The sequence below is a fragment of the Streptomyces sp. NPDC059816 genome (genome assembly GCF_042732055.1).
GTDB lineage: Bacteria > Actinomycetota > Actinomycetes > Streptomycetales > Streptomycetaceae > Streptomyces.
This window is the reverse complement of the sequence record NZ_JBHWIQ010000004.1, coordinates 1-57671: the sequence shown is the minus strand read 5'-3', so window position 1 is coordinate 57671 and position 57671 is coordinate 1. Positions and strand designations below refer to the sequence as shown.

The 57671-nt window shown below is 73.2% G+C and carries 39 protein-coding genes and 1 rRNA gene (1 of these 40 running past the window's edge); 18 read left to right on the top strand and 22 right to left on the bottom strand.

What is annotated here, in order from left to right; translation table 11 throughout:
• From prfB to ACFV88_RS06845, 3 genes are all read right to left on the bottom strand, one after another.
• A protein-coding gene (gene prfB / locus ACFV88_RS06855; RefSeq protein ID WP_385486833.1) for a peptide chain release factor 2 crosses the window boundary here: on the bottom strand, positions 1–162 show its 5' portion. It extends 945 nt beyond the left edge of the window; 162 of the gene's 1107 nt are visible here — the first part of the coding sequence; its start codon is at positions 160–162; its stop codon lies off the left edge, out of view.
• 522 nt (positions 163–684) lie between these two features.
• Positions 685–1914 (bottom strand): serine/threonine-protein kinase, encoded by a 1230-nt coding sequence (locus ACFV88_RS06850; RefSeq protein WP_385486831.1) that lies wholly within the window; start codon positions 1912–1914, stop codon positions 685–687.
• A 124-nt stretch (positions 1915–2038) separates the two neighbouring features.
• The gene (locus tag ACFV88_RS06845; protein WP_385486829.1) at positions 2039–3784 is read right to left on the bottom strand and encodes a protein kinase; all 1746 of its coding nucleotides are present in this window, start codon (positions 3782–3784) and stop codon (positions 2039–2041) included.
• 772 nt (positions 3785–4556) lie between these two features.
• On the opposite strand from ACFV88_RS06845, the gene ACFV88_RS06840 reads away from it, so the two are divergent.
• Complete coding sequence (locus ACFV88_RS06840) at positions 4557–7787, top strand: FHA domain-containing protein (RefSeq protein WP_385486827.1); 3231 nt, start codon at positions 4557–4559, stop codon at positions 7785–7787.
• A gap of 381 nt (positions 7788–8168) precedes the next feature.
• On the opposite strand, the gene ACFV88_RS06835 is transcribed toward ACFV88_RS06840, so the two are convergent.
• The 3 genes from ACFV88_RS06835 to ACFV88_RS06825 form a co-directional block, all read right to left on the bottom strand.
• Positions 8169–9434 carry an RNA polymerase sigma factor gene (locus ACFV88_RS06835; protein WP_385486825.1) on the bottom strand — a complete coding sequence of 422 codons (1266 nt, stop codon included), beginning with the start codon at positions 9432–9434 and terminating at the stop codon, positions 8169–8171.
• Positions 9435–9438: 4 nt separating this feature from the next.
• Positions 9439–9798 (bottom strand): YciI family protein, encoded by a 360-nt coding sequence (locus ACFV88_RS06830; protein WP_385486823.1) that lies wholly within the window; start codon positions 9796–9798, stop codon positions 9439–9441.
• A 130-nt stretch (positions 9799–9928) separates the two neighbouring features.
• Positions 9929–10375 (bottom strand): SRPBCC family protein, encoded by a 447-nt coding sequence (locus ACFV88_RS06825; RefSeq protein WP_385486821.1) that lies wholly within the window; start codon positions 10373–10375, stop codon positions 9929–9931.
• A gap of 649 nt (positions 10376–11024) precedes the next feature.
• On the opposite strand from ACFV88_RS06825, the gene ACFV88_RS06820 reads away from it, so the two are divergent.
• From ACFV88_RS06820 to ACFV88_RS06785, 8 genes are all read left to right on the top strand, one after another.
• Positions 11025–12407, top strand: coding sequence for an ABC transporter substrate-binding protein (locus ACFV88_RS06820; protein ID WP_385486819.1), 1383 nt, complete (start codon positions 11025–11027; stop codon positions 12405–12407).
• A 76-nt stretch (positions 12408–12483) separates the two neighbouring features.
• Positions 12484–13767: a carbohydrate ABC transporter permease gene (locus ACFV88_RS06815; RefSeq protein ID WP_385487406.1), complete on the top strand. Its 1284-nt coding sequence runs from the start codon at positions 12484–12486 to the stop codon at positions 13765–13767.
• Complete coding sequence (locus ACFV88_RS06810; protein WP_385486817.1) at positions 13764–14657, top strand: carbohydrate ABC transporter permease; 894 nt, start codon at positions 13764–13766, stop codon at positions 14655–14657. Before ACFV88_RS06815 ends, ACFV88_RS06810 begins: the two co-directional genes overlap by 4 nt.
• A gap of 300 nt (positions 14658–14957) precedes the next feature.
• Positions 14958–16511, top strand: coding sequence for a hypothetical protein (locus ACFV88_RS06805; RefSeq protein WP_385486815.1), 1554 nt, complete (start codon positions 14958–14960; stop codon positions 16509–16511).
• Positions 16512–16663: 152 nt separating this feature from the next.
• Entirely contained in the window at positions 16664–17992 is a 1329-nt protein-coding gene (locus ACFV88_RS06800) for a glycosyltransferase 87 family protein (RefSeq protein ID WP_385486813.1), read from the top strand.
• Positions 17959–19596 carry a glycosyltransferase gene (locus ACFV88_RS06795; protein ID WP_385486811.1) on the top strand — a complete coding sequence of 546 codons (1638 nt, stop codon included), beginning with the start codon at positions 17959–17961 and terminating at the stop codon, positions 19594–19596. Before ACFV88_RS06800 ends, ACFV88_RS06795 begins: the two co-directional genes overlap by 34 nt.
• A 274-nt stretch (positions 19597–19870) precedes the next feature.
• Positions 19871–20869, top strand: a complete 999-nt coding sequence (gene galE / locus ACFV88_RS06790) for a UDP-glucose 4-epimerase GalE (protein ID WP_385487404.1) — start codon at positions 19871–19873, stop codon at positions 20867–20869.
• A 148-nt stretch (positions 20870–21017) separates the two neighbouring features.
• Positions 21018–21902, top strand: a complete 885-nt coding sequence (locus ACFV88_RS06785; RefSeq protein ID WP_385486809.1) for an NAD(P)-dependent oxidoreductase — start codon at positions 21018–21020, stop codon at positions 21900–21902.
• 51 nt (positions 21903–21953) lie between these two features.
• Here the strand turns inward: ACFV88_RS06785 and ACFV88_RS06780 are convergent, their stop codons facing one another.
• The 5 genes from ACFV88_RS06780 to ACFV88_RS06760 form a co-directional block, all read right to left on the bottom strand.
• Positions 21954–23600, bottom strand: coding sequence for a glycosyltransferase family 2 protein (locus tag ACFV88_RS06780; RefSeq protein WP_385486807.1), 1647 nt, complete (start codon positions 23598–23600; stop codon positions 21954–21956).
• Between the two features lie 80 nt (positions 23601–23680).
• Positions 23681–25960 carry a CDP-glycerol glycerophosphotransferase family protein gene (locus ACFV88_RS06775; RefSeq protein ID WP_385487402.1) on the bottom strand — a complete coding sequence of 760 codons (2280 nt, stop codon included), beginning with the start codon at positions 25958–25960 and terminating at the stop codon, positions 23681–23683.
• A gap of 226 nt (positions 25961–26186) precedes the next feature.
• Entirely contained in the window at positions 26187–27725 is a 1539-nt protein-coding gene (locus ACFV88_RS06770; protein WP_385486805.1) for a hypothetical protein, read from the bottom strand.
• Positions 27722–28447: a GtrA family protein gene (locus tag ACFV88_RS06765; RefSeq protein ID WP_385486803.1), complete on the bottom strand. Its 726-nt coding sequence runs from the start codon at positions 28445–28447 to the stop codon at positions 27722–27724. The genes ACFV88_RS06770 and ACFV88_RS06765 overlap by 4 nt, the downstream gene beginning before the upstream one ends.
• 269 nt (positions 28448–28716) lie before the next feature.
• Complete coding sequence (locus ACFV88_RS06760; protein ID WP_385486801.1) at positions 28717–33666, bottom strand: NAD-glutamate dehydrogenase; 4950 nt, start codon at positions 33664–33666, stop codon at positions 28717–28719.
• A gap of 561 nt (positions 33667–34227) precedes the next feature.
• Here ACFV88_RS06760 and ACFV88_RS06755 point away from each other — a divergent pair.
• Positions 34228–34785, top strand: a complete 558-nt coding sequence (locus ACFV88_RS06755) for a DJ-1/PfpI family protein (protein ID WP_385486799.1) — start codon at positions 34228–34230, stop codon at positions 34783–34785.
• A 498-nt stretch (positions 34786–35283) separates the two neighbouring features.
• Here the strand turns inward: ACFV88_RS06755 and ACFV88_RS06750 are convergent, their stop codons facing one another.
• On the bottom strand, positions 35284–35943 hold the full coding sequence (locus tag ACFV88_RS06750) for an HAD family hydrolase (protein ID WP_385486797.1): 660 nt from the start codon (positions 35941–35943) through the stop codon (positions 35284–35286).
• Positions 35944–36014: 71 nt separating this feature from the next.
• Positions 36015–36524 (bottom strand): DUF6912 family protein, encoded by a 510-nt coding sequence (locus ACFV88_RS06745; RefSeq protein ID WP_385486795.1) that lies wholly within the window; start codon positions 36522–36524, stop codon positions 36015–36017.
• 298 nt (positions 36525–36822) lie between these two features.
• Between ACFV88_RS06745 and ACFV88_RS06740 the strand changes: the two genes are divergently transcribed.
• Positions 36823–37323: an Rv3235 family protein gene (locus ACFV88_RS06740; protein ID WP_385486793.1), complete on the top strand. Its 501-nt coding sequence runs from the start codon at positions 36823–36825 to the stop codon at positions 37321–37323.
• A gap of 128 nt (positions 37324–37451) precedes the next feature.
• On the opposite strand, the gene secA is transcribed toward ACFV88_RS06740, so the two are convergent.
• Positions 37452–40262, bottom strand: a complete 2811-nt coding sequence (gene secA / locus ACFV88_RS06735; protein ID WP_385486791.1) for a preprotein translocase subunit SecA — start codon at positions 40260–40262, stop codon at positions 37452–37454.
• A 232-nt stretch (positions 40263–40494) separates the two neighbouring features.
• On the opposite strand from secA, the gene ACFV88_RS06730 reads away from it, so the two are divergent.
• Entirely contained in the window at positions 40495–41100 is a 606-nt protein-coding gene (locus ACFV88_RS06730; protein ID WP_385486789.1) for a GNAT family N-acetyltransferase, read from the top strand.
• A 180-nt stretch (positions 41101–41280) separates the two neighbouring features.
• A complete protein-coding gene (locus tag ACFV88_RS06725) occupies positions 41281–42459 on the top strand; it encodes a winged helix-turn-helix domain-containing protein (protein WP_385486787.1) in 1179 nt (392 codons plus the stop codon).
• A 119-nt stretch (positions 42460–42578) separates the two neighbouring features.
• Here ACFV88_RS06725 and ACFV88_RS06720 read toward each other — a convergent pair whose 3' ends face one another.
• The 6 genes from ACFV88_RS06720 to mtrA all read right to left on the bottom strand — a co-directional run bounded on the left by ACFV88_RS06720 (position 42579) and on the right by mtrA (position 50535).
• Positions 42579–43319 (bottom strand): response regulator, encoded by a 741-nt coding sequence (locus ACFV88_RS06720; RefSeq protein ID WP_385486785.1) that lies wholly within the window; start codon positions 43317–43319, stop codon positions 42579–42581.
• 215 nt (positions 43320–43534) lie between these two features.
• Positions 43535–44233 (bottom strand): ribosome hibernation-promoting factor, HPF/YfiA family, encoded by a 699-nt coding sequence (gene hpf, locus ACFV88_RS06715; RefSeq protein ID WP_385486783.1) that lies wholly within the window; start codon positions 44231–44233, stop codon positions 43535–43537.
• A gap of 330 nt (positions 44234–44563) precedes the next feature.
• Positions 44564–45274 carry a ComF family protein gene (locus tag ACFV88_RS06710; RefSeq protein WP_385486781.1) on the bottom strand — a complete coding sequence of 237 codons (711 nt, stop codon included), beginning with the start codon at positions 45272–45274 and terminating at the stop codon, positions 44564–44566.
• A gap of 375 nt (positions 45275–45649) precedes the next feature.
• On the bottom strand, positions 45650–47431 hold the full coding sequence (locus ACFV88_RS06705) for an LpqB family beta-propeller domain-containing protein (protein ID WP_385486779.1): 1782 nt from the start codon (positions 47429–47431) through the stop codon (positions 45650–45652).
• A gap of 100 nt (positions 47432–47531) precedes the next feature.
• Positions 47532–49844 (bottom strand): MtrAB system histidine kinase MtrB, encoded by a 2313-nt coding sequence (mtrB, locus tag ACFV88_RS06700; RefSeq protein WP_385486777.1) that lies wholly within the window; start codon positions 49842–49844, stop codon positions 47532–47534.
• 1 nt (position 49845) lies between these two features.
• Positions 49846–50535 carry a two-component system response regulator MtrA gene (gene mtrA, locus ACFV88_RS06695; protein WP_385486775.1) on the bottom strand — a complete coding sequence of 230 codons (690 nt, stop codon included), beginning with the start codon at positions 50533–50535 and terminating at the stop codon, positions 49846–49848.
• A 617-nt stretch (positions 50536–51152) separates the two neighbouring features.
• Here mtrA and ACFV88_RS06690 point away from each other — a divergent pair.
• From ACFV88_RS06690 to ACFV88_RS06670, 5 genes are read left to right on the top strand one after another with little or no spacing between them, the layout of a single operon-like run.
• Positions 51153–52478, top strand: a complete 1326-nt coding sequence (locus ACFV88_RS06690; RefSeq protein ID WP_385486773.1) for a hypothetical protein — start codon at positions 51153–51155, stop codon at positions 52476–52478.
• Positions 52479–52483: 5 nt separating this feature from the next.
• Positions 52484–53233, top strand: a complete 750-nt coding sequence (locus ACFV88_RS06685; RefSeq protein ID WP_385486771.1) for a DUF4129 domain-containing protein — start codon at positions 52484–52486, stop codon at positions 53231–53233.
• Positions 53230–54504: a DUF4350 domain-containing protein gene (locus ACFV88_RS06680; protein ID WP_385486769.1), complete on the top strand. Its 1275-nt coding sequence runs from the start codon at positions 53230–53232 to the stop codon at positions 54502–54504. Before ACFV88_RS06685 ends, ACFV88_RS06680 begins: the two co-directional genes overlap by 4 nt.
• A complete protein-coding gene (locus ACFV88_RS06675; RefSeq protein ID WP_385486767.1) occupies positions 54504–55493 on the top strand; it encodes an AAA family ATPase in 990 nt (329 codons plus the stop codon). Before ACFV88_RS06680 ends, ACFV88_RS06675 begins: the two co-directional genes overlap by 1 nt.
• Before the next feature lie 11 nt (positions 55494–55504).
• Entirely contained in the window at positions 55505–56815 is a 1311-nt protein-coding gene (locus tag ACFV88_RS06670; protein ID WP_385486765.1) for a DUF58 domain-containing protein, read from the top strand.
• 13 nt (positions 56816–56828) lie between these two features.
• On the opposite strand, the gene ACFV88_RS06665 is transcribed toward ACFV88_RS06670, so the two are convergent.
• Together ACFV88_RS06665 and rrf are read right to left on the bottom strand one after the other, a co-directional pair.
• Complete coding sequence (locus tag ACFV88_RS06665) at positions 56829–57254, bottom strand: VOC family protein (RefSeq protein ID WP_385486763.1); 426 nt, start codon at positions 57252–57254, stop codon at positions 56829–56831.
• A 118-nt stretch (positions 57255–57372) separates the two neighbouring features.
• Positions 57373–57489, bottom strand: a 5S ribosomal RNA gene (gene rrf / locus ACFV88_RS06660).
• Positions 57490–57671: the final 182 nt, after the last annotated feature.

Here is a 57671-nt window from a genome sequence, read left to right as displayed (position 1 = left end):
CTTCTGTGCCGCGTCCGGGTCGTCCCAGAGGGAGGGGGCCGCGGCCTGGTCCTCCAGCGCAGCGATGTCCGCCCTCATCGTGTCGAGGTCCAGGACGGCCTCGATCGACTCCATGGTCGAGGAGAGGGACTTGAGCTCTTCGGATACATCGACGACTGCCACGGCTCCAGCGTAACCGCTCTCGGCCGCTGGGCCCGCGTCCCTTCGGTACGGTCCCCTGCGGGGTGCGCTGTTCCCTGCGGGTTCCGGGGGGCGCCTCTCGGGGGTACGTCGTCCCGCGCGGGTACGCGGTGGTTGCTCGCGCAGTTCCCCGCGCCCCTTTCGGTGCGCTTCTCTGCGGGTGCGCGGCTTGGTGCGGGTGCGCTGTGTGTTCGCGCAGTTCCCCGCGCCCCTGGGTGGGTGCCTCTCCGGGTGCGTCGGTCGCTGCGGGTGCGTCGTGCTTGCCCGCGCAGTTCCCCGCGCCCCTATCGGGGCGTCGGTGAGCAGGGGCGTTGTCCCGTGCAGCCTGCCCCGCAGGAGCGCCCCACCAGGAGCGCCCCATCAGGGGCGCGGGGAACTGCGCAAAACCCACCGCGCACCCGCACAGGAACAACGCACCCGCAGGGAAGCGCACCGCTAGGGGCGCGGGGAACTGCGCGGGCGAGCACCGCGTACCGCGCTGGACAGCGCACCCCGCGGGGGGGCTTACGGGGAGGTGGATGTGCCGGGGGGGCGGGGAGGATCCTCGTCGGTGACCGCGTACGCCGCGACCCCGGCGACCGCGACAAGCACCGCCGCGACCGCCCCGAGGACGACCCTCCGCCGCCGAGCGACGACGGCCCGATTCCGCGCGGACCCGGGCCGCGGCGCCCCCGCCGCCCGCGGCGCCCGCGCCGTCCCGTGCGCACCCCCGTCCAGCTCGTCCTGCTCGGGCACCCGCATGCTGGTGTGGGTGTCCCGGTTGGAGTCGGGCGCGGGCCCGGACACCAGGGGCACGGCTCCCCGTCGCACCGGCGGCGCCTCCTCGCCGCCGCCGGGCTCCGGCGCCTCCTCGGGGAGGGGGGCCTCCTGCTCGCCGGCCTCCGGCTCGTCCACGTCGAGCGGCGGCATCCCGGCGAGCAGGGGCAACTGCTCCCGGAGCCGTCCGCACAGCTCGGAGGCGCGCAGCCGGGAGGCGGGCGCCTTGGCCAGGCACTGGACGATCAGCTGCCACAGCTCGTCGGGGATGCCGGGCAGCGGTACGACGCGTTCGGTGACGTGCCGGCGCAGCACCGCACCGGGGTGCCCCCCGCCGAAGGGGGTGAAGCCGGCGAGCAGCTCGTACAGCACCGTGGCGAGGGCGTAGATGTCGACGGCGGCGCGCGGCGGCAGGCCCTCCACGATCTCGGGGGCGAGGTAGTCCGGCGTACCGATGATCTTCGTGACCTTGGCGCGGCGGGGCGTGTCGATGAGTTTGGCCACACCGAAGTCGGTGAGCAGCGCCCGGTGACTGCCGCCGGGCCCGAGCGGGCCCTGCATGTCGAGCAGGACGTTCTCGGGCTTGACGTCGCGGTGGACGACCCCGGCCGCGTGCGCCGCGGCGAGCCCGTCGGCGACGTCCGCGACGATCGCCACGGCCGCCTCGGGGGCGAGCCTGCGGTCCCGGTCGAGCCGGGAGCGCAGGTCGGTGCCGCGGACCAGGTCCATGACGAGGGCGAGGTCGTTGCCGTCCACGACGAGGTCCCGGACGGCGACCACATTGGGGTGGTGGAGGCCGAGCAGGGCGGTGCGCTCCTGGACGAAGCGGCCCACCAGCTCCTGATCGGCCGCGAGGTCCTCCCGCAGCAGTTTGATGGCGACGGGCCCGTGAGGACCTTCGCCCAGCCACACCGTGCCGGCGCTGCCGCGGCCCAGGATCTGGTTCGCGCTGTACCGGCTGCCGATCTTCCGTGCCAAGACTGCTCCTACGGACGCGTGTTGGCGACAAAGCTACGCGGCCGGGTCGGCGACCCTCACACCGCCGGGGCGAATCACCCCCCGGGTGTCGACAAATCTCCTACCCGACCGCCTTCGGGCGGGCTCAGGCGCCGCTGCCCCCGCCTCCGAGGTCGCCGAGCCAACCGGCGACGTCGCCGGCCCACCCGGTGACCTGGCCGGCCCAGTCGCTCAGCTGCGCCCAGTAGCCCTTGCTGGTGCCGATCCACTCCTGGAGGGGGCTCAGCTCCCAGACCAGCCAGCCCGCCACGAACAGGATCAGGAAGGTGAACAGGCAGCCCTTGAGGCAGCCGAGCCCGGGGATGCGCATGGGATTGGCGCTGCGCTGCCGGGGCTCGCGCGGCGGACGCGACTCGCGGGGGGCGGGTTCGCGCGGCGGGGCGTAGTGCTGGGGCTGCCGCTCGGGCACCGGCGCGGGTGCGTACCGCTGCGGCTGTTGCTGCGGGGGCGGCGCGTACTGCTGCGGCGGCGGGGCCTGGTGCTGCGGCGCGTACCGCTGTTGCGGCTGCTGCTGGGGCGGCTGTTGCGGGGGCTGCTGCGGGCGCGGGGCGACCTGGCGCTGGGGGCGCCGGCGCAGCGGGTCCTCGTTCGGGTCGAGGTGGTGGATCTGCGTCTGCTCGTTGCGGTCGCGGGCGGCCCGCAGCTGGTTCTGCCAGGGGTGCGGGTCGTCGGGACCGCCCGGGGAGTGGCCGGGGACCGGCGGCAGCACGGCGGTGGGGTCGGCGGCGCCCTGCGCCCCGGTGTGCGGCAGGACCGCCGTCGGGTCGGCCGCGCCGGGAGCGCCGCCCGGGACGGGCGGGAGGTAGCTGGTCGCCGCGTTCGGGTCGTGCGCGCCGAACGGAACGGCGCCCGGGGCTCCGGTGTGGGGCAGCACGGCCGTCGGATCGGCCGCTCCGGGCACCTCGGGGACGGCGGTGGGCGCCGGGTCGGGGGCGAGCAGGGCGCCCACCCCTTCGGCGGCGGCGATCTGCGCGGAGTTCGCGTGCACGCCGATGCCCTGGGCGACGGTGCGCAGCCCGCGGGCGAGGTTCTCGGCGCTGGGCCGCTGCTCGGGGTTCTTGCTCAGGCAGCGCTCTATCACCGTCCACAGCGGCTCGGGCACGTGGGACGGGCGGCGCGGTTCGGCACTCAGGTGCTGGTGCAGCACTTCGAGGGCGGAGCCGCCGGAGAACGGGGGACGGCCGGTGACCAGCTCGTACAGCAGGATGCCGGCGCCGTAGATGTCGACGGCGCTGGTCTGCGGACGGCCCTCCGCCGATTCGGGGGCGACGTACGCGGGGGTGCCGACGAACTCGTGGGTGCGGGTCAGCCCCGGCGAGTCGGCGAGTCGGGCGATGCCGAAGTCCGTGAGCAGCGGGTGCATCTCGCCGTGGTCCTGTCGCAGCAGGACGTTCGCGGGCTTGAGGTCGCGGTGGACGACGCCGTCCGCGTGGCTGGCGGCGAGCGCATCGGCGATCTGCGCGGTCAGCAGGGCGCCCGCGACCGGTGAGAACGGACCGTTCTCGCGCAGGTAGCGGTGCAGGTCGGGGCCCTCGACCAGGTCCATGACGAGGGCGAGCAGATCGCCCTCGACCACGAGGTCCCGCACCCGGACGATGTTGGGGTGGGTGAGTCGGAGCAGCACCGAGCGCTCGCGCAGGAACCGCATCACGATGTCGGAGTCGTTGGCCAGCTCCTCCTTGAGGACCTTGATGGCCACGGTCTCGCCGGGTTGACCGGGCACGGCCGCCTCGGCACCCGCCGTCTCGCGCTGCTGCGCCCGCCAGACGGTGCCCGTGGCGCCCCGTCCGAGCGGTTCCTCCAGGAGGTACTTGCTTCCTACCGGCCGCACGTCATGCGCTCCCTGCTCGCTCGGGGCTTCCTCAGCCTTGCTCTGGGTCGGTCTCGTCGGTACTCGTCGCGTTCTCGTCGCACTGTGGTCGGGTGGTGGTCGGTCGTGATCGCGATCTGTTCGGGTCGATTCGGGTCGTACGGGTGCCGGGCACCGGACGGATCGGCTCCGTCTGGTGCTGACCGGGTCGACCTGGTCGACCGGGTGTCGACCGGACCACTGCGGACTACCCGCGCCCGCCCCGTGTCATCCGGACCGGTCCGCCCGCCGGCTGACCGGGGACCGCTGTTCCCGCCGCCCGCGCCCGGCTCCGTGCGGGGCCGTGGCGGGTGCCGGGGCACCGAATGTTCCGCCCCACTCTAGTGCCGCCCGCCGTACCCGCCCGGTTTCCCGGACCCGCCGGGGGTCGACCGCCCCGGGGTGCCCGGTGGGACGGACGCGTCCCGTGCGCCGTCCCCGCCGTTCGGCCCCGGGTTCGTCCCGCCGTAAGACGTCCGCCCGGGCCCAGTGGTTGCCGACGACGGTCCCGAGTGGGGGACGAGCGGAAGACAAAGGGAACGCAAGGGACCACGGACGGCACCGAACAGGCACTTTTACGCGCAGAGCAAGCCAATCAAGATCACGAACCGATGGCGGCCGGGCGTGTTGTCGGTGGCAGGTGCGAGGATGCCCCCGTATTCGGTCTACGTGCCCGGAGTGCGGTGGGGGGAATCACAGCACGCCCCCGGACGATCCGTGCTGGGCGCATCCGCAGAAGGGACCGCTGACGGCGATGCAGATCCGGTTGACCGTCCTCGGGCCGCGCCCCGAAGCTCCGGGGCGCACAACGGCGCGGGACGTCCTGGTCACCGCGCCCGGGGGCACCCCGCTGGCCGCGGTGGTCTCCGGGCTCGCCTCGGCCGTGGCGGGCGGCGAGGGGCCGACCGCCGTGTACGCCGGCGCGGACCGCCTCGATCCGCAGCGCGCCGTGCTCGGTGAGCCGCCGCTCGTCGACGGGGCGGTGCTCTCGCTCGGCGCTCCCACGGACCCCGGCCCCGACCCCACCGGCGCGGTCACCCAGCTCCAGGTCGTGGGCGGACCCGACGCGGGCGGAGTGCACCTGCTGCACGGCGGCCCCGTCCGGATCGGGCGCTCGGCCGACGCGGAGATCCCGCTCGACGACCCGGACGTGTCCCGACTGCACTGTGCGGTGACGCTCACCGAGGACGGCCGGGTCACCGTCGCGGACCTCGGTTCGACCAACGGCACCCGGCTGTACGGCGCCGCGATCGGGAAGCGGCCCGTCCCGTTGGAGCCGGGGGCCCTGCTGCGGCTCGGCGAGTCCACGCTCCGGCTGGCCGACCCCCGGGAACTACCCGGCCCGGTGTCCACCGACCCGGACGGCGAGGGGTTCGTCCGGGTGGGCGTCGACACTGCGGAGTCACCCGATCCCGGGGCCGACCCCGTTCCGCCGCAGACCCCGCGGACCGCGGTCCCGGCGGTGAACGGGACCACCGGGCACGCGTACGGGACCACCGACTGGGTCACCCCGGGCGCGGTACCCCACCACGCGCCCCCCGCGGGGGCGCAGGACACACACGCCGGGAACCACGGCGTCCCGGGCATGCCGGGCTCGGTGCACGCAGGGGCCGCCCTCCACGAACAGGCCGCCGTCGACGAACGGGTCTCCGCGTACGAACGCGCCGACGAAGACGCGCACGGCACCGGGTCGACCCGCCCGGGAGCCCGCCGCCGGGGCGGGCTGACCGCCTGGGCGCGCAGGCTCCGGGGCGAACGCGGCCCGGACCACGATCACGATCACGACGCCCCCCGCCCCGACCCCGTCGGGACGGACGGCCCGCACGCACCGGAGGAGCACACCGGGTACGCGGAGGGACCCTTCACCGTCGACCCCGCGGCCACCCCCGAACTGTGGCCCGACCCCGCCGCGCTGCTGCTCACCGCGCTCGGTCCCGGCCCCCGGCTGTGGGAACGCGGCCACGACCACCCCGAAGCGCTGACGGTACGGCTCGGCACCACGGACCGGCCCGCTCCGGGCGGCCCGGGAGTGCTGGCGGGCGTCCCGGTGACGGTCGGGCTGCGCGAGGCCGGCGCCCTGGGCCTCGCGGGACCCCGCCCCCGACTGGTCGGGGTCGCCCGGTCGGTGGTGGCGCAGCTCGCCGCCCTGCACGCACCGGAGTCGCTGGAGATCGTGCTGCTCAGCGCGGACCGCACCCGGCCGGTCGCCGAACGGGTCGCCGAGTGGGGCTGGCTCGGCTGGCTCCCGCACACCCGCCCCGGCCGCGGCCAGGACTGCCGACTGCTCCTCGCCTACGACACGGACCAGGCCGCCGCGCGGACCGCGGAACTCGACCGGGTGCTGGCGGAACACGGCGACGGCCCGACCGGGGACCCCGACGCCCCTGCGGCGGACGGAACACTGACCGTGCTCGTCGTGGACGGCGATCCGGGAACCCCGGCCCTGCGGGACGCGGTGGCGCGGCTCTGCGCGTACGGGCCCGCGGCCGGCGTCCATGTGGTGTGCCTGGCGGAGACCGCCGCGCTCCCGAGCAGCGCCGACGCGGCGACCGCCGGCACCGGGATCCACGAGGGGTACGGGGCCGCCTGTGCGGTACTGCCCCCGCTCCGGGAGTGCGGGGCGGTCGCGCTGCTCGGCGGGGACGTGGCGACCGAGGTCCGACTGGTGCGCATCGCCGGCGGGGCCGTCGCCGGCGAAGGCACCGAGGCCGCGGTGGACGCGGTGTCGGGAGCGTGGGCCGAACGGTTCGCGCGGGCCCTGGCGCCGCTGCGCGCGGAGGGCGGCGTCCGGACCTCGCGGGCCGCGGTGCCCCTGCCCCCGACCGCGCGGCTCCTCGACGAACTGGGCCTCGCCCGGGCGACCCCCGCGTCGCTGCTCGCCCGCTGGGCCGACGCGTTCGACGACCCGCAGGCGGCGGGCGGGCGGGCCCGGGTGGTGCTCGGCGCGGGACCGCGCGGACCCGTCGGCGTGGACCTCGTCCGGGAGGGCACCCATCTGTTGGTGGAGGGCCCGGCGGGCAGCGGGCGCACCGAACTGCTGCGGGCCGTCACCGCGTCGCTCGCGGCGGCCGAGCGGCCCGACCGGCTCTCGGTGATCCTGGTCGACGGTCGGGACACCACCGGGGGACCCGGTGCGCAGCCCGCGGGCGCCGGGGGCGGGCTCACCGTGTGCGGGGAGCTGCCGCACGTCACCACGCACCTGGCGGCCAACGACCCCGTACGCATGCGGGAGTTCGCCCAGGCGCTCAGTGCGGAACTCAAGCGGCGGGCCGAACTGATCGGGCTCCTCGACTTCGGGCAGTGGCACGGCGGCGAGCAGCCGGCCGGGCGGGTCGTCGCCCAACGGGGCCCCTCCTTCGGTTCCCGGGTCTCCGGCGCGCGTCCCGCCGCGGACGGGGCGGGGGACCTCGATCCGCCGCCCAGTTCCACCCTGCGCCTGCGGCCCGCCGGGGCCCGGACCGCCCCCGCGCCGGCGCTGCCGCGCCTGGTGGTGGTCGTCGACGACCTCGACGCCCTGCTCTCGCCCGCGCTGGGTTCCACGGGGCGTCCGTCGGCCGGGTCCGTGGTGCGGGCGCTGGAGGCGGTCGCCCGGGAGGGCGAACGCCTGGGCGTGCACCTGGTGGCGGGCGCGGTGGGCGGGGCGCGCGTCGACGCGAGCGAGGTGGCTCGGCGGGCCGGGGTCCGGGTCCGTCTGGACGCGGTGCGGGGCGGGCCCGAGGAGCCCGGTCCCGGGCGGGGGACCCTGCGGGGCGGGGACGGGCGGGTCACCGAGTTCCAGGGGGGACGGGTCACCGGGCGCATACCGCGGACGGCGACGCTGCGGCCCACCGTCGTGGTGGTGGAGTGGGACCGGATGGGGGACCCGCCCGCTCGGCGTTCCGTACGGGAGTTGGGGAACGGGCCCACGGATCTGGCGTTGTTGGCCAGTGCGGTGGAGCGGGCTGCTCGGTCCGTCTCGGCGATGACGGTTCCGTCCTTGCTCTAGGCATGACGGGGCCTGTCCGCCGGTCCCCTGCGGGGTGCGTTGTTCCGTGCGGGTGCGTGGTGGTTGCTCGCGGTGCGTTGTCGGTTGCGGGTCCTGGGTGGCGCCTCCCGGAGGTACGCCGTCCCGCGCGGGTACGCGGTAGTTGCCCGCGCAGTTCCCCGCGCCCCTGACGGGGCCCCCTCCGACCGCCCCGAACCCGCGCCCCCGCACAGGAGCGACGCACCCGCAGGAAGGCGCACCCGATAGGGGCGCGGGGAACTGCGCGAAACAACAACGCACCGCGCGGGACAGCGCACCCGCAGGGGAACGCACCTGAAAGGGGCGCGGGGAACTGCGCGGGCGACCACCGCGCACCCGCCGGGAACCGTACGCGCCCCCGGGTCAGGCGCGGGGGTGGGCCCAGGTGTCGAGCCGTCGCAGGAGGTGGCGGCGTTCGACATCGTTGCGGGTGGCTCGGACAGCGTGGTGCATCAGTTCCCGCGCCTCGGGATACCGGCCGAGTTCGGCGGTGAGCTCGGCGCGGAGTGCTGCCAGACGGTGATCGCCCGGTGCGGCTTGCACCCCGTCGAGGGCGGCGATGCCGGCGACGGGTCCGCGGGCGAGGGCGATCGCGGCAGCGCGGTTTGCCAGGACCGCCGAGGACGGTGTCCGTTCGGCGAGCCGGTCGTAGAGGGTGACGATGGCTTCCCGGTCGGGCACGGGCTGGATCTGGAGGGCGGCGATGCCGGCTTGCAGCACCCACCGGCCGGGGCGGTCACCGCTTCGGCGCAGGGCTCTGGTGGCGAGGTCGAGTCCCCGGCCGATGTCATCCCAGCGCCAGCGGCTGCGGTCCTGGTCGGCGAGCAGGACCAGGTCGTCGCCATCGGTGCGGGCGTCGCGTCGCGCATCGGTGAGCAACAGCAGTGCCGACAGTCCGAGGACCTCGGGTTCATCGGGCAGCAGCCTGCGCAGCAGGGCGGTCAGACGCAGCGCCTCGTTGCACAGGGCGGCACGGACCAGTACGGGGCCTTCGGCGGCCGTGTGTCCTTCGGTGAACACCAGGCCGATGACGGTCAGCACGGCGTCCAGGCGGTCCGGCCAGGCGCTGCGGGGCGGGATGTCCAGCGCGATCCCGGCATCGCGGATCTTGCGTTTGGCCCGGACCAGGCGTTGGGCGACGGTCGATTCGGTGGTGAGGAGCAGTCGGGCGGTTTCGGTTGCGGTCAGCCCGCACAACAGGCGCAGGGCGAGCGGGACCTGGGCGGCGGTGGCCAGGGCCGGGTGACAGCAGGTGAACACCAGCCGGAGGAGGTCTTCCGCGGCGGCATCGGACCAGCGCACGGCTCCGAACGGGTCGTCGGGGTCGCTGACGCTGTCGGCCGCCGGCTCGTCGCGCAGCTCGTGGGCGAGGGCGGCGAGCTTGTCCACGGCAACGCGGTCGCGGCGCAGCCGGTCGAGGACCTTGCGACGGGCGGTGGTCTGGAGCCAGGCTCCCGGCCGGCTGGGAATCCCGTCGCGGGGCCACGTCTCGAAGGCCGTGGCAACAGCCTCGGCGGCGGCGTCTTCGGCCCGGTCGAGGTCACCGGTCCACCGGGCCAGCGTGGCCACCAGCGTGGGCCATTCGGCCCGGTAGACCTGTTCGACGGCGACCTCGACCGGGTCGGACATCGGTTCAGCCCAGCTCGGCCAGGGACCGCACCTCGACCGAACCGAAGTCAGCGGCCGGGCAGTCCGCCGCATACTTCAGCACGGTGTCCAGGTCGGTCGCCTCCACGATCCAGAAACCGCCGAAGGACTCCGCCAACTCGGCGTACGGTCCGTCGGTGAGGAGGGCCTCCCCCTGCCGGTTGCGCACCGTGGTCGCCGTGTCGGCGGGCTGCAGCTGCTCCGCGCCGCGCAGCACCCCGGATTCGGCCAGCGCCTGGGTGAAGGAGACGAAGCGTCCCATCGTGGCTTCGAAGTCCTCCGGCGGCATCTCGGCCAGAGCGGAGTCGTCGACGTGCGACATCAGGATGTAGCGCATGGCATTCATGTCCTTATCTTCACGGCGGCCGTGCCGCCTCTCACCTGCTTCGACGCGCACGCCGGCGAGGTTTCGACAGCGTAGGACACCTTTTTCAGGTTTTTCAGGGCGGGCCGGGATACGGTCTCCCGCCGTCCACTCAGGCGAACCGTGCTTGCAGCGCGGTGAGGGTCTTGTCCAGCGCGGTGCCGGCCTGCTTCGGGATGCCGATCAGCCGTACCAGCCGACGCGCCCGCTTGGCGGTGTAGTCAAACGTCTCGGTGACCTCCGTACCGCCGGGCACCGCCCGCAGTTGCCACCGCCACACGTGCCGGCCGCGGTGCCGCCATGCGATCAGGGCGTCCTGTTCGAACTCCACGACGGTGTTCGTGGTCGTGTAGCCCTTCATCCTCATCCGGAACACCGAGCCGAGTTCCAGCCGCTGCGGCCCCTCGATGAAACCCTTCACCTCACCGGTACCGTCCAGGCCGGGGTGCTCCCCCGGTGCGGCGAGCAACGCGAAGATCACCGATGGTGTGGCGGCGACCACGGCCCGGCGACTCACCAGTGCTGTGGTGGGTGCCCCGGGGTGGGTAGTGGTGCTCATGAAGACCTCCTGTGACGTCAGGTGCGGGAACTGGTCGCCACCCGCTCACTGCGTCGACGCGCGAGCGTTCCCCGTTTCGACAGGGACCGCGGAGGGTTTCGACCACGTGGGTACGCCGTCCCGTGCGGGTGCGCGGTAGTTGCCCGCGCAGTTCCCCGCGCCCCTTGCAGGTGCGTCTACGTGCAGGTGTGCTGTCCTGTGCAGGTGCGCTGTTGGTTTGCGCAGTTCCCCGCGCCCCTGATCGGGCGCATCCATGAGCAGGTCCGTTGTTCGGTGCGGCCCGCCCGCCAGGAGCGCCCTGTGAGGGGCGCGGGGAACTGCGCGGGCAACCACCGCGCACCCGCGCGGGACGACGTACCCCCGGGAGGCACCACCCAGGACCCGCAGGAAGCAACGCACCCGCAGGCAAGCGCGCCGAAGGGGCGCGGGGAACTGCGCGAGCGACCACCGCGCACCCGCCGGGAACCGTACGCGCCCCCCGCACCCCGCGGACCCCGCGGACTTCGCGGGAAGTCACGAGGGCGTCACGATCGGTGAGTTGGGACGCCGACCACCCTTGTCGGAACAAACCACCCGGGCGTACACCAGACCCCACGGGACAACGTCCGCACGCGCGACAAGCACGTCAAGTCAAGAGGACGGGGCAGTGATGCGCAGCACGAGTCGACGAGGGATCAGGACGACCGGGGGCCGCACGACCCGGCTCACCGCCGTGGCCGTGGTCGGAGCCCTGGCACTGGGGTTGACCGCATGTGGCGACGACGGCGACGGCAAGGGAGGCGGCGCCAGCACCGCACCGGACGGGGCGACCCTGAAGCTGCCGAAGCTCGACGGCGAGAAGCTGGAGGTCGCGGCCGTGTGGACGGGACCGGAGCAGGAGAACTTCAAGAAGGTGCTGGCCGAGTTCGAGAAGCGGACCGGCGCCGAGGTGACGTTCGTACCGGCGCAGGATCCGATCATCAACTTCCTGGGTTCGAAGATCGCGGGCGGCGCCCCGCCGGACGTGGCGATGCTCCCCCAGGTCGGCGCGGTGAAGCAGGCCGTGGACAACAAGTGGGCGAAGCCGGTGGGCGCCGCGGCGAAGGAGCAGTTGGCGAAGAACTTCGCCCGGGGCTGGCGGGACCTCGCAGCGGTGGACGGCGAGCAGTACGGCGTGTACTTCAAGGCGGCCAACAAGTCGCTGGTCTGGTACAACACCACGGTCTTCGAGAACGCGGGCGCGAAGGAACCGAAGACCTGGGCCCAGTTCCTGGAGACCGTGCGGACGGTGTACGACTCCGGGGTGACCCCGGTGTCGGTCGGCGGCGCGGACGGCTGGGTGCTCACCGACTGGTTCGAGAACGTGTACCTGTCGCAGGCGGGTCCGGAGAAGTACGACCAGCTCGCGAAGCACGAGATCAAGTGGACGGACCCGTCCGTCAAGGAGGCCCTGACCACCCTCGGGCAGTTGTTCGGCGAGGAGGACTACCTCGCGGGCGGCGCGGACGGGGCGCTCCAGACGGAGTTCCCGCGTTCGGTGGAGCAGACGTTCACGGGCGGCGACCAGCCGAAGGCGGGCATGGTCTTCGAGGGCGACTTCGTGGGCGTCAACATCGCCCAGGCGAAGGCGGAGGTCGGCAAGGACGCCAAGGTGTTCCCGTTCCCGGCGGTCGGCGCCGAAGCGCCGGTGGTCAGCGGGGGTGATGCGGCGGTCCTGCTGAAGGAGTCGGAGGCGGGCCAGGCGCTGTTGACGTTCCTCGCGTCCCCGGACGCGGCGGAGGTCTGGGCGAAGGAGGGCGGTTTCCTGTCGCCGAACAAGAACCTCGACCCGTCGACGTATCCGAACGAGGTGCAGCGCAACATCGCGAAGGCGCTGATCGGCGCCGGTGACGACTTCCGGTTCGACCTGTCGGACCAGACGCCGCAGGCGTTCGGCGGCACCCCCGGCAAGGGCATGTGGAAGGACCTCCAGGACTTCCTGAAGAACCCGAAGGACGTGACCGGGGCCCAGCGGAAGCTGGAGGCCAACGCGGCCAAGGCGTACAAGGGTTGATCCGGCGATGACGTCGGCTACGACGGGCGGCTCCGGCGCCGGGCCGGCGCCCGCCCGGCGCCCGCGGCGCGGCAGCGTGACGGGTACCCGCACGACGGTGGCGGCGCTGTTCCTGCTGCCCGCCGCGGTGCTGCTCGGCGCGCTCGTGGTCTACCCGATCGGGTATTCGCTGATCCGCAGTTTCGTCAGCGACACCGGCGGCGGTTTCGCCGGGTTCGACAACTACCGGGAGCTGTTCACGGACGACGGCATCCGGACGGCGTTCCGCAACAACGTGATCTGGATCGTGCTCGCGCCGACGGTCGCCACGGCGCTGGGCCTGGTCTTCGCGGTGCTCACCGAACGGGTGCGCTGGGGCACGGCGTTCAAGCTGGTCATCTTCATGCCGATGGCGATCTCGATGCTGGCGGCGGGCATCATCTTCCGGCTGGTGTACGACCAGGACCCGGACCGGGGGGTCGCCAACGCGGTGTGGGTGGGGGTGCACGACACGTTCGCCGAGTCGTCGGCGTTCCCGAAGGCGCACCCGGGCCGGGACGCGCCGCTCGGGGAGGCCGGCGGCGGGGCGTTCGTCACCGAGGAGCCGGTGCGGGCCGGTGTGCCGGTGGTCCTGCCGTTGGTGGGGGTGGCACCGGACCGGATGCCGGACGGGGCCGAGCAGGCGCGGGCCGCCGTCGCCGATCCGGGGAAGGTCACCGGGACGACCTGGCAGGACTTCACCCGGGGCAAGGGGGTGGGCACCCTCGCCGGTGTCGACGACGGGGAGCTCGGGTACCCGGGGATGCGGATCGAGGCGGTGAAGGACGGTGAGGTGGTCGCCCGGACGCGGGCGGCGGCCGACGGGACGTTCACCCTGCCGCAGACCGCGGACGGCGCGCTCCTGCGGTTGCCGGCCGCCAACTTCGCGGAGCCGTACCGCGGGGTCGACTGGCTGGGACCGGGGTTGGTGACCCCGGCGATCATCGTGTCGTACGTCTGGATGTGGGCGGGCTTCGCGATGGTGCTGATCGCGGCGGGGCTGGCGAGCGTGCCCCGGGAGCTGTTGGAGGCGGCCCGGGTCGACGGGGCGACGGAGTGGCAGGTGTTCCGTCGGATCACGGTGCCGCTGCTGGCTCCGGTGCTGGCGGTCGTCCTGGTGACCTTGATGATCAACGTGTTGAAGATCTTCGACCTGGTCTACATCATCGCCCCCGGTTCCTCGCAGGACGATGCGAACGTCCTGGCGCTCCAGCTGTACCGGTCGGCGTTCAGCGACGGCAGACCCGGGGTGTCGAGCGCGATCTCGGTGCTGTTGTTGTTGCTGGTGGTCCCGGTGGTGGTCTTCAACATCCGGCGGCTGCGGCGGGAGGGCGGGCGATGAGCACGCACGGTACGACGGCCGCCCCGGCGGCGCGGAAGCGGACCCCGCTCGCAACCCGGCTCGCGCGGGCCGCGAGCGGCGGGCTGGTACGGGTGTTCCTGCTGGTGGTGGCGGTGTTCTGGCTGGTGCCCACGGCGGGTCTGCTGCTGTCCTCGCTGCGCGAACCGGAGGACCTCGCGGAGAGCGGGTGGTGGACGGTCCTCACCGAGCCGGCGCAGCTGACCGTGGACAGCTACTCCCGGCTGCTCGACAACGCCTCGATCACCGAGTCGCTGTGGAACACGGTGCTGATCGCCGTGCCCACGACGGTGCTGGTCGTGGTGATCGGGTCGCTGGCCGGGTACGCCTTCGCCTGGCTGGAGTTCCCGGGGCGGGACTGGTGGTTCCTCGGCGTGGTCGGGCTGCTGGTGGTGCCGGTGCAGGTGGCGCTGTTGCCGATCGCCCGGCTGTTCGGGGACGTGGGGCTGTTCGGTTCGGTCGCCGGGGTGGTGCTGTTCCACGTGGGGTTCGGGCTGCCGTTCGCGGTGTTCCTGCTGCGGAACTTCTTCGCGGAGATCCCGCGGGAGCTGCTGGAGGCGGCACGCCTGGACGGTGCCGGTGAGCTGCGGCTGTTCACCCGGGTGGTGATGCCGCTCGGCGGGCCCGCGATCGCGAGCCTCGGGATCTTCCAGTTCCTGTGGGTGTGGAACGACATGCTGGTCGCGCTGATCTTCACGGACGCCTCCAACCAGCCGATCACGGTGGCGCTCCAGACCCAGGTGCGGCAGTTCGGCAACAACGTCGACATCCTGGCGCCCGGGGCGTTCATCTCGATGGTGATCCCGCTGGCCGTCTTCTTCGCCTTCCAGCGGCAGTTCGTCTCGGGGGTGATGGCGGGGGCGGTGAAGTAGCGGTCCGTCGGGGCCCGGGGTGGTGGTCGGTCGCTGGACCGGCCCACCCGGGTCCGGCCCGGCCGTCACTCGTTGGGGTGGTCGGCGGCGCGGAGGGGGCGAGGAGCGACGCGGACGGCGGCCCGTCCCGTTTGCTGGCGGTGCCGCGTCTTTCCCGTCGCCCCGGCAACGCGGGAGCCCGCCGCCCCCGTCCAGGTGTACGGGGGGGGCACCGGCAGGGGCTCCGGGACCCGACCGCTCCCGGAGCCCTGCCGGGACACGGCGACGACCGCCCACCACGAGCACGGGGTCCAGCGCACCATGAGCACCGAACTGAAGGCTCCCGGGCGCACCGGGGGCGCGACCGCCCTGGGGTCCCGTCGACTGCGGCCGACGCCGTACCTGGTGGGGGGCTGTCTGTTCTGGCTGGTGGTGTCGCTCGCCCACGGGCGGCTGCCGATGTGCTGTGACGTCGGGCAGCACGCGGCCGTCGTGGAGCGCCTCACCGACGACCTGTGGCGCCCGCGGCACCCGGTGGTCGACCTGCCGGGGGACGGCAGCCCGTACTTCACCCCGTACGCGGTGGCGCAGGCGCTGGTCGCCAAGGGGACCGGGCTCGCCGGCTGGGCGGTGGTGAAGCTGTCCGGGCCGGTCAACCTGGTGGTGCTGCTCACCGGGCTGGGGCGATTGACCCGGGCGGTGGCCGGGCCGGACACCCGGCGGTGGGCGCCGGTGGTCGCGCTGGGGACGGTCACCCTGCTGTGGGGCACCGAACGCCTGTGGTGGTCCGGGTTCTTCGGGCTGATGTCGATGACGGGCAACCTGTCGTACCCGTCGACGTTCGCCGCCGGTCTGACGTTCTGGGCGTGGGCGTGGACCGCCGCACTGGTGCGCTCCCCGGCGCGCGGGCCGTGGGCGCACGCCGGCTTGGGCGCGCTGCTCGGGCTGATCGTGCTGGTGCACCCGATCACCGCGGTGGCGGCGGCGCTCGGGGTGGTGGCGTTCGCCGTGCCGCCGTACGGGCGGCGCTGGGTGGAGCGGGGGGCGTGGGGGCGCGGCGGGTTCGCCCGGCCGTGGGCGCTGCTGGTGCTGGTGGCGTGCGCGGTGGCGGCGGCCTGGCCGTACTTCTCGGTGTTCTCGTTGCTGGGCGATGCGGGCCCGGACGCGATCCACGCCCTGCTGTACGAGGACGTGCGGGCCCGGTTCTGGCTGGTCGCCCTGGGCTTGCCGGCACTGTGGGCGCGCTGGCGGCGCGATCCGCGGGACCCGCTGGTGGTGCTGTTCGGGCTGGCCCTGGTGGTGGTCGCGTACGGGTGGTTCTCCGGGCACTTCACGTACGGGCGGCTGTGGGCGGCTGCCGTGCTGGCGCCGCAGTTGGCGCTGGCGGTGGAGCTCGCCGCGCCCCGGCCCTGGTCGGGGCGGCGCCGGGCACTGGGGGCGGCGACCGCGGCGGGGGCGCTGGCGGGGTTCCTGACGGTGCACGCGGGGGCGGTGGTGCCGGGGGCACTGGACCCGGTCGGGTTCCCGCAGCCGCCGCGCTGGCCCTCGTACGGATGGGTGGCGGCCCGGGTGGAGCGCGGTGCGGTGGTCCTCACCGACGGGTACCGGCCGACCCGGTCGCTGCCCGGGTACGGGGTGAACGTGGTGGCGCCCGCGTGGCCCGACCCGGCGTTGGACGAACGGGAGCGCAGCCGCCGGCGCTCGACGGTGCACACGTATCTGGCGCCGACCTCCTCGCCCGCGCGGCGGGAGGCGATCGCCCGGCGGTACCGGGTGCGGTGGTTGCTGCTCGCCCCCGAGCAGCGGGTGCCGCCGGAGGCGGTGGTGGTCGACTGGAACCCGCGCACGGGAGAGGTGCTGGCGCGGGTGCGGTGAGGCGTACGCCCGCGCGCCTGTGCGGGCTGCGGGCTGCGGGCTGCGGGGAGTGGCACGGGGGTGGGGCGGGAGTGGCACGGGGGTGGGACGAGCGGGCGACTCATGGGCGTATTGCCGTGAAATCACCCTTTTCGAGGCATACGCTCCGGCTGATGACCCATCAGATCACCCCCGACGACTCCCCCGCCCCCGCGGCGACCCCCGCCGCGCTCCCGCTCACGCCCCCACGGTCAGGCGCGCGCGAGCGCCGCACGCCCCTGGCGTACGCCGCCGGCTGGCTCGCCACCCGGACGGTGATGCTGCTGGTGCTGGTGCACAGCGGGGCGGACCTCCTCGGCTCCGGCGGCATCGCCCGGGAAGTGCACGGGCTCTACGCCCGCTGGGCCGGGCAGCTGTCCCAGGGGACCTTCCCGGTGGGCGACCCGCTGTGGCAGTACCCGCCCGGCGCCGGACCGGTGCTGCTGGCGCCCCATCTGGTGCCGTGGCTGAGCTACTTCGAGGCGTTCGTCGCCCTGACCCTCCTCGCCGACGCAACGGTGACCGCGGCCCTGGTGCGCGCCGGCACCCGCCCCGGGCGCTCCCCGGACGGCGCCCGGCTGTGGCTGTTCGGACTGCCGCTGCTGCTGCACCTCCCGCTCGCCCGCTACGACGTGCAGGTCACCGCCTTCGCCGTGGTCGGCCTGCTCGCCCTGGCCCGCTCCCCGCGCACGGGCGGGGCCTGCGCCGCACTGGGGGCCGCCGTGAAGGGATGGCCGGTGCTGACGCTGCTGGGCACGCCCCCGGGCCCGGGCACCCGACGGGCGTGGACGACCGCCGCCGCCACCGGCGGAGCGCTGCTCGTCCTGCTCGCCGTCACCTTCCGCAACCCGCTGGGCTTCCTGCACGAGCAGGGCGCCCGCGGCGTGCAGATCGAATCCCTCGGCGGCACCCTGCTGGGTTTCGCCCGGCAGGCCGGCTGGCCGGGCACGGTGCGCTACCGCTACGGGGCGATGGAGTTCGTCGGCCCGTACGTGGACGCGGTGTCCACGGCCTCGCTGGCGCTCACCGCAGCGGCGGCACTGCTGCTCGCGGTGTGGCGACTACGGGCCCGCCACTGGACGCAGGCCACCGGGTTCGACGCCGCCCTGTGCGCGGTGCTGCTCTTCACGGTGACCAGCCGGGTGATCAGCCCCCAGTACCTGGTGTGGCTGCTGGGGCTCGCCGCCGTCTGCCTCACCTCCCGCCGCACCGGCCAGCGGCCGGTGGCGGCCCTGGTCCTCGCCGCCACCGCGCTCAGCACGGTGATCTACCCGTTCCTCTACGCGGAGGTGACCCACTCGACCTGGACGGGCTGCACCCTGCTGCTCCTGCGCAACGGGCTGCTCCTCGCCGCGACCGCCCTGTCCTTCGCCCGACTGTGGCGCAGCACGGGCGCCGCAGCGGCGGACGAGCACGCGAAGGGGGCCGCATGGATCTCCGGGACCCGCAGCACGCCCAGGTGAGCGTGGTCGTGATCGGTCACGACGACGCCCCGCACATCACCGGCGCGGTGCGCTCCGCACTCGCCCAGGGGCCCGTCGTCCGGGAGGTCCTCGCCGTCGACGACGGGTCCACCGACGGCAGCCCCGACCTGCTGGACGCCCTCGCCGCCCGCGAACCGCGGCTGCGGGTGCTGCGCCGCACCGACAACAGCGGCGGCTGCGGCACCCCCCGCAACGACGGGCTCGCCGCAGCCTCGGCCCCGTACGCCCTGTTCCTCGACAGCGACGACCTACTGCCGCCCCGGGCCGCCGCCCTGCTGCTCGCCGCCGCCCGGGAGCAGCGCGCCGAGGTCGCCGCGGGCCTGTGCGTGCGCCGGGAACTCCCGCACGGCCCCGACCGGCCCTGGCAGCCCCGCCTCTACGCCCCGCCCGCCGCGCCCGCCGTCCTGGGCCACCCGTCCGAGCGGCCGGAACTGACCCGGGACACCCTCTGCGTCAACAAGCTGTACCGCACGGACTTCCTCCGGGCGCACGACGTGCGCTTCCCCGAAGGGCGCTTCCCCTACGAGGACTTCGTCTTCACCGCCCGGGTCCTCGCCGCCGGCCCGCGGCTGGCCCTGATCCCCGACCCGGTGTACGTCTGGCAGGTGCGGCGGGACGCGGACCGGCTGTCGATCTCCCTGGACCGCGCGGGCATCGACAACTGGCGGGCCCGCACCGACGCCCACCGGGCCGCCGTGGACGTGCTGCTCACGGCCGGCGAACACGCCCTCGCCCGGGCCAGTCGGGCCGCCTTCCTGGACCTGGGCCTGCGCATGTACGCCCGGGAGCTGGACCGGCGCACCCCCGAGTACCGGCGTCAGTGGTGGGCGCACACCCGCTCCTACCTGGGCACCTTCGACCCCGATGACCTGAACCCGGTGGACCGCCCCGGTCGCCTCCTCGCCGGGGTCCTGCTCGCCGCACCCCAGCCGCAAGACCTCCCCCGACTACGCGAACTCGCCTCCCGGCCGGCCAGGTTGCTGCCACCGCACGCCCGGGGCCAGGACGCCACCCCCCTCTGGTCGAACGAGCTGCCCGTCCCGCTCGACCGGCTCGCCGCCCGCCCGCTGCGCACCCTGCCGCTCACCGTCTCGGCACGACTGCGCCCACGCCTGCGGGGCACCACGCTGCGGCTGCGGCTGCACGAGTTCTACGGACGGGTGGCGCAGGCCGAACCCGTGCGGGCGGAGGCCGAGTTCGTGGAGCGGCGCACCGGCCGGGTGGGCGCCCGGTGCCCCGCGCGGTTCCGCAGCGCTCCGGACGGCACCCCGCCGGACGACCGCACCTGGACCGCCGAGGCCACCGTGCCCCTGCGCCGACTGGGCGCCGGCACCTGGGACCTACGGGTCCTGCTGCGGTTCGCCGACGGCACCGAACGGCTCACGAGCGCCCACGCGACGGACGGCCCGGGACTGCTGCGCCGCCGGGCCCTGCCCAGCGCGGGCCGCGGGGTCCGGCTCGTCCAGCCGTACGCCACCCACTCCGGGTCGCTGGCGCTACGGATCGCCCTCGGTCCGCGCGGTGCGTTCGGGGTGTTCCGACGCCGACTGGTACGACTGCTGGGGTCGCGCCGACGGCCCTGAATCGCCCACCGGAATGTCACCCCGTTCACACGTTCCCCTGCCGTACCACCCAAAGGTGTCTCTTGCGCACGCTATTGACGCGAAGTCAGAATATGGGGAAACCAGCAATTCGATGCGCCGCAGCTCAGCGCGGCGGCGGCGTGCTCTGACAGACTGCGCCCCGTACGGAGATACGGCCTTCGCCCTTCCGTACGACCCACTCCTTTCCCCCGCACACTTGAGCGCGCGTCGAGCCCGCGCGCACCGACCACAGGACAGGGTGAACGAGCCGACCATGACCTGGCTGATCACCGGCGGTGCCGGATACATCGGGGCGCACGTCGTCCGCGCCATGCGCGCGGCGGGCGAGCGGACCGTGGTCTACGACGATCTGTCCGCCGGGAACGCCCAACGCGTACCCGACGGCGTGCCGTTGGTGGTGGGCTCGACGCTGGATCCGAAGCTCGTCGCCCGGGCGATCAGCGGCCACTCCGTCACCGGCGTGGTGCACCTCGCGGCCCGCAAGCGGGTCGCCGAGTCCGTCGAACAGCCGCTGCGCTACTACCACGACAACGTGGAGGGCCTACGGATCCTGTTGGAGGCGGTGGCCGAGGCCGGTGTGACCTCGTTCGTCTTCTCCTCGTCGGCCGCCGTGTACGGGGCGCCCACCGCCGACCTCATCACCGAGGACACCCCCTGCGCACCGGTGAGCCCCTACGGCGAGACCAAGCTCGCCGGGGAGTGGCTGGTGCGGGCCGCGGGCCGGGCGCACGGGATCGCCACGGCGTCCCTGCGCCACTTCGACGTGGCGGGCGCGGCCTCCCCCGAACTCGCCGACACCGCGGCGGCCGGACTCGTGCCCCTCGTGATGGGCCGACTGACCGACGGGCTGCGACCCCAGCTCTTCGGCGGCGACCGCCCCACCCACGACGGCAGTTGCGTCCGCGACTACGTCCATGTGGCGGACCTGGCCGAGGCCCATGTCGCCACGGCGAGGCGGCTCGCCGCGGCCGGCGGGGGCGGAGCCGAACTGACCCTCAACATCGGCCGGGGGCACGGCGTTTCGGTGCGGGAGATGATCACGGCGGTCACCGAGGCCGCGGGTCGCGACCTCCCACCGGAAGTGCTCCCCCGGCGGGCCGGCGACCCCGCCCGGCTGGTGGCCGACGTGGACCGCGCGGCCCAGGTGCTCGGCTGGCGCCCCCGGCACGGGCTGCACGAGATCGTCACCTCGGCCTGGCAGGGCTGGCTGCGCGGGCACCCGGAGGCGGCCCCCGCACTGACCTTGAGGTGAGTACCCCACTAATTAGTCGGTACTTGTGACTGCTGGGGGCCGCGACGACTCTGGTGGGGATGCCGTCCGGGCGGTGAACGCCGCCGGACGGACCCGGTGTCCACGGGTGCGTGGACACCGCGGCCACCCCCTGCGCATCGGAGCGGACATGACCTCGAAGCACCCCGTCACCGTCATCGGACTCGGGCTGATGGGTCGGGCCCTGGCCTCGGCCCTCCTGGACGCCGGACACCCGACGACGGTGTGGAACCGCAGCCCGCACAAGGCCGCGCCGCTGGTGGCCAAGGGCGCGACGCACGCCGGATCGGTCACCGAGGCGGTGGCGGCGGGCGAGCTGGTGATCACCTGTCTGACCGGCTTCGAGGACACCCGCGAGGCCCTGGCCCCGGCCGCTGAAGCCCTGGCCGGACGCTGCTTGGTCACCCTGAACAGCGGCACCCCGGGCGGGGCCCGGGAGACCGCCGCCTGGGCCACCGCCCACGGGGCGCGGTTCCTCGCCGGGGCGGTCAAGGACGTGCCCTCCGCCGTGGGGGCGGCCGGCACCCTGCTGTACTACGGCGGCGACCGCGAGGTCTTCGACACGTACCGGAGCACGCTGGAGGTGTTCGGCGGGGACACCGTGCACCTCGGGGACGACGTCGACCTCGCGGCGCTCTACGAGATGTCGGTCGGGGCGATCCTGCTGCCCGCGCTCGTCGGGTTCTTCCAGGGCGCCGCCGCCGTGCAGTCCCGCGGGCTGAGCGCCGAGTCCACGGTCCGCTTCGCCGGCAAGTGGCTGGACATGATCAAGGGCCTGCTGCCCGGCTACGCGCAGGAGATCGACCGCGGTGACTACGGCGACCCGCAGTCCACCGTGAACGTCTTCCTCGCCGGGGCCGCGTACGAAACGGAGTTCGGCGCCGAGGCGCAGGTGGAGACGGCGTGGGTCGGGGCGCTGAACGACCTGGTGCGCCGGGCCGCCGAAGCCGGGCACGGCGAGCACAGCATCTCGGCGCTGACCGAGGTGCTGCGCAAGCCGGCCCCGAGCGTCTGACCCCCCAACGCCTGACCCGGCGCCTGCCCCGAGCGCCCGACCCGGCGCCGGTCAGCGCAGCAGCGGAGCCAGCCGCCCGGCGACCGGACGGGTGAGGCGCGCGGTGACGCCGGTGGGGGCCCAGCGGATCTGGAGCCGTCCCGCGCCCCGGGGTTCCGGTTCGACGGTGACCAGGTGCGGGGCCAGCCCGTGCCGGTACTCGACCCGGGCCCGCAGCGTCGGGAAGCCGAGCGGCGCCAGCAGCAGTCCCGTGTTGCGCAACCCGCGTTGGGTGAGGACGAGCACGGGGTGCCGGACGCCGGCGAAGCCGTGCAGGGGGACGGGGGCCGCCGCGAGGTCGAGACGGACCCGGCCCTCGAACACCCCGGGCCGTACCGGATCGATCCGGAAGGGCACTTCGAGCCGTCTCCCGCCGGGCGCGACGGCGAGCACCGCGGCCTGCGGCCCGACCGCCAACCGCAGCCCCGGGTCGTAGGTGCGCACCACCAGGTCCACCGCGGCGCCGGGCGCCCGGGTGACGGACAGGATCTCGTGCCTGAACAGCGCACTGGGGAAAGGGCTGGTGTCCACCCGCTGGTCGGCGAGGTCCAACTCCCGGCGCCCCGCAGAGGACCCGGGCACCCGGTCCCCCCAGTACAGCCGCCCGCCGGGGCCCGCCGTCACGGTGCGGGGCGCCACGCCCTGGCCCAGGCCCCGCGCGGCCACCCGGGCGTCGGCGAGCCGCCCGTCCCGCACCAGTTGCAGGACCACCCGCTCGGCCCGTGGCAGTCGTGCGTACGCCGTGCGGGCGAGGGTCGCGAGGTAGGGGTTCACCAGGTCGGCGAAGGCGGCCAGCCAGGCGTCGTCGCGGTACGGCAGGTCACCCGCGTACATCCGGAAGTCGTGCTTGAGGAACTTGTGGTCCTTCTCGGGGCGCAGCCCGGCGTGCCCCGACTCCACCAGGAAGGCGTCGATGAGGCGCTGGACGTGGACGCGGTCGCGCACATTGGCGAGCAGGTGGCGCTGGTTGGAGATGGAGGCGTCGGCATCGGCCGCGTACGGGGCGATGTACCAGCGGTAGACGGGGTCGGTGAGGACGGTGAACTCCTCGGCCAGGCAGTACGCCTGGGCGGAGAAGAGCTGGTCCTCGTAGTGGATGCCCTCGGGGAACCGCAGCCGGTGCCGGTCGAGGAAGTCCCTTCGGTACATCTTGCTGGTCGCCAGGTGCTCGAACAGCAACCGGGGCTCGGACGCGATGCCGGCGACGGTCCGCCGCTCGGCCACCAGGTGCGGCATCCAGGTGGAAGTGCGCCCGGTGTCGGTGCGCACCCGTTCCACCGCGCCCAGCACGAAGTCCACCGGCCGCTCCCGGTGCGCGGCGAGCATCAGCTCCACGGCTCGGGGCGGCAGTTCGTCGTCGCTGTCGAGGAACATCAGGTACGGGGCGCGGGCGATGTCCAGGGCCCGGTTGCGGGGGGCGCTGCATCCGCCGCTGTTCACCGGCAGCCGCAGGACGGTGATCCGGTCGTCGGTCGCGGCGAGCCGACGGGCCACCTTCGGGGTGTCGTCGGTGGAGTGGTCGTCGCTGATGACGATCTCGATCGCCCGGTGGGTCTGGCGGAGCAGCGACTCCACCGCGCGCGGCAACCGGTCCGCGTCGTCGTGGACGATGACGGTGACGGTGACGTCGGGCTCACCGGGCGCGGTGGCGGCGTGCACGACGTGCGGAGACGGAACGGCTGACGGGGACGCAGAGGCCGGCGGGGACGGGGGGACGGGCGGGGGGACGTCCGGCGGGTTCATGTCGCGTCGGCTTCCTGTGGAGTGGGTACGGCGGGCCGTTCGTCGACCGGCACCACGGGCGGCAACTCCTCCTCCGGGGTCCCGAGGAAGACCCGGCGCACGACCCGCTCCGCGGCCCGGCCGTCGTCGAACTCGCAGAACCGGCGCCGGAACGCCGCCCGGGTCTTCGCCGCCGCCGCGTCCTGCCAGGCGCCGGAGCGGATGACCTCCGTCAGTTCGTCCTGGGTCCGGGCGACCTGGCCGGGGGCGCCGGCGGGCAGGTCGAAGTACACGCCGCGGGTCCTGGCGTACGTCTCCCAGTCGTCGGCGTAGACGACCACGGGCCGGTCGAGGTTGGCGTAGTCGAACATCAGGGACGAGTAGTCGGTGATGAGCCCGTCGGCGGCGAGTTGCAGGTCCTCCACCGGGTCGTAGGCGGACACGTCGACGACCCGGCCGTCGCGCCGCAGCCCCGCGAGCGGGCCGGGGGCGGCGGCGCCCCCGTAGAAGTAGTGGCCGCGCACCAGGATCACGGTGTCCTCGCCGAGGTGTTCGGCGAGTTCCGCGAGGTCGAGCCGGGGCGTCCAGGTGGCCTCGTAGTCCCGGTGGGTGGGGGCGTACAGGAACACGGTCCGACCGCGGGGGACGCCGAGGCGCTCCCGGACCGCCCGGATGCGGGCGGGGGTGGCGCGGTGCAGTGCGTCGTTGCGGGGGTAGCCGTGGTCCAGCGACACGTAGCGCGACGGGTAGGCGCGCTCCCACGTCTCGGTGGAGTGGGCGTTCGCGGAGACGCTGAAGTCCCATTTGTCGACGCGGTCGAGCAGGGCCCGGAAGTTGAGGCCCTGGGCGGCGGCCGGGTAGTCCTGCTGGTCCAGGCCCATCCGCTTGAGCGGGGTGCCGTGATGGGTCTGGAGGTGGAGGGCGTCGGGGCGTTTGACCACCGCACCGGGGAAGTTGACGTTGTTGACGAGGTACCGGGCGCGGGCCATGACCTCCCAGTACCGCGGGGTGCCGGGCACGACGTGGCGGGTGCCGGGCGGCAGCAGCGGGACCTGGGCCGCGGCGACCACCCACACCTGCCGGACGTCCGGGGCGAGTTCGGTGAGCTTCGCGGCGACGGCGGCCGGGTTGCAGGCGACGCCCCGGTCCCAGTACGCGGAGAAGACCGCGAGGTCCTGCTCGACGGGCCGGTCCAGTGCCTGCCGGTAGCGGTGGTCCCGCAGCTTGGCCGCGACCTGGTGGCCCCGGCGCACCAGTTGGCCCCGGACCTCGCGACGCTTGTGGTTGACGCCCTGCACGACACGGTACGGGTGGTGGGCGTCCCGCTCCAGCAGCCGGTACCGGATGCCGTCGAGCCCTTCGGGGGCCGGGTGTCCGGGCGGGCGCCAGCGGGTGGCGGCCCGGGCCGCACGGTGGAAGAACTCGCGGGCCACCGGCCCCGGAGCGTCGCCGCGGGCGATGGTCCGCAGCCAGGCGTGCACCATCACGTCGTACAGGGCCGCCCGGACCTCGCGGGGTGCGTCGAGTTCGGCGAGCAGCCGCTGCACGGCCTCGTACCGTGCCACCTCCGCGTACGCCCCGGCGGGCGTGGGGGGCGGCAGGCTCGCGGGGCGCAGTCGACGGTCGTCCACGGCCACCTGGTCGAGGGCGGTGATCCGCCGGGCGTGGACGAGGGCCGCGTACGCGAGGTACGCGTCATCCGCGGAGGGCTCGTAGGACGCGGGGGACTCAGGGAGCGCGGGGTACTCGGGGGGCGTGGGGGACTCGGGGGATGCGCCGGCGTGCCACTCCGGGTGGGCGCGCCAGAAGGCGGTGCGCAGGACGCGGGCGCCCAGCAGCGGGGTGACCCCGAGCAGGTCGGGGCAGTCGGCCAGGGTGCGGGGGACCCGGCCGGCGCGGGCGAGGAGGGTGCCGTCGGGGGACGGGGTGCCCGAGGTGCGCCAGGTGGAGTGGACGTGGTCGAGGAGCAGCACGTCCACCTCGGGCGGCTGCTCGGCGGTCAGTTCGGCCACGGTCCGCGGGACGCCCGCCGGGACGCGGTCCTTCGCCGGGACGAGGTGCAGCCAGGGCGCGGTGGCCCGGGCGGCGCCGGCGGACCGGGCGACGGCGTCCGGGGTGCCGTCGGCCAACGGCACCGGGACGAGCCGGGGGTCATGTGTGGCGAACCGTTCCGCCAGGCGGTGCGCGGCGGGGGTGGTGGTCGCGACGATCACCTCCACCGGGGCGGCCGGGCCGGACACGATGGCGTCGAGGCAGTCGTGGAGGTGTCCCTGCACGTTCGCCCCGTGGACCACCACGCTCAACCGGGGTGGTCCGTCCGCCGCCCGCGCCGCGGGATCGGGGGGCGGGGCCTTGCGTGCAGCGTCATCCGTGGCCACGGCGCCTCCTCAGCGTTCGCACGTCCTGTCTCCCCTGCACTCGGGCTCCCTTCCGTACCGTTCGACTCCGTACGGCCCTGTTCGACCGGGGCGGGGCGGCGGGTGCGCGGCGGCGGGTGCGCGGCGGCGGGTGCGCGGCGTCCCCTCACGGCCCCACCCGGTACAAGCGCTCGCCCCCGGGGCCCACCGCGACCTCCCGTAGTCCGTCCGCCGCCCGTCGGGGACCGCCCAGCACCCACCGCACCCGGTAGTCGGCCAGGATGCGCGCCCGCTCCCCGGGCCCGGTCCCCGGCGCGTAGTACCGCTCGACCGCGGCCCCGCGCTGCGCCGCATCGGGCAGCAGCACGTCCGGATAGCCGGGGGCCACGGTGTACGGCCCGTGCGCGGGGATCTGCCGGGCGGGGTAGGTGCGGGCCATCACCACGTCCCCGTACCGCACCCACGGGGTGATCCACCGGTACCCGTGCCACGGCTCGCGCGCCTTGGCGGCCACCGCGGCCGGCAGCCGCTCGGGCGGGACCACGTAACCGAGCGTCCCGGACTGGGCCCAGGCCCCGACGCCCAGCGCCACCACCAGCGCCACCGCGTAACCCCTGCGCCAGCTGCGCCGACCGGACCCGAACACCTCGACGGCCGCCGCGAGTTGCGCGGGGATCAGCACCGCGGGCAGGGCCCGGCCCCAGGCGTGGTGCCCGCTCACCCCGCCGAGGACGACGACCAGCAGCCCGAGGGCGAAGAAGAGGACGAGCGGATCGCGCCGGTCCCGCCCCCAGCGCGCGGCCAGGGCGAGCACGCCGAGCGCCGCCAGCCCGAACCGGGCGACCAGGTCCCCGTACAGCGAGCGGTGGATCGCGTCGAGCCCCGTGGTGCCGAGCAGGGTGAGGACGTCGTAGTAGGGCCACGCCACGACCAGTGCGGCGCCCAGGAGTCCCCCGCCGAGGAGCCGTGCCCCCACCGCGCGCTCGGGCCGGGGCCGGGCGCCGAGCACCAGTGCCAGCGCCCCGATCCCGGCCACCACCCCGGTGAACTGGTGCACCAAGGCGATCGTCCCCACCAGCAGCCCCAGCCACAGGAACACCGGCCAGGACGCCCGCCCGGCGAGCGCCCGCCACAGCCACGCCCACAGGTGGAAGGCGAGGCCCAGGGCGAGGGTGCTCGGGTAGGAGACGGTCAGCGCCAGCGACCCGAAGCCGGTGAACCCGCTCCAGGCGAAGACGTCGGTGCCCCAGAGCAGGATCAGGCAGAGCACCGCCACCGGCACGGCCGCGATCCGGTCGGTGAGGACCCGGACGAACCGCCACACCCCGCTGAGCAGCGTGCCGAGCCCCACGGCCGCCGCCACCCGCAGGGCCCCGAAGGTGGACAGCCCGCCGAGGTCGGCGCCCGCCGCGAGCAGCACGGTCCACGGCGAGTAGTACGGGCTCGGCGTGTCCTCGGCGACCAGGGGGTTCCCGGGGTGCAGCAGGTCGTGGCGGAGGCGTTCCAGGGTCGCCGCGTGCATCCCGAGGTCCCCGACCCACGGCAGCCGGACGCTCACCAGGGCCAGCAGCACGACGAGCAGCGCGGCGGCGGACCAGGCGGCGCGCGGGGCGAGTGCGGCGGCGGCGCTGCGTGCGGGGGGACCGGCTGCGGGGTCGCGCGATCCGGGGTCGGGCGGCTCGGTGCGCGCCCGGGCCAGGGTCATCGTCCGCTGCGGGCCGGGCGCTCGGCCGCGCGCTCGGCGGGGCGACGGCTGCCGGGGAGGGTGTCGGGGGCGAGGGACCGGGCGCGGTGCGGGGACCGTGCGGTGCGGGCGCGCCGGGCGCCCCGGTCGGGACCGTGGGCCCGATGCGCCTGATGTGCCTGGTGCGCCTGGTCATGGCGGTCGGGCTGGTCGTGCCGGTCGGGCTGGTCGTGCCGGTCGGGCTGGTCGTGCGGGAACACCCAGGTCCGGTAGACGAGGAAGCGGAACGCGGAGGCCAGCCCGATCGACAGGGCCTTGGCGGCGTTCGACGCGAGCGGCCCGGTCAGCTGGGCCCCATGGTAGGCGGCCGAGAACAACAGGCTCTCCAGCAGCACGCCGAGTCCGCTGAAGACGAAGAAGAGGACCACCTGCCGTTGGGTGCGGGCCGCCCGGTCGCGGTAGGCGAAGAAGCGGAAGCCCAGGTAGTTGCTGGCCATCGCGGCGCAACTGGCGAGGACCGTGGCGGTCATCGGGCCGGTGCCGTGCGCGTGCAGCAGCAGGTTGAAGACGACGAAGTTGACGGCCACCCCGGACCCGCCGACGATCCCGAACTTCACGATCTCCAGGGCGAGTCGGCCGAGCCGCCCCCGTTCGGGCGCGGAGCGGTCCGGCGAGTGCGGTGATCGTGGCGGACGTTGCGCGTGCTGCGGGCCCGGCGGGCTGTCGGAGACATGGACGGTCACGGAACGGCACCCCTCGGTCTGACAATCAGGTCCACCATAGACCCAATAGTCACAATTGCCCGTATTTACGGACTCTCCGGTGCCGTGTGACGCCCCCTGACGACCCGACGGGACGGCCCCCGCAAGGTGCGCGATGGCCCGCGGAAGACACGCGGAAGGGGTGCACCCGCATCTCGATCAGATGCGGGTGCACCCCTTCAGGTACCGCGAACCCGGAACCGCGAAGGCGGAACCACGGACCCCGGCCGGGCCGGGCCCGGCCCAGCCGGTCAGATGTGCGTGCGCAGCAACGTCCGCATGGTGCGCATCGCCACCGACAGGTTCGCCAGGTCGAAGTCCTCCGACACCTGGATCTCCTCCAACGTGGAGCGGGCCCGCCCGAGGATCGCCGTGTTCTTCTCCTCCCACGCCTTGAACCGCTGCTCCGGCGAGGACGCCCCGTTGCCCACCGCGAGGACGTCCGCGGTGAGCGCCGCGTGCGCCGCGTACAGGTCCTCGCGGATGGAGGCCCGGGCCATCGACTGCCAGCGGTCCGCCCGCGGCAGCTCGATGATGCGGTCCATGAGCTGGGTGATCCGCAGCCGGTCCGCAAGGTCGTAGTACACCTCGGCGACCGCCATCGGGTCCTTGTCCGTGCGGTCCGCGACCGCGACGATGTCCAGCGTCGGGAACGCCGAGGAGAAGCCGGCGACCCGGGTCGCCAGTTCCTGGGGCACCCCGGCCCCGGTCAGCTCCTCGCGGATGCGCTCGTACCACTCCAGGTCGGCGCCGCGCAGCAGCGCGGGCAGTTCCGCCCACACCTGGGCGACCCCGTCGCGGAAGAACTCGATGGTCCCGGCCAGCTCCAACGGCTGGTGACGGTTGTTCAGCAGCCAGCGCGTGCCCCGCTCGACCAGCCGGCGCGAGTGCAGCCGGATGCGGGTGAGGACGTCCGCCGCGACCTGGTTGTCCAGTGCCTCGACCGCGTCCCACACGGCGTTCAGCCCGAAGATCTCGCGCGCGGCGAGCTGCGCCCGCACGATCTCCTCCAGCGACGCCCCGGTCTCCTCGCGCAGCCGGTGCAGGAACGTCGAACCGCCCGAGTTCACCGTGTCGTTGACCAGGAGGGTGGTGATGATCTCCCGGCGCAGCGCGTGCGACCCGATCTGCTCCGGGAACCGCTCGCGCAGCGCCGCCGGGAAGTACGCGTGCAGCAACCGCTGGAGGTACGGGTCGTCGGGCAGCCCGGTGCGGATCAGCTCGTCGGCGGCCGTGATCTTGGTGTAGGCGAGGAGCACCGCCAGCTCGGGCTGGGTCAGACCGCGGCCCTGGTTCAGCCGCTCGCGGATCTGCCGGTCGCTGGGCAGGAACTCCAGCCCCCGGTCCAGTGCGCCGTCCTTGGTGAGGCGGCGCATGAACCGCTGGTGCGCGTGGAGCAGCGAAGCGGACTGGGCCTCGGCGTTGGCGAGCGCGACGTTCTGCGCGTAGTTGTTGCGCAGCACCAGGCCGCCGACCTCGTCGGTCATCTCCGCGAGCAGCTTGTTGCGCTGTTTGAGGGTGAGGTCGCCGTCCGTGACCACCGCATTGAGCAGGATCTTGATGTTCACCTCGTGGTCGGAGGTGTCGACGCCCGCGCTGTTGTCGATGGCGTCGGTGTTGATCCGGCCGCCGCTCTCCGCGAACTCGATCCGGCCCAGCTGGGTGAACCCGAGGTTGCCGCCCTCGCCGACCACCTTGGCCCGCAGGTCGGCGCCGTTGACGCGGATCGCGTCGTTCGCCTTGTCCCCGACCTCGGCGTGGGTCTCGGCGGAGGACTTCACGTACGTCCCGATGCCGCCGTTCCACAGCAGGTCCACGGGGGCGTGGAGGACGGCCCGCATCAGGTCGGCGGGCGTCATCTTCGCGATGCCCGGGTCGATGCCGAGGGCCTCGCGGATGTGGCTGTTGAGCTGGATGGCCTTGGCGCTGCGCGGGAAGACCCCGCCGCCGGCGGAGAGCAGGGCCTTGTCGTAGTCGGCCCACGAGGAGCGCGGCAGTTCGAACAGGCGGCGGCGCTCCGCGTAGGAGACGGCCGCGTCGGGGTTCGGGTCGATGAAGATGTGCCGGTGGTCGAAGGCCGCGACCAGCCGGATGTGCTCCGACAGCAGCATGCCGTTGCCGAACACGTCTCCCGACATGTCGCCGACGCCGACGGCCGTGAAGTCCTGGGTCTGGGTGTCGTGGCCCAGCTCCCGGAAGTGCCGCTTGACGGACTCCCAGGCGCCGCGCGCGGTGATGCCCATGCCCTTGTGGTCGTAGCCCGCGCTGCCGCCCGAGGCGAAGGCGTCCCCGAGCCAGAACCGGTACTCCTCGGCGACGCCGTTCGCGATGTCCGAGAACGTCGCCGTGCCCTTGTCGGCGGCGACCACGAGGTACGTGTCGTCCTCGTCGTGCCGGACGACGCCCGACGGCGGCACGACCTCGCCGGAGACCATGTTGTCGGTGATGTCGAGCAGCGCCGAGATGAACGTCTTGTACGAGGCGACGCCCTCCGCGAGCCAGGCGTCCCGGTCCACCGCCGGATCGGGCAGCTGCTTGGCGACGAACCCGCCCTTCGCGCCGACCGGCACGATCACCGTGTTCTTCACCATCTGCGCCTTGACCAGGCCGAGGATCTCGGTACGGAAGTCCTCGCGCCGGTCGGACCAGCGCAGTCCGCCGCGCGCGACCTTGCCGAACCGCAGGTGCACGCCCTCCACCCGCGGCGAGTACACCCAGATCTCGTACGCCGGTCGCGGCGCGGGGAGGTCTGGGATGGCCTGCGGGTCGAACTTCATCGACACGTAGGCGTGGTGCCCGCCGCCGGGGACGTGCTGGAAGAAGTTGGTGCGCAGGGTCGCCTTGATGACGGTGAGGAAGGAGCGCAGGATGCGGTCCTCGTCCAGCGAGGCGACCTGGTCGAGGGCGCCGTCCAGTTCCTCCAGCAGGCCGTCCGTCAGCTCGGTCCCGGCGCGCTGGCGCTCGGGCGACATCCGCGCCTCGAACAGCGACACCAGCAGCCGGGTGGTGTGGACGTTGTTGCGGAGGGTGTCCTCCATGTAGTCCTGGCTGAACGTGGAGCCCGCCTGCCGCAGGTACTTCGCGTACGCGCGCAGCACCGTCGCCTCGCGCCAGGTCAGTCCGGCGCTCAGGACCAGCGCGTTGAAGCCGTCGTTCTCGGCGGCGCCCGTCCAGGTCGCGGCGAACGCCTCCTGGAACCGTTCGCGGCCGTCCTCGCCGAGGTAGTCGCCGTTGCCGCCGCTGACGGCCTTCGGCAGCCGGAGCCCGAAGTCGTAGATCCAGGCGGTGGTGCGGTCGGCGCAGCGCAGCTCGTAGGGGCGCTCGTCGATGACCTCCACGCCGAGCCGGTTGAGCACCGGCAGCACCGCCGACAGCGAGACCGGCTCGCCCGTGCGGTAGATCTTGAAGCGGCGCTCCTCGGGGGCGCTGCCCACCGGCTCGTACAGGCTGAGCGAGAAGTCGTCCGCGGAGCGCTTGAGGACGTCCACGTGCGCGAGGTCCGCGACGGCGGCCCGCGGCGAGTGGTCGGCCTTGTAGCCCTCGGGGAACGCATTGCCGTAGGTGCGCAGCAGCTCGGCGGCCCGCTCCTCGCCGCACTCGGCGTTCAGCGCCTCGGCGAAGCCGTCCGCCCAGGACCGGGCGGCGTCCACGAGCCGCGCCTCGATGCGGTCCTTGTCGGCGTCGCTGAGCCGCGGCAGCTCCGTGCCGGGCGCGACCCGGACCACGAAGTGCAGCCGGGACAGGATCGACTCGGTGTTCCAGGCGGTGAAGTCGACGCTGGCCCCCGACAGCTCCTCCTTGAGGATGTCGATGATCCGCAGCCGCACCCCGGTGGTGTACCGGTCGCGCGGCAGGTAGACCAGGGCGGAGTAGTAGCGCCCGTACTCGTCCTTGCGCAGGTAGAGCCGGAGCCGGCGGCGCTCCTGGAGGTAGAGGACGCTGGTCGCGATCGCCCGCAGTTCGTCGGCCGGCGTCTGGAACAGCTCGTCGCGCGGGTAGGTCTCCAGGATCTGGAGCAGGTCCCGGCCGTCGTGGCTGTTGGGCGAGAAGCCCGCGCCCTGGAGGACCTCCTCCACCTTGCGCCGCACCACGGGCACCCGTCGCACCGACTCGGTGTACGCGGCGGACGAGAACAGTCCGAGGAACCGGCGTTCCCCGATGACGTTGCCGTCGGCGTCGAACTTCTTGACGCCCACGTAGTCGAGGTACGAGGGCCGGTGGACCGTGGAGCGGCTGTTGGCCTTGGTCAGCACCAGCAGCTTGTGCTCGCGGGCCTTGGCGCGGGCGTCGGCGGGCAGCCGGTTGAACGAGGGGCTGACCGGGTGGTGGTCCTCGCCGTCGTGCTGCGGGTCGGAGCGCAGGATGCCGAGCCCGGTGCCGGGGACGGGAGCGAGCGAGTCGTCGTCCCGGAGGTCGTACTCGCGGTACCCGAGGAAGGTGAAGTGGTCCGCGGCCAGCCAGCGCAGCAGCTCGCGGGCCTCGTCGACCTCCTGGTCGCGCAGGTCGTCGGCGGTCGGCTCGGCCGGCAGCTCGTCCGCGATGCGCAGTGCCGCGTCGCGCATCTTCTCCCAGTCCTCGACGGCCTCACGGGCGTCGGACAGGACCCGGAGCAGGTCGGTGGTGATCTGCTTGAGGTCGGCGCGGTCGGTCTCGCGGTCGATCTCCACATGGATCCACGACTCGATCAGCGCGTCGTGCGGCAGACCCTTGCGGCTGCCGTTGGTCCGCCGGCCGGGAAGGATCTCCAGCAGCTTGCCGGTGACGTCGCGACGCACCACGACCTGCGGGTGGATCACCACATGGATGCCGCGGCCCTGCCGGGACAGCTCGTTGGTGACGGAGTCCACCAGGAAGGGCATGTCGTCGGTGACGACCTCCACCACGGAGTGGCTGCTCGTCCAGCCGTTCTCCTCGACGGTGGGGGTGTGCACCCGGACGCTCGCCGTGCCCTGCGGACGGCTCTCGGCGAGCCGGTAGTGCGAGTAGGCGGCTCCGAAGACGTCGACCGGGTCGCGGTCCGCCAGGTCCTCGGGGGCGGTGTGCAGGTAGTAGCGCTGGAGGAACGCGAGCAGGGTCTCCCGGTCCGGGGCTCCCTCCCCCGCGGTCCCGGTCGGCAGCGTGCTCCCGACCGGACTGTTCTCAGCTACCCGGGCCGCCCGTGCGAGCAACTCGGCCTTGGCTTCGTCCAGCTTGGTCTGCATGGTCCTCTGGCTCCTGTCGCGCGCCGTTGCGTGACGTAGAAAAGGGTGAAGCGACGGAACGCCACGACACGGGGTGTCCGGTCAAGGGTGACGTTATGCCGCGCCGCGCGATCCTCGGGGTGGATTCAGCCAGATCAGCCGGGTCGGCCGGGACCGGGCCACCACCCCGTGCGCGAGGACCAGCGACGGCCCGGGCACGGAAGTCGTCCGCGTGCACCGGGCGAAGGGCAGGGGCTTCGGCGCCCCCGCGGGATATCGCGCTGATCACGGGTCCAAGGCTATCCCGCCGCACCGGGGAGCCGTCATGAGCCGTATGTGTACAAAACCAGCAGGCAAACTTTGACACTCCGCACACCTCCATCCGCAACGGACGTGGTGCATGGCACGGACGTGACGGGAGGGACGAAGGAGCTACGCCAGGCGTGTCCCCGTGGGCGCCCCCGGCGTTTCCCCTGGTGTCCTCCTGGCAAGGGTTCCCCGCGGCGAACGCCGTGCACGGGAGCGGGAACCGGCCGGGACGGCCCGATCGTGCTGTGACCACAGGATGGAGTGAGGACCGCGATGGCAGCGAAGATCCTGATCGTGACCGGTGACGCGGCGGAGTCACTGGAGGTGCTGTACCCGTACCAGCGACTGCGCGAGGAGGGGTACGAGGTCCACATCGCCGCCCCGACCCGCAAGAAGCTCCAGTTCGTGGTGCACGACTTCGAGCCCGGCTTCGACACGTACACCGAGAAGCCCGGCTACACCTGGCCGGCGGACCTCGCGTTCGCCGAGGTGGACCCGGGCGAGTACCTGGCGCTGGTGATCCCAGGCGGCCGGGCGCCCGAGTACCTGCGCGGCGACGGCGAGCTGCGCAAGATCCTCAAGGCGTTCTTCGACGCGGACAAGCCGGTCGCCCAGATCTGCCACGGTCCGCTGCTCACCGCGGCGATCGGCTCGCTGCGGGGGCGCCGGGTCACTGCGTATCCGGCGCTGGAGCCTGACATGGCGGTCAACGGGGCGGAGTTCCAGGATGCGGAGGCCGTGGTGGACGGGGTTCTCGTGTCCTCCCGGGCGTGGCCGGACCACCCGGCGTGGATGCGAGAGTTCCTGAGGGTCCTCAGGAACGTCCAGTAGCCCTTACCCCTGCGGGTGCGATGCTCCGTGCGGGTGCGTCGTGGTTGCCCGCGCAGTTCCCCGCGCCCCTAGGGTGCGCTGTCGCCTGCGGGTGCGTCGTGGTTGTTCGCGCAGTTCCCCGCGCCCCTAAGGTGCGCTCCCCTGCGGGTGCGCTGTCGCCTGCGGGTGCGTTGTTGCGTGTGGGTGCGATGTTCTGGGCGGGTGGTGTGGGTGTTGCCGCAGGTGCAGGCCGGTGTGGGATGCCCCGATCAGGGGCGCGGGGAACTGCGCAACACTCACAGCGGACCCGCGCAGGACAGCGCACCGCCAGGTGAACTCACCCGAAAGGGGCGCGGGGAACTGCGCGAATCAGCAGCGCACCCCGCAGAACAGCGCACCCGCGCACAAGCGCACCGACAGGGGCGCGGGGAACTGCGCGGGCAACCACGACGCACCCGCAGCGAACGACGCACCGCGAAGCGCACCCGCACGGGCCATCGCACCCAACCGCAAACGTGCCTACAGCATGCGCTCAGCCACCGCCACCGCCTCGGCAAGCGAATCCACCACCGGCACCCCCATCGCCTCCAGACTCCCCCGACTATGCGCACCGCCGGTGTAGAGCACCGCCTCAGCCCCCGCCGCCCGCGCAGCCACCGCATCGTCCGCCGCGTCCCCGATCACGACCACCCGGGACGCCGGCACCTCCCCGAGCGCCGCCAGGTGCCGCGCCATCGCCTCGGACTTGGACACGCCGGACGGTCCCACCCTGCCGTCGACCCGGGTGAACCAGGCGTCGATCCCGAAGCCCCGCACCAGCGGAACCAGCTCCGCGTGCCCGTACATGCTGAGCAGCGACTGGCTGCGCCCGGCGGCCCGCCACCCGGACAGCAGTTCCTCGGCCCCCTCGGTCAGCGCACAGCCGGCCAGCTGCCCGGCGTAGTGACGCTGGAACGCCCCGTCCATGGCGAGCCACTCGCTCGGCGTGGGCACGCGTCCCATCAGGCGCTCGTAGAAACGGGGGATCGGCACGCAGTACAGCTCCCGGTACTGCTGCACGGTGATCGGGCCAAGACCGAACTGGGCGAACGCGGCGTTGCTCGCCGCCACCACGGCCTCGATGTCGTGGAACAGCGTGCCGTTCCAATCCCAGACGATGTGCGCTGACTGCTTCCCCATGCCGGCCAACCTACCGGCCGCCACTGACACCCGCGGGTGCGGGCGAGGTCGAGCGGCTGCCCCTACGGACGTCAGCCCTCGACCAGGCCGGGGATCTCCTGCGTCGCGTACCAGAGCAGCTCGTGGTCCTCGGCCCCGTCGACCACGAACCGCGCGTCGTCGTCGCCCAGGTCCGCCGCACCGAGGGCGGACGCCGCCGCGGACACGTCCGCACGGGCCTCGTCGGAGTCGACGTGCACGGCGGCGGCCTTCGCCAGCGCGACGGGCCGCGCGATCCGCACCTCGCCCAGCGCCCCCGGGTCGAGCCCGCGGTCGGGGTCGGCCACGGCGGCCTGGTCGGGCACGTCCAGCGCGACGACGACCCGTCGCCGCGGGCACCCCGGGTCGACGGCGAGCAGCCGCAGGGAGGCCGCGGCGGCCCGGTTCAGCGCCGCGTACTCCAGCTCCTCGATGTCGTCGGAGACGTACCACTCGCGCAGCGCGGGGGTGACGGCGTACGCGGTGAGCGGTCCGGGTCCCAGTTCCCCCGCGGCGTGCGCCTCGGCGAGTCCGGGGAGGGTCAGGGGGACGTACACGCGCATGACGGGCCGCTTTCTGGGGCGGGGCTCCCTCGGAGGGCTCCCGGAAGGCTGATCCACGGGGGACCGGTTGACCCAGGATACGTGTGGACGTCCCCGATCGGACCGGCCGCCGCCCCGCCCCGTCGCCGTCGCGCCGTCGGCCCGGACGCCGACCCCCCGCCCCCGCCAGGGCAGCGGCACCCCCCGTCACCCTGATAGGTGAATTCCGTCGTCCCGGGGCCCGCGTCCCGCGCTCGTTGCGCTCCCGGCCCGGCCGCGGACAAGATCCACGGCCACGAGCTACTGTCGAGTAGCCCCCGTGGGGGCCGACGATCGGGGTTCCACCGTGCACAAGGTCATGACCCGGGCGGCGCACCACCCACCGACGGAACCCCGCCCCACCGGCACCGCCCGCCCCACGCCCCGCAACCGCTCCCGGCCACCGGGACGCCGGGACGCCCGCCGCCCGACCACCGAACCGCCCCCGGGCACGGACGCCGCGCTGCCCCGCCCCACCGACCTCTTCGCCGACCGGCTCCTGGCCGTCCTCACCGGCCGCCGCCCGATCCACTCGATGCTCCGGCACACCGCCGGGCCCGCCTACGACGAACTCGCCCGGCTCGCCGAACACGGCGCCCTGCGCGAGACCGGTCCCGCCCCGGTCATCCGCGACGTCGGCTACTGCGTGCCCCGCCCCGGAGCCGTCGAGGCGTTCGCCCGGATCGCCACCGGGGAACGGCTCAGCGCCATGGCGTTCCGGCTGGAACGCTCACCCGACCGACGCTGGCGCTGCACCGCCGTCGACCTCGGACCCCGATGACCCCGCACACACTGCACGTACCGCAGGCACCGGACGCACCGCACGGGCTCCGCACGCACGACGGGCCGGCCCCCACCAGGGGCCGGCCCGTCACCGCGCCCCCGCCGCAGCGGGAGCGCTCCACACGCCTACTTCTTGCGGCGGCGCCCACCGCGCTGCTGCTTGCGGCGCTCCGCCCGCGTCAGACCGTCGGACTCCGAACGGACCTGGTCCTCGTCACCCGTGCGGAAGTCACCCTCCACGACACCGCCCTCACCGTCGACGGTCGGCGCCGAGAAGTGCAGCCGGTCCGGCCGCTGCGGAGCGTCCAGCCCCTTGGCGCGGATCTCCGGGCGGCCCCCGGCCGGCACCGCGTCCCGCTTCTCCAACGAGGGCCCCGCGTCCTGCACCGGAACCTCCTCGACCTGCTGCTCCACCTGGACCTCCAGGTTGAACAGGTAGCCGACGGACTCCTCCTTGATGCCGTCCATCATGGCCGTGAACATGTCGAAGCCCTCGCGCTGGTACTCGACCAGGGGGTCCTTCTGCGCCATCGCGCGCAGACCGATGCCCTCCTGGAGGTAGTCCATCTCGTAGAGGTGCTCACGCCACTTGCGGTCGAGGACCGACAGCACGACCCGTCGCTCCAGCTCCCGCATGATCTCCGAACCGAGCTGCTCCTCCCGCGCCCTGTACTGGGCGAGGACGTCGTCCTTGATGGACTCGGAGATGAACTCGGCGGTCAGCCCGGCGCGGTCGCCCGCCGTGTCCTCCAGCTCCTCCACGGTGACCTTCACCGGGTACAGCTGCTTGAAGGCGCCCCACAGCCGGTCGAGGTCCCAGTCCTCGGCGAAGCCCTCGGCGGTCTCCGCCGCGATGTACGCGTCGATCGTGTCGTCCATGAAGTGCTGGATCTGCTCCTGCAGGTCCTCGCCCTCCAGGACGCGGCGGCGCTCGCCGTAGATGACCTCGCGCTGCCGGTTGAGGACCTCGTCGTACTTGAGGACGTTCTTGCGCGTCTCGAAGTTCTGCGTCTCGACCTGCGACTGGGCCGACGCGATCGCGCGCGTGACCATCTTGTTCTCGATGGGCACGTCGTCCGGGACGTTCGCCATCGCCATCACGCGCTCGACCATCTGCGCCTTGAACAGCCGCATCAGGTCATCGCCGAGGGAGAGGTAGAAACGCGACTCGCCCGGGTCGCCCTGACGGCCGCTACGACCGCGCAGCTGGTTGTCGATGCGGCGCGACTCATGGCGCTCGGTGCCCAGCACGTAGAGCCCGCCGAGGTCCTTGACCTCCTCGAACTCCTCCTTCACCGCCTGCTCCGCACGCTTCAGGGCGGCCGGCAGCGCAGCCGCCCACTCCTCCACGTGCTCCACCGGGTCCAGACCGTGTTGGCGCAGCTCCGCCTCGGCGAGGTCGTCCGGGTTGCCGCCGAGCTTGATGTCCGTACCGCGGCCGGCCATGTTCGTGGCGACCGTGACGGCACCCCTGCGGCCCGCCTGGGCGACGATCGTCGCCTCCCGGTCGTGCTGCTTGGCGTTCAGCACCTCGTGCTGCACGCCCCGCTTGGAGAGCTGCTGCGACAGGTACTCGGACTTCTCCACGGAGGTCGTGCCGACGAGGATCGGCTGACCCTTCTCGTGCTTCTCCGCGATGTCGTCCACCACGGCCGCGAACTTCGCGACCTCCGTGCGGTAGATCAGGTCCGACTGGTCCATGCGGACCATCGGCTTGTTCGTGGGGATCGGAACGACACCCAGCTTGTAGATCTGGTGGAACTCGGCGGCCTCGGTCATCGCCGTACCGGTCATGCCGGACAACTTGCCGTAGAGGCGGAAGAAGTTCTGGAGGGTGATCGTGGCGAGGGTCTGGTTCTCGTCCTTGATGTCCACCCCCTCCTTCGCCTCGATCGCCTGGTGCATGCCCTCGTTGTAACGGCGGCCCGCGAGGATACGACCCGTGTGCTCGTCGACGATCATGACCTCGCCGTCGATGACGACGTAGTCCTTGTCCTTCTTGAACAGTTCCTTCGCCTTGATGGCGTTGTTCAGGTAGCCGACGAGCGGGGTGTTCACCGACTCGTAGAGGTTGTCGATGCCGAGCCAGTCCTCGACCTTCGCCACACCGGGCTCGTGGATCGCGACCGTGCGCTTCTTCTCGTCGACCTCGTAGTCGCCGGTCTCCTCGATGCCCTTCAGCGTGTTGCCCGGCTCACCGCGCTTGAGGCGCTTCACCAGCTTCGCGAAGTCGCTGTACCACTTGGTCGCCTGGTCGGCGGGGCCCGAAATGATCAGCGGGGTGCGCGCCTCGTCGACGAGGATCGAGTCGACCTCGTCGACCACGGCGAAGTTGTGGCCGCGCTGCACCAGCTCGTCCTGCGACCACGCCATGTTGTCGCGCAGGTAGTCGAAGCCGAACTCGTTGTTCGTGCCGTACGTGATGTCGCACTGGTACTGCTCGCGGCGCTGCGACGGCGTCATGTTCGCCAGGATGCAGCCCACGGACAGACCCAGGAACTTGTGGACGCGGCCCATCATCTCCGAGTCGCGCTCGGCCAGGTAGTCGTTCACCGTGATCAGGTGCACGCCCTTGCCGGACAGCGCGTTCAGGTACGTGGGCAGCGTGCCTACCAGGGTCTTGCCCTCACCGGTCTTCATCTCGGCGACGTAACCGAGGTGCAAGGCGGCGCCGCCCATGAGCTGGACGTCGTAGTGCCGCTGGCCCAGGACGCGCTTGGCCGCCTCACGCACCGTGGCGAACGCCTCGGGAAGCAGGTCGTCCAGCGACTCGCCTTCCTGGTACCGCTCCTTGTACTCGTCAGTGAGGGCCCGCAGCTCGGCGTCGGAGAGGGCGACGAAGTCCTCTTCGATGGAGTTGACCTGGTCCGCGATGCGGTGCAGCTTGCGCAGGATCTTGCCTTCGCCTGCACGCATGATCTTCTGGAGGACGGACACGGGGGTAGATCTCCTTGCCGGTCGGGCCTGGCACGGTCGGATTCCGTTGAGCAACGGCCATCGTATGCGAGGACCGCACCGCATCGGGAGGTCCGTCTCCACGACAGCCACCAGGACAACGGAGCAGCGGCGCGGAAGGTGCCGCGCCCCGGCACGAATTGTGATCGGATGCTCACATCCGCCCCGACAAATCACCTGGCACCGGCCACCCGCGCCTGGGCATCATCAGGTGATGGAACCCGTCACCCTGACCACCGAACGCCTCCTGCTGCGCCCGTTCGCCCCCGCCGACACGGACGAGACCTTCGCCGCCTGCCAGGACCCCGACATCCAGCGGTGGACCACCGTCCCGTCGCCCTACGCCCCCGAGGACGCCGCCGTCTTCGTCCAGCGCATCGCGCCGGGCGCCTGGCAGGACGGCACGGCGTACGACTTCGCCGTCCGGCTGCGCACCGAGGACGGCGAGGGCCCGCTGGTCGGCGCCGCCGGCCTGCACCACCCGCAGGGCGACCACTGGGAGATCGGCTACTGGACGGCCGCCGAACACCGCGGCCGGGGCTACACCGCGGAAGCCGTGCTCGCCCTCGCCCGGTGGAGCTTCCGGGAACTCGGGTGCGCCCGCCTGGAATGGCGCGCCGAGGTCGGCAACACGGCGTCACGGGCCGTCGCGGAGCGCGCCGGGTTCACCGTGGAGGGCACCCTGCGGGCGGCCCTGCTGAACAAGGGCGTCGCGCGGGACTGCTGGGTGGGCTCGCTGCTCCCCCACGACCTGGGGCTGCCGAGCCGCCACGTCTACCTCCCGGCGCGGTCGGCCGCGGACGTGACCCCAGCGGCCTGACGTGTCCTGCGGCCTGACGTGACCTGCGGCGTGAACCGGGACGGGCCGGCCGACCCGGGTGTGCTGCGCCGGGATGGGCGGCCGGGGTGGCCGGCCGGGGTGCACAACTGCCGTGCGGTCGGGGCCGATGCCCGCACCGGGCCGCCCCCACTGTCAGCAGCGCCGTCTATCGTTCGACGTATGACCGCCCTGCCGCGTCCCGCCGCCGAACTCTCCGCCGACGAGGCCCGCCGCATCGCCCTGCGCGCCCAAGGGTTCCTCGGCGCCCCCGACCGACGGGCGGGCGTCCGGGGCGTGCTGCGCCACCTCGGCGCCGTCCAACTCGACACCATCTCGGTCCTGGCCCGCTCCCACGAACTCGTGCCGTACGCGCGCCTGGGCGCCGTGGGCCGTCCGGTGGTCGACCGCGCGTACTGGACGCCCGGGGCCGACGGCGCGCCCCACGCGTTCGAGTACTGGTCGCACGCCGCGTGCATCCTCCCCATCGAGGAGTGGCCGCACTTCGCGTTCCGCCGCCGCGCCTTCCGCGACCGCCCGCAGTGGTTCCACGACCTCCCGGACGGCGCCTACGAGCAGGTCGTCAAACAGCTCCGCACCGAGGGCCCCCTCACGGCGACGGAACTGGGCGGCGCGAAGAACGGCGGGGAGTGGTGGGACTGGTCGGCCTCCAAGGTCGCCGTGGAACGCGCCCTGATGAACGGCGAGGTGGTGTGCACCGAACGACGCGGCTGGAAGCGCGTCTACGACCTCGCCGAACGCGCCGTCCCGAGCAGCCTGCTGCACGACGGGCTGGACGACCGCGAGTGCCTGCGCCGGCTGGTCCGGCTCGCCGGGCAGTCCCTGGGCGTCGGCACCCGCACCGACATCGCCGACTACCACCGGCTCAAGGGCGAGCAGGTCGACTCGGTGCTCGCCGACTCCGGACTCGTCCCGGTGACGGTCGCCGGCTGGGACCGCCCCGCCTGGGCCGACCCGGCCGCGCTGGAGACCTCCCCCCGCGGACGCCACCGCACGACGCTGCTGTCCCCGTTCGACTCGCTGATCTGGGAACGCGCCCGGACGGAACGGATCTTCGGCTTCACCCACCGCCTCGAGGCGTACGTACCGAAGCCCAAGCGGGTCCACGGCTACTTCGCGATGCCGTTGCTCTCCGGTGGACGGCTCCTCGGCCGGGTCGACCCGGCTCGTGACGGGCGCACCCTCGTCGCCAAGCAGGTGTCCCTGGACACCCCCAAGGCCGTCGCGCCCATGGCGCAGGCCCTGCGGGAGGCCGCGGAGTGGGTCGGTTGCGAGGACGTGCGCGTGGAGCGCGTCGACCGGCCGGAGTTGGCCGCGGCGCTGACGGCCGCGCTGCGCTGACCCCACCGCCGTACGGGGCGGGGCCCGGGGCGCCGGACGAGGACGTACGGAGCCCGGGCGCCGTACGGGAACGGGGCTTCGACGGGCCGCCTGACGGGGACGGCGGGCCGCCCGGCGCGCTAGCGGATCTCCAGGATCTTCTCGCGCATGGCGTAGACCACGGCCTCCATCCGGGAGTGGAGCTGGAGCTTCTCCAGGATGTTGCGCACGTGGTTCTTCACCGTGTTCTCGCTGATGAAGAGCTCCTTGGCGATGTCCCGGTTGTTCATGCCGGTGGCCACCAGCTTCAGGACCTCCAACTCGCGGTCGGTGAGTCGGGGCGCGGGCACCAACCTGCGCTCGTCCGTGCGCTGGATCATCGACTTGAACTCGGTGAGCAGCTTGGAGGCCATCGAAGGACTGATCTGCGACTGGCCGTCGGCCACCGCGCGGATCGCCGTCGCCACCTCGTCCGTGGAGATCTCCTTGAGCAGGTAGCCCGTCGCCCCGGCCTTGATCGCGTCGTAGAGGTCGGCCTCCTCGTCGCTGATCGTCAACATGATGATCTTCGCGCTGGGGGCCACCTCCTTGATGGAGGTGCACGCCTCGATGCCGCCCCGCTTGGGCATCCGCACGTCCATCAGCACGATGTCCGGCAGCAGGTCGGCAGCCTTGTCCACCGCCTCGGCCCCGTCGCCCGCCTCGCCGACGACCTGGATGTCCTCCTCGGCGTGCAGCACGATCTCCAGCCCTCTGCGGAACAGCGCGTGGTCGTCGACCACCAGCACCCGGATGGGCTCCTTGCGGGTGCCATCGGCCGGGCCCATGCCGACGACGCCGTGGGCGTCCTCGTCGCGCATCGGTCCGAAGCTGTCCGCCATCGTTCCTCCCCCTGAAGGCCATCGGCCCCGCTGGGCGCCGCCCGACTGGTGCGCCGCCAACCCGGGGCGGCAGCAACCCGGTTGACGTAGCAGACATGATTTCATGCCCGGACGGCCTTGCGGCGACAGTGACGTCCGACGACCCGTAGCACGGGGGTGCCCCCGGGGGCGCACAGGCTCCCCGGGGGCACGCCTTCGGGTCGTGGTGGCCGGTGTCAGCCGCCGAGCGCGCCGCCCGCGCCCGCCGATTCGATGTGCGTGACCATCGTGTCCGTCGAGAGGTGGATGACACCGTAGTCGTAGGCGTGCCGTCGGTAAACGACACTGGGCTCCTTCGTCTCGGAATCGACGAAGAGATAGAAGTCGTGCCCGACCAGCTCCATCTCGTAGAGCGCCTGGTCGAGGCTCATCGGGGCCGCCACATGGGTCTTCTCGCGGACGACGAGGGGGCCGTCGCCCTTGACCTCCAGCGACCCGATCTTCCGGACGGGCACCCCGCCGCCGTCGGGCTCCTCGTCCCGGGCGATGGTGCCGTCCCCGTTGAGATGCGCGGCGTCGGGGACCACGTCGGCGACCTCGGCCGCGGGGATGCGGCCGTTGCCGCGGCGGGTGCGCCGCTTGTCGTGCTGCTTGCGCAGCCTCGCCTCGAGCTTGTCCGTCGCCAGGTCGAGTGCCGCGTACGGGTCGCTGGCCGCCGCCTCCGCCCGGATCACCGGGCCGCGGGTGCGGAGCGTGATCTCCACCCGGTCGGACCGATCGGCCTGCCGGGGGTTGGGCTCCTTGGACACCTCGACGTCGAGGCTGATCACCTTGCCGTCGAGCTTCTGGATCTTCTCCAGCTTCAGCTTCTCGGCCACGTGCTTCCGGAACCGCTCGGGCACCTCGGTCTTGCGGCCCTTGACGACGATGTCCACGCAGAACTCCGTTCCCGGATGGCCCCACCCACTCGGCGGGGCGTCTCCCTCTTGCACCAGGCCCCGGTGATTCCCGAGGCCACGGACTCGGTGACCTTCACCTCCTCCTCCCCCGAGGACAAGATCTCCACCCACCGCCCCTGGATGATTCTGAAAAACCACAGAACCCCAGGACACAGACACGGCATTCCGATATACGAGGTCCGGCGTCTGCCTTTCCCTCACAACCGAACATATCTCGCTCGGACGGATGGCGTCACCCTCTCTGCCGTCACACCTCCGTTCCTGCGAATTGAACCTGTCACTACCTGCAACGAAGCACCTTCCCGGTCAGTTCCGATTCATTTCGAAAGAATCCGGAGGGGCGGCCACGACGACGGCAGTCAAGTCTTTTACCCCGCCCACGCCCGATAATGCACGAGCAGCTTCCGTCAATGACGCGCCGGTCGTCATCACATCGTCCACGATCACCACTCGCCCACTTTCCGAGAACAATGCGTCACCTCCCGTGACCACGTAGAGGGCACCGTCCAGGTTCGCCCGGCGCTCCCGCGTGCTGAGGCCCACCTGGTCCACCACGCCGCGCCGTTGCCGCAGCACGGGCACCACCTGCGCGACCCGTCCGGCCCGCCGCAGCGACCCGGCCGCCGCCAAAGCGATGCGGCGCGTCGGATCGTGTCCCCGGGCGCGGGTCGCGGCTCGTGAGGAGGGTACGGGGACCAGGTGGATCGTCCGGGGGGCTCCCCCCACCCCCTCCCCTCCCCCCACCGCCCCCGCCAGCGCCTCGCCCAACGGCCTCGCCAGGCCGAGGGCGCCTCGCTCCTTGTGCGCGAGCACCAGCTCGCGCACCGGCCCCTCGTACGGCGCCGCCGCGTGCACCACCGGCAGCCCGAACGGCTCGGGCCGTGGACGCACCCGCTGCGGTGTCCCTCCGGTCAGCCGGACCCGGCACCGTGCGCACAGTGCCGTTCGGGGGGTACCGCAGCCGCCGCACCCGGTCGGCAGTACCAAGTCGGTGAAGTCCTGCCAGCAGCGCCGCATGACTCCACTGTGCCAAGGGTGGGGGGAGTCGGCCACCCCTGTGGACAAGGGCCTGTGGATAACTCGACCTGACTGCTCTGACCAGCGGATACGTACAGTGGTCCGAAGGTGCGATCCGCATCGGCGGGCAACGGTGTCCTCGCGCCGCCGCCCCACCGGGAGGGGCCGCGCGGGCGCCGCTCCTCGGTGCTCCCGCCCTCCTGCGCACCGGATCACCCGATCGGGTCGCCCGGGGACGGGACGCCCGGGACCGCCGCGCGACGGACACCGCCCGGGCGATCACGCCACCCGGGCCGTCGGGCCGTCACGCGCACCCGGCCGGCCGGGTGCACCGGACACGGACCGGCCTCGGGGGCGGTGGGGCGGGGCGGGGGGTCACCCCGGGTATACGGGCGAGCTCCCGGTCTTCAGCACCGTGCGCCAGGGCTCCCCGGGGGGCAGCCGCACGATCCCGTCGTCGGAGTGGGCGACCAGCGGCAGCCGGTCGTCGTCGCTCGCGGCGATCTCCTGGATGCCGGTGAGCCCGGGCAGCGCCCCGCTCGCCGGAGTGGAACCGTCCGTGTGCACGTACCGGATCTGCTGCACACCGCCGCTTTCCCGGCCGACCACGACCAGTCGGCTGCCGCCCGCCCAGGACATGGCCGTGACCTCCTCCAACTGGGGTGCCACCGCCCGCGGTTCCAGCACGGCGACCTCGGGGACCCCGGGCTCGCCGCCCTCGGTGCTCCCGTCGCCGCGGCCCGCCGCCGCACCGTCGTACCGGTCCCGCTCGACCCGGCCGATCCGTAGCGTCCGTTGGCCGTTCTGCTCCACGAGCAGCGCGATGCGCACCCCGTCGGCGGCGACGCGCACCGCTTCGATCCGGCTGCCCTCCATGCCCGGTATCCGGACGGTGACCGGCGCCCCCGCGCCCTGGTGCAGCAGGTAGAGCCGCGGGTTGCGCGGGTCCTTGTCGGCGACCCACAGGTCACCGCGGCCGTCCCAACTCGGGGTGGTGAAACCGTCCTTCTCCTCCTTGGCCCTGCTGCGCAGCACGGGTTCGCCGAGCGAGGCCGCGGCGGCGAGCGCCCCGACGTAGAGCTTGCGGCCGTCCAGGGAGACCCCGGCGGCCCGCTCCTCGTCACGCGAGACGGCCACCGTGCTGAGCGACTGTTGTTCGGTGCCGAGCGGTCCGGGTACGGGTTCGGGGTCGGCGCCGGTGCTGACGCCCGGGAGGCGGACCAGCCGCTTCTTGGCGTCGAGGAAGTACTGGTAGTCGGGGCGACCGGCGGTGCGGTGCGGGGCGACGGTCTCTGCGCGGTCCGCGGTGAGGCGGCACAGCGGCGAACCGTCGGAGCGCTGGATCTCCACCTCTTCGATGCCGTTCGCGGCCCAGTCCTGGAGGGTGAAGATCAGTTGGGCGGCCATCTTGGTGCACTGCGGCTGTCCGACCCCGTTCGCGGCGGGTTCCAGCGGCACCTTGAGCGTGTTGTGACTGTCGGGTGCCAGCGACTTGGTGCCGCTCTTGAGGCGCACGCGGCTCGGGAACTCCGAGCGGACGACCGGCGCCAGCCACTGGGTGGGCCCGTCCAGCAGCAGCCGTACGGTCTGGGTGACCGGGTCCACGCGCTGGCGGACGTACACCGGGTCGGCGACGAGGCGTTCCTGCCCCTGTCCCGGGGAGCCGTCGTCGGCGAAGTAGTACTTGTTGACGGGCCGGTAGATGCGCAGGAAGTCGGACTCGCCGAGGACGACGCCGCGGGGCGGCCGGTCGATGCGCCACTGGTTCCCGGAAGCGCTGTCCTTGGTCAGGTGGACGGGCTGGCTGTACGTGCCGTCGGCGGGGCGGTACGCCTGCTGGGCGTCGACGGTGGCGACCCGGGTGCCGGTGAGCGTGTAGACCTGGGTGCCTTTGTTGCCCGGGCGTTCGGGCGTGGTGTGGGGGCCGTCGGCGAGCACCGACGTCGCACTCTCGGGGCGCCACTCCTCGGACGCTTCCTTGGTGAGGTACTTGCGGGCCATTTCGAACTGCGGGTCGTCGCTGGTCAGGGACTCCAGGAAGCCCTGGACGATCTCCGCGGCCTCGGCGTTGTCGCGGGGCGGCATCGCGAAGACCCTGACCTGCGACTCGGGCATTTGGGAGGCGTCGACTCCGCGCAGGTCGCCGTTGTCGGGCATGGAGGCGCACCCCGCGAGCAGGGCGCCGCAGCAGGCCAGCACGGTGCCGCGCCACCGGATCCGGGCCCCGCGTGCGCCGCGACCTCGCCGTGGTCCGGGCTCAGCCACGGGCCCCCTCCCCGTTCGCCGTGTTGTCCGTGCTCACCGCACCGGTCGCACTGGTCGCACCGGCTGCGTTGTTCGTGTCGTCTGCGTTGTTCGTGTCGGCCAGCGCCGTGCCGGCCGTTGCTCCGCCGTGCGCCGTTCGTGCGCCCCCGCCCCCGGGTGCGGGCCCGTTCCGGGAGGCTCCGCCCTGGGACGCTCCGCCCCTGGGGGTCTCGTTCCGAACGGTCTCGTTCGGGACGGTGTCGCCGCGTGGCGGGTCCGTCGGGCGGGGGACGACCCGGGCGCCGTTGCTGGGGAGGGCCGCCGGGTCCACGGCCGGGCCGCAGCGCGGCGGCGGGGACGGCATGCCCGATATCCCGGAGACGCCGGATATCCCGGAGACCCCGGGCCGTTCGGCGCCGGTGCCCGTTGTGGTGGCGCCCTGCGCCGGTACGGTCGTCAGCCTGCCCGCGGTCGACCTGCCGCCGGTCGGGCCGCCCCCGGTCGTCGCCGCTGCGGGCGGTCCCGCCTCCCGGTTGCGTCGTGAGTCCTCGGGTTCCAGCGGTATCGGGGAGCCGCGCAGCGACTCGTCGGCGGTGCGGGGCAGGGTCAACCGGAACTGGGAGCCGCCGCCCGGCTCGCCCCACGCCTGGAGCCAGCCGCCGTGCAGCCGTGCGTCCTCCAGGGCGATCGACAGGCCGAGGCCGGTTCCGCCGGTGGTGCGCGCACGGGCCGGGTCGGCACGCCAGAAGCGGCTGAAGACGCGGGTGGCCTCGCCGGGCTTGAGTCCGACGCCGTAGTCGCGCACGGCGACGGCGACCGCGCCGCCCGCGGCGGCGAGCCGGACCACGACGTCGCGGCCCTCGCCGTGTTCGACGGCGTTGACGACGAGGTTGCGCAGGACCCGCTCGACGCGTCGGGCGTCGGCCTCCGCGACGACGGGCTGCTGGTCGCCGACGACCCGTACCCGGGTGCCCTTGCGCTCGGCCAGGGGTTCGGCGCCGCCGACGACCCGGCGGACGACCTCGCGCAGGTCTATCGGCTCGGCCTCCAGGGCCGCGGCGCCCGCGTCGAACCGGCTGATCTCCAGCAGGTCGGCGAGCAGCGCCTCGAACCGGTCGAGCTGATCGGCGAGCAGTTCCGCGGAGCGCGCCGTGACGGGGTCGAAGTCCTCGCGGGCCTCGTGGATGACGTCGGCGGCCATCCGCACGGTGGTGAGGGGGGTGCGCAGTTCGTGGGAGACGTCGGACACGAACCGGCGCTGCATGCGGGAGAGCTCTTCCAGCTGCTGGATCTTGAGCTGGAGGTTCTGCGCCATCTTGTTGAACGCTTCGCCGAGGCGGGCGATGTCGTCCTCGCCGGTGACCTTCATGCGTTCCTGGAGGTGCCCGGCGGAGAGCCGTTCGGCGATGCCCGCGGCCATGCGGACGGGGGTGACGACCTGCCGCACGACGAGCCAGGCGATGGCGCCGAGGAGGACGACGACGAAGAGCCCGGCAGTGGCGAGGGTGCCCTTGACCAGGCTGAGGGACTTCTCCTCCTGGGTCAGCGGGAAGAGGTAGTACAGCTCGTAGCGGTCGGTCTGCGGACTGCTGAGCTGCTTGCCGATGGCGAGGCCCGGCTGGGAGGGGCGGCCGTCGTTGTAGACGATGCGGGTGTAGCTCTGCGAGGCGCCGGTGTGGTTGTCGACGCGTTCGCGCAGGGTCGCGGGGACGCTGGCGGCCGCGTCGACGTTGCCGGAGCCGCGGGGGGCGCGGGCGCTGCCGGTTCCCGTGCCGGTGCCCGTGCCGCCGTCGTCGAGCGGCGAGAGGGTCACGACGTTGAAGGCGCCCTGTCCGCTGCTGGACAGCTGTTGAACGAGGTCGTTGAGCCAGATCGCGGCGTTCTGCCCGGGCGACCCGTCCGGGGCGCCGCCCTCGGGGGTGGCCTCGCCGGCGGACCTGGCGCGGGACTCGGCGTCCTGGAACCCGCCGGAGGCCTGGCTCTGGGAGGCCGTGACCTTGGCGTCGAGGAGGCCGTTGCGGACCTGGCCGATGACGACGAAGCCGAGCAGCAGCACGACGCCGAGGGACATCAGCAGGGTCGTCACGACGACCTTGAGTTGGATGTTGCGGCGCCACAGCCGCAGCGCGGGCAGCAGTGGGCGGCGCACCCAGCGGGCGAAGAGCCTCAGGACGGGGCTGCCCTGGACGCCGCCCTGGAGCAAGAGTCCGCTGTCGAGGAGCTGCCGGAGCCGGGCGCGCGGGGTGTTCCGGGCGACAGGCCGGGCGGCCCCGGCACCCGGAACACCGGGTGCCGGGGCCGAGACGGTGCTGTCGTCCCTGGGCATGTCAGCTGGGTCCGGCCTTGTAGCCGACGCCGCGCACGGTCACCACGATCTCGGGGCGCTCGGGGTCCTGCTCGACCTTGGAGCGCAACCGCTGCACGTGGACGTTGACGAGCCGGGTGTCCGCGGCGTGCCGGTAGCCCCAGACCTGCTCCAGCAGGACCTCGCGGGTGAACACCTGCCACGGCTTGCGGGCGAGCGCGACCAGCAGGTCGAACTCCAGCGGGGTCAGGGCGATGGACTGGCCGTCCCGCTTCACCGAGTGACCGGCGACGTCGATGACGAGGTCCCCGATGGCCAGCTGTTCCGGTGCGGGTTCTTCCGAGCGCCGCAGTCGGGCCCGGATGCGGGCGACGAGCTCCTTCGGCTTGAAGGGCTTGATGATGTAGTCGTCGGCCCCGGACTCCAGGCCCACGACGACGTCGACCGTGTCGCTCTTTGCTGTGAGCATGACGATCGGTACTCCGGATTCCGCCCTGATCAGACGGCACACCTCGATGCCGTCGCGGCCGGGCAGCATCAGATCGAGGAGCACCAGATCCGGCTTGGCCTCCCGGAAGGCGGCCAGCGCCTTGTCGCCGTCTGCGACGAACGACGGTTCAAAACCTTCACCACGCAGCACGATGCCGAGCATCTCGGCCAGTGCTGTGTCGTCGTCGACGACAAGGACTCGTCCCTTCATAAACGACATCATCCCATTAGCTCATCGTTACCTGGCGTGACCTGACACACAGACCGGCGCGTGCCGGTGCTGTGACGGTGGGCGACGAGGCGCCCACCTGTGCGGTGACCGGCCGGAAGGCCGGTCACCGACTCTCCACGGCGGGCGGACCGTGGCGGGACCACGGGCCCCGGACCGCAGTCCTGGCACCCCGTCGTCCGTCGTTCGTTCGCGGTTCACCCCCGCCGTCCGGTGCGGCGCCCGGATCTCGGGCACCGTACGGGACGGACGGCTGCTCCCGCTCCGGGAACGGCCCCGTACGGCGTGCCGGGGCGGCTCCTGGTGGTGCGGGGGGCACCGCTCGGGGCACGGCGCCCACGGGCACCGTACGAACGCCGTGAGCGGATAGCTCCCCACCGCGTCCGTCACCGAACCGTCGGCCGGACGGCCTCCTCGCGCCGCCGCGGACGTCCCCGTTCCGCGGCCCGTGCCGATCGGCCATCCGCCCAGTCCGTCCCTTCCCCGTCCGACAGTGAAGGTCTACCGGTCACGGGGCGTCCGGTCCACCCGGTCCGCCCGGCAGCCCGTCGTGGCACGATGGCTGCTTCACCGCCCCCGCACCCGCGGACCGCGACGAACAAGGAGCGACGATGAACGACACTCCGGGCTGGGCCTCGCCCGGATCCGCCTCCTCCGACGGCGACGACCGCGGCGCCGGGCGCCCCGGCGTGCCCGCGGACGGTCCGACGGACGCAGCGGGTCCTGCCTCGAAGTGGTCGAAGGAGCAGCCGCCCGCCGGCGACTGGTCCGCTCCGGACGCCGGCCAGGCCGGCCCGGCCCCGTCCCCGCCGCCACAGGGTCAGCAGCCCGGCGGCGCCCCCGGCTGGGGCGGTCAGGGTCCGGCGGGCCCAGGCTGGGGCGGCCCCGGACCGGGCGGCCCAGGCTGGGGAGCACCGGGCCAGCCGGGCCCCGGTTGGGGCTGGCAGGGGCGCCCGCACTTCGCGAAGCCCGGGGTGATCCCGCTGCGCCCGCTCGGCGTCGGCGAACTCCTCGACGGCACCGTCTCCACCATGCGCACCTACTGGCGCACGGTCCTCGGCATCGCGCTGACCGTCTCCGTGGTCACCCAGGTCGTGGCCGTCCTGGCTCAGGGTTACCTCCTCAACGAGATAGACACGACCGCCCTGGACGACTCCAGCGCCTCCATCGAGGAGGTCGGCGAGGCCCTGGTGGGCGTCTTCGCCAGCCTGGGCGCGATACTCGTGATCACCCTGCTCGGCACGATCTTCGCCACCGCCCTGCTGACGATGGTCACCAGCCGCGCGGTGCTCGGCAAGCCGGTGTCCACCGCCGAAGCGTGGGCGGACGCCCGGCCCCAGCTGCCCCGCCTCTTCGGGCTGACGCTGCTGCTGCTGGTGATCCCCGTCAGCATCGTCGGCATCGGGGTGACCCCCGGCATCCTCGTCTCCGTCAACGGCGGCAACGGAGTGCTGCTCGCCGTCCTCGGCGGTCTCGCCGCGCTCGTCGTCGCCATCTGGATGATGATCCGCCTGTCGCTCGCCTCGCCCGCCCTCATGTTGGAGAAGCAGAGCCTCGGCAAGTCGATGGGCCGCTCCTTGAAGCTGGTGCAGGGCGCCTGGTGGCGCATCTTCGGCATCACCCTCCTCGCGGGCGTCCTCGCGAACATCCTCGCCTCGATCATCGCCATCCCGTTCACCGTCATCGCCGCGATCGTCGACGGCGGCGGCGCGTCCGGGCTCCTCAACACCACCGGCGGCAGCTGGACGTTCCTCATCATCAGCGGAGTCGGCGCGGTCGTCGCGTCCACGTTGACGTTCCCCGTCACCGCCGGCATCACCGTGCTCCTCTACATCGACCAGCGCATCCGCCGCGAGGGCCTCGACCTGGAACTGGCCCGCGCGGCGGGCGTACCCGACCAGGGCACCGCCACCGGCGGCCCGGCCCCGGGGCACTGACGCCCGTGGGCGCGACGGGGGGAACGCTCACCACCACGCCACCGGTGGGCGCACGGCGGGGCCTGCTCGCCGGCGACGACGCACCACCGCTGACGACCCCGCGCGACCCCGCGCGGGAGGCCGCCGAGGACGAACTGTCCAGGCCCGTCTACCAGGAACACGCCCCGAGCCTGTTCCAGCGGGCCCTGGACGCGTTCCTCGACTGGGTCGAGGACCTGTTCGGCGCCGCTTCCGGGGTCGCCCCCGGCGGCGCCGCCGGACTGGTCGTCCTGCTGCTCTTCGTCGTCGCGCTCGTCGCCGCCCTGTGGTGGCGCCTGGGCTCCCCCACCCGTACGCCCGTCACCTCGGCGCCCCTCTTCGGCGAGGTGCCGCGCAGCGCCGCCGAACACCGGGCCGCCGCCGAGGCCCACGCCGCCCGGGGCGACTGGAACCCGGCCCTCCAGGAACGGATGCGCGCCGTGGTCCGGTCCCTGGAGGAACGGGCCCTCCTCGACGCCCGGCCCGGTCGCACCGCCGACGAGGCCGCCGCCGAAGCGGGCCGCCCGCTGCCCGGCCACGCCGACCGGCTACGGGACGCCGCCCGCTCCTTCGACGACGTGACGTACGGCGGACGCACCACCGACGGCGCCGGGTACGCACGGCTCGCGGAACTCGACACCGAACTCCAGCGCACCCGACCCGTCCTCGCGGACGCGGCCACCGCCGGCCACCCCGGCGGCCCCGACGCCGACCGGACCCGAGGGGGCGCCGCATGACCCGGACCACGCCCCCGACCACCCCGCCTGGTCCGTCCACTTCGGCCTCCCTGACCGCCCGCCAGGTGTGGACAGGCTCCCGCGGACTGTTGATCGGCCTGGCGGTCCTCCTCGTCGCCGCCGTCACCATCGCCCTGGTGCGCTCCGGCGCCCAACGCGGACAGCTCGACCCGCGCTCCGCCGAACCCCTCGGCAGCCTCGCCGTCGCCGAACTCCTCGCCGACCGGGGCGTCGACACCCGGGTCGTCACCACCACCGACGAGGCCGTCGCCGCCACCGGCCCCGACACCACCCTGCTGATCGCCGGCCCCGACCTGCTCGGCGAAGCCCAGCAACAGCGCCTGCGCACCGCCACCGAACGCTCCGGCGGACTCACCGTCCTGGTCGCCCCCGGCCCCTCCGCCAGCGCCCTCGCACCCGGCGTCACCGTCGACCTCTCCCCCAGCATCGACCGGACCCTCGACCCGGACTGCGCACTGCCCGCCGCCGCTCGCGCGGGCAACGCCGACACCGGCGGCCACCGCTACCGCGTCACCGCCCCCGACGCCCGCACCTGCTACCCGAGCGACGGCCTGCCCACCCTGGTCAGCCTCCCGAGCACCGCACCGGACGACCGGACGACGCACCCCCCCAACGGCACCGACGGCAGCAACGGGACGACCGGCGAGCGCAGCGGGGACACCGTCGTCATCGGCGCCCCCGACCTCCTCCACAACGAGCGGCTCGACGAACACGGCAACGCCTCCCTCGCCCTGCAACTCCTCGGCTCCCGACCCCATCTGGTCTGGTACCTCCCCACGCTCTCCGACGACGCCCTCGGGGCCGGCGACCGCAGCTTCACCGAGCTCGTCCCGTCCGGCTGGCGCTGGGCCACCCTCCAACTGGGCATCGCCATGGCCCTCGTCGCCCTGTGGCGGGCACGCCGACTCGGCCCTCTCGTCCCCGAACGCCTCCCCGTCGCGATCCGGGCCTCCGAAACCACCGAAGGCCGCGCCCGCCTCTACCGCAAGGCCAACGCCCGCGACCGCGCCTCGGCCGCCCTCCGATCCGCCACCCGCAGCCGCCTCGCCCCCCTCCTCGGCGTCCCGCCCGCCCTCGCGCACACCCCCGAATCCCTGCTCCCCGCGCTGTCCGCCCGGACCGACCGCACCGGACCGACCGCACCCGACCTGCACACCCTGCTCTTCGGGCCGCCCCCGGGCGACGACGCGGCCCTCCTCACCCTCGCCGACCAACTCGACGCCCTCGAAAGAGAGGTACGCACTTCATGATGGACCCGACCACTGACAACGCCGGTACCACCGGAGATCCCCGCGACGCCCGCGCCTCCCTGGAGGCCCTGCGCACCGAGATCGCCAAGGCCGTGGTCGGTCAGGACTCCGCCGTCACCGGCCTGGTCGTCGCCCTCCTGTGCCGCGGCCACGTCCTCCTCGAAGGCGTCCCCGGCGTCGCCAAGACGCTCCTCGTCCGGGCCCTCGCCGCATCCCTGGAACTCGACACCAAACGCGTCCAGTTCACCCCCGACCTGATGCCGAGCGACATCACCGGCTCCCTCGTCTACGACGCCCGCAGCACCGAGTTCTCCTTCCAGCCCGGCCCCGTCTTCACGAACCTCCTCCTCGCCGACGAGATCAACCGCACCCCGCCGAAGACCCAGTCGGCCCTCCTCGAAGCCATGGAGGAACGCCAGGTCACCGTCGACGGCACCCCGCGCCCCCTCCCGGACCCGTTCCTCGTCGCAGCGACCCAGAACCCCGTGGAGTACGAGGGAACCTACCCCCTGCCCGAGGCCCAACTGGACCGCTTCCTGCTGAAACTGACGGTCCCGCTGCCCGAACGGCAGGACGAGATCGACGTCCTGCGCCGCCACGCCGCCGGCTTCAACCCGCGCGACCTGCACGCCGCCGGCGTACGCCCCGTTACCGACGCCGCCGCGCTGGAAACCGCCCGCGACGCCGTCGCCAAGACCTCCGTCTCCCCGGAGATCGCGGCCTACGTCGTCGACATCTGCCGCGCCACCCGCGACTCGCCGTCCCTGACCCTCGGGGCCTCCCCCCGCGGCGCCACGGCCCTCCTGTCGACGGCCCGCGCCTGGGCCTGGCTCACCGGCCGCGACTACGTCACCCCCGACGACGTGAAGGCCCTGGCCCTGCCCACCCTGCGGCACCGGGTGCAGTTGCGTCCCGAAGCGGAGATGGAGGGCGTGACCGCGGACTCCGTCATCACCTCGATCCTCGCCCACGTCCCCGTACCCCGCTGAACCGAGGACCCATGGCCTTCACCGGACGCGCCGCCCTGCTGGCGGCCATCGGCACCCTGCCCGTCGGCCTCTGGGACCCGAGCTGGACGGGCGTCCTCGCCGTCAACACCCCACTGGCGCTCGCCTGCGCCTGCGACTTCGCGCTCGCCGCCCCCGTGCGCCGTCTGGGGCTGACGCGCTCCGGGGACACCTCCGTACGCCTCGGCGACCCCGCGGAAGTCACCCTGACCGTCACCAACCCCGGCGGACGCCCGCTGCGCGCCCGACTCCGCGACGCCTGGCCCCCGAGCACCTGGCGACCGGGCACCGAAACCGACGCGTCCCGGCACCGGCTCACCGTGCCGCCCGGCGAACGCCGCCGCGTCACCACCCGGTTGCTCCCCACCCGCCGCGGCGACCGCCGGGCCGACCGCGTCACCATCCGCTCGTACGGCCCCCTGGGCCTGTTCACCCGTCAGGGCTCCCACGAGGTGCCCTGGACCGTACGGGTGCTGCCGCCGTTCCACAGCCGCAAGCACCTGCCGTCCAAACTGGCCCGACTCCGCGAACTGGACGGCCGCACCAGCGTGCTGACCCGCGGTGAGGGCACCGAGTTCGACAGCCTCCGCGAGTACGTCCCCGGTGACGACACCCGCTCCATCGACTGGCGGGCGACCGCCCGGCACTCCTCCGTCGCGGTCCGCACCTGGCGTCCCGAACGCGACCGCCACATCCTGCTGGTCCTCGACACCGGACGCACCTCGGCGGGCCGGGTGGGCGACGCCCCCCGCCTGGACGCCTCCATGGACGCGGCGCTGCTCCTCGCCGCCCTCGCGTCCCGCGCGGGTGACCGCGTCGACCTGCTCGCCCACGACCGCCGGGTACGCGCCCTCGTCCAGGGCAAGACCGGGGGAAAGCTCCTGCCCGCCCTGGTGAACGCCATGGCCACCCTGGAGCCGGAACTCGTCGAGACGGACGCACGGAGTCTGACCGCGACCGCGTTGCGCTGCGCACCGCGACGCTCGCTGATCGTGCTGCTGACGGGTCTGGACGCGGCACCGATCGAGGAGGGCCTGCTCCCGCTCCTCCCCCAACTCACCCGACGCCACACCGTGGTGCTGGCCGCGGTGGCGGACCCGCACATCGCTGCCATGGCCGGGGCCCGCGGAACGGTGGACGCGGTCTACCAGGCGGCGGCAGCGGCGCAGGCCCAGGAGGAACGGCGGCGGACGGCCGAACGTCTGGGCCGCCATGGTGTGACCGTCGTCGACGCGACCCCCGACACCCTGGCCCCCGCGCTGGCGGACGCCTATCTGGCCCTGAAGGCAGCAGGCCGCCTCTGAGTTCGGGGGCCGCTCAGTCCAGGCAGAACTCGTTGCCCTCGACGTCCTGCATCACGATGCACGAATCGGTGCCGTCGTACAGGAGTCGCACGCGCACCGCACCGAGCGGGAGCAGTCGTGCGCACTCGGCTTCGAGCGCGGCGAGGCGTTCCTCGCCCACCAGCCCGGTGCCGACCCGCACATCGAGGTGCACCCGGTTCTTCACGACCTTGCCCTCGGGAACACGCTGGAAGAAGAGCCGCGGACCCGCACCCGAGGGATCGCTACAGGCGAACCACTCCCCCTGATCCTCGGGAAACTGGGAACGGTTGAAGTCGCCCCACGTGGCGAACCCCGTCGGCGGCACTACGACGTACCCCAACACCTCGCACCAGAAGCGGGCGACCCGCTCGGGTTGCGCACAGTCGAAGGTGACCTGGAACTGTTTGATGGCTGACACAGGCCGCACCCTAACAGGGGCCCTTCAGCGAGATCCGGAAAGGTCCGGAACGCAAAAAAGAGCTGTGGGCCCCGGAGGAATAACCCTCCAGAGCCCACAGCTCTCTTATTCAAAATTTGTTCGGCGGCGTCCTACTCTCCCACAGGGTCCCCCCTGCAGTACCATCGGCGCTGTGAGGCTTAGCTTCCGGGTTCGGAATGTAACCGGGCGTTTCCCTCACGCTATAACCACCGAAACACTACGAAACACACACCGCACACACCCCAATCACCCAAACACTTGGGGATCGAAGGGTGTGTTGGATGTTCGTGGTTTCAGAACCAACACAGTGGACGCGAGCAACTGAGGACAAGCCCTCGGCCTATTAGTACCAGTCAACTCCACCGGTCACCCGGCTTCCATATCTGGCCTATCAAC

Bases quoted from the DNA above. Each gene is read 5' to 3' on its own strand.
- ACFV88_RS06840 (WP_385486827.1), top strand. From the start codon at position 4,557: ATGCAGATCCGGTTGACCGTCCTCGGGCCGCGCCCCGAAGCTCCGGGG.
- ACFV88_RS06835 (WP_385486825.1), bottom strand. From the start codon at position 9,434: ATGTCCGACCCGGTCGAGGTCGCCGTCGAACAGGTCTACCGGGCCGAA.
- ACFV88_RS06830 (WP_385486823.1), bottom strand. From the start codon at position 9,798: ATGAATGCCATGCGCTACATCCTGATGTCGCACGTCGACGACTCCGCT.
- ACFV88_RS06825 (WP_385486821.1), bottom strand. From the start codon at position 10,375: ATGAGCACCACTACCCACCCCGGGGCACCCACCACAGCACTGGTGAGT.
- ACFV88_RS06820 (WP_385486819.1), top strand. From the start codon at position 11,025: ATGCGCAGCACGAGTCGACGAGGGATCAGGACGACCGGGGGCCGCACG.
- ACFV88_RS06810 (WP_385486817.1), top strand. From the start codon at position 13,764: ATGAGCACGCACGGTACGACGGCCGCCCCGGCGGCGCGGAAGCGGACC.
- ACFV88_RS06805 (WP_385486815.1), top strand. From the start codon at position 14,958: ATGAGCACCGAACTGAAGGCTCCCGGGCGCACCGGGGGCGCGACCGCC.
- ACFV88_RS06800 (WP_385486813.1), top strand. From the start codon at position 16,664: ATGACCCATCAGATCACCCCCGACGACTCCCCCGCCCCCGCGGCGACC.
- ACFV88_RS06795 (WP_385486811.1), top strand. From the start codon at position 17,959: ATGGATCTCCGGGACCCGCAGCACGCCCAGGTGAGCGTGGTCGTGATC.
- galE (WP_385487404.1), top strand. From the start codon at position 19,871: ATGACCTGGCTGATCACCGGCGGTGCCGGATACATCGGGGCGCACGTC.
- ACFV88_RS06785 (WP_385486809.1), top strand. From the start codon at position 21,018: ATGACCTCGAAGCACCCCGTCACCGTCATCGGACTCGGGCTGATGGGT.
- ACFV88_RS06770 (WP_385486805.1), bottom strand. From the start codon at position 27,725: ATGACCCTGGCCCGGGCGCGCACCGAGCCGCCCGACCCCGGATCGCGC.
- ACFV88_RS06760 (WP_385486801.1), bottom strand. From the start codon at position 33,666: ATGCAGACCAAGCTGGACGAAGCCAAGGCCGAGTTGCTCGCACGGGCG.
- ACFV88_RS06755 (WP_385486799.1), top strand. From the start codon at position 34,228: ATGGCAGCGAAGATCCTGATCGTGACCGGTGACGCGGCGGAGTCACTG.
- ACFV88_RS06750 (WP_385486797.1), bottom strand. From the start codon at position 35,943: ATGGGGAAGCAGTCAGCGCACATCGTCTGGGATTGGAACGGCACGCTG.
- ACFV88_RS06745 (WP_385486795.1), bottom strand. From the start codon at position 36,524: ATGCGCGTGTACGTCCCCCTGACCCTCCCCGGACTCGCCGAGGCGCAC.
- ACFV88_RS06730 (WP_385486789.1), top strand. From the start codon at position 40,495: ATGGAACCCGTCACCCTGACCACCGAACGCCTCCTGCTGCGCCCGTTC.
- ACFV88_RS06725 (WP_385486787.1), top strand. From the start codon at position 41,281: ATGACCGCCCTGCCGCGTCCCGCCGCCGAACTCTCCGCCGACGAGGCC.
- ACFV88_RS06720 (WP_385486785.1), bottom strand. From the start codon at position 43,319: ATGGCGGACAGCTTCGGACCGATGCGCGACGAGGACGCCCACGGCGTC.
- ACFV88_RS06710 (WP_385486781.1), bottom strand. From the start codon at position 45,274: ATGCGGCGCTGCTGGCAGGACTTCACCGACTTGGTACTGCCGACCGGG.
- ACFV88_RS06705 (WP_385486779.1), bottom strand. From the start codon at position 47,431: ATGCCCGACAACGGCGACCTGCGCGGAGTCGACGCCTCCCAAATGCCC.
- mtrB (WP_385486777.1), bottom strand. From the start codon at position 49,844: ATGCCCAGGGACGACAGCACCGTCTCGGCCCCGGCACCCGGTGTTCCG.
- mtrA (WP_385486775.1), bottom strand. From the start codon at position 50,535: ATGATGTCGTTTATGAAGGGACGAGTCCTTGTCGTCGACGACGACACA.
- ACFV88_RS06690 (WP_385486773.1), top strand. From the start codon at position 51,153: ATGAACGACACTCCGGGCTGGGCCTCGCCCGGATCCGCCTCCTCCGAC.
- ACFV88_RS06680 (WP_385486769.1), top strand. From the start codon at position 53,230: ATGACCCGGACCACGCCCCCGACCACCCCGCCTGGTCCGTCCACTTCG.
- ACFV88_RS06675 (WP_385486767.1), top strand. From the start codon at position 54,504: ATGGACCCGACCACTGACAACGCCGGTACCACCGGAGATCCCCGCGAC.
- ACFV88_RS06670 (WP_385486765.1), top strand. From the start codon at position 55,505: ATGGCCTTCACCGGACGCGCCGCCCTGCTGGCGGCCATCGGCACCCTG.